Source organism: Lactococcus sp., assembly GCF_036648155.1.
Lineage (GTDB): Bacteria > Bacillota > Bacilli > Lactobacillales > Streptococcaceae > Lactococcus > Lactococcus cremoris.
In genome coordinates, this window is sequence record NZ_JAVXIY010000001.1 from 229346 (window position 1) to 287016 (window position 57671).

Annotated in this window: 54 protein-coding genes, 4 tRNA genes, 1 pseudogene and 1 riboswitch (1 of these 60 cut by a window edge); of the genes and pseudogenes, 45 read left to right on the forward strand and 14 right to left on the reverse strand. The window is 36.6% G+C overall.

Going from position 1 to position 57671, the window contains the following annotated elements; all coding sequences use genetic code 11:
• The first annotated feature begins 72 nt into the window (after positions 1-72).
• Positions 73-1059 (forward strand): DhaKLM operon coactivator DhaQ, encoded by a 987-nt coding sequence (dhaQ, locus tag RSC39_RS01210; RefSeq protein WP_332534500.1) that lies wholly within the window; start codon positions 73-75, stop codon positions 1057-1059.
• Here the strand turns inward: dhaQ and dhaS are convergent, their stop codons facing one another.
• Complete coding sequence (gene dhaS / locus RSC39_RS01215; protein WP_332534502.1) at positions 1060-1602, reverse strand: dihydroxyacetone kinase transcriptional activator DhaS; 543 nt, start codon at positions 1600-1602, stop codon at positions 1060-1062.
• Between the two features lie 100 nt (positions 1603-1702).
• On the opposite strand from dhaS, the gene dhaK reads away from it, so the two are divergent.
• From dhaK to RSC39_RS01235, 4 genes are read left to right on the forward strand one after another with little or no spacing between them, the layout of a single operon-like run.
• Complete coding sequence (gene dhaK / locus RSC39_RS01220) at positions 1703-2695, forward strand: dihydroxyacetone kinase subunit DhaK (RefSeq protein WP_332534504.1); 993 nt, start codon at positions 1703-1705, stop codon at positions 2693-2695.
• 9 nt (positions 2696-2704) lie between these two features.
• The gene (gene dhaL, locus RSC39_RS01225; RefSeq protein WP_021036632.1) at positions 2705-3283 is read left to right on the forward strand and encodes a dihydroxyacetone kinase subunit DhaL; all 579 of its coding nucleotides are present in this window, start codon (positions 2705-2707) and stop codon (positions 3281-3283) included.
• A complete protein-coding gene (dhaM, locus tag RSC39_RS01230) occupies positions 3280-3651 on the forward strand; it encodes a dihydroxyacetone kinase phosphoryl donor subunit DhaM (RefSeq protein ID WP_043737218.1) in 372 nt (123 codons plus the stop codon). Before dhaL ends, dhaM begins: the two co-directional genes overlap by 4 nt.
• Before the next feature lie 9 nt (positions 3652-3660).
• Positions 3661-4377: an MIP/aquaporin family protein gene (locus tag RSC39_RS01235; RefSeq protein WP_332534507.1), complete on the forward strand. Its 717-nt coding sequence runs from the start codon at positions 3661-3663 to the stop codon at positions 4375-4377.
• Positions 4378-4419: 42 nt separating this feature from the next.
• Here the strand turns inward: RSC39_RS01235 and RSC39_RS01240 are convergent, their stop codons facing one another.
• Positions 4420-5799, reverse strand: coding sequence for a C69 family dipeptidase (locus RSC39_RS01240; RefSeq protein WP_332534509.1), 1380 nt, complete (start codon positions 5797-5799; stop codon positions 4420-4422).
• Between the two features lie 243 nt (positions 5800-6042).
• Here RSC39_RS01240 and RSC39_RS01245 point away from each other — a divergent pair, with 243 nt between their 5' ends.
• The 4 genes from RSC39_RS01245 (at position 6043) to RSC39_RS01260 (ending at position 11307) form a co-directional block, all read left to right on the forward strand.
• Complete coding sequence (locus RSC39_RS01245; RefSeq protein ID WP_332534511.1) at positions 6043-6789, forward strand: ABC transporter ATP-binding protein; 747 nt, start codon at positions 6043-6045, stop codon at positions 6787-6789.
• Positions 6786-7928, forward strand: coding sequence for an ABC transporter permease (locus RSC39_RS01250; RefSeq protein WP_332534513.1), 1143 nt, complete (start codon positions 6786-6788; stop codon positions 7926-7928). Before RSC39_RS01245 ends, RSC39_RS01250 begins: the two co-directional genes overlap by 4 nt.
• Positions 7929-8050: 122 nt before the next feature.
• On the forward strand, positions 8051-9220 hold the full coding sequence (locus RSC39_RS01255) for a class I SAM-dependent rRNA methyltransferase (protein WP_011834340.1): 1170 nt from the start codon (positions 8051-8053) through the stop codon (positions 9218-9220).
• Between the two features lie 164 nt (positions 9221-9384).
• Entirely contained in the window at positions 9385-11307 is a 1923-nt protein-coding gene (locus RSC39_RS01260) for a fructose-bisphosphatase class III (RefSeq protein WP_332534516.1), read from the forward strand.
• Positions 11308-11386: 79 nt separating this feature from the next.
• Here the strand turns inward: RSC39_RS01260 and RSC39_RS01265 are convergent.
• Together RSC39_RS01265 and RSC39_RS01270 are read right to left on the reverse strand one after the other, a co-directional pair.
• Positions 11387-11472, reverse strand: a tRNA-Leu gene (locus tag RSC39_RS01265).
• A 66-nt stretch (positions 11473-11538) separates the two neighbouring features.
• On the reverse strand, positions 11539-12813 hold the full coding sequence (locus tag RSC39_RS01270) for an NAD(P)/FAD-dependent oxidoreductase (RefSeq protein ID WP_332534518.1): 1275 nt from the start codon (positions 12811-12813) through the stop codon (positions 11539-11541).
• 37 nt (positions 12814-12850) lie between these two features.
• Between RSC39_RS01270 and RSC39_RS01275 the strand changes: the two genes are divergently transcribed.
• The 5 genes from RSC39_RS01275 to RSC39_RS01295 all read left to right on the forward strand — a co-directional run bounded on the left by RSC39_RS01275 (position 12851) and on the right by RSC39_RS01295 (position 18850).
• Positions 12851-13678, forward strand: coding sequence for an NAD(P)H-hydrate dehydratase (locus tag RSC39_RS01275; RefSeq protein WP_332534520.1), 828 nt, complete (start codon positions 12851-12853; stop codon positions 13676-13678).
• A gap of 73 nt (positions 13679-13751) precedes the next feature.
• Positions 13752-14165, forward strand: a complete 414-nt coding sequence (locus RSC39_RS01280) for a DUF1398 family protein (protein ID WP_332534522.1) — start codon at positions 13752-13754, stop codon at positions 14163-14165.
• A gap of 251 nt (positions 14166-14416) precedes the next feature.
• A complete protein-coding gene (locus RSC39_RS01285; RefSeq protein WP_332534524.1) occupies positions 14417-16198 on the forward strand; it encodes an ABC transporter ATP-binding protein in 1782 nt (593 codons plus the stop codon).
• Positions 16199-16219: 21 nt separating this feature from the next.
• Positions 16220-18094 carry an ABC transporter ATP-binding protein gene (locus tag RSC39_RS01290; RefSeq protein ID WP_332534526.1) on the forward strand — a complete coding sequence of 625 codons (1875 nt, stop codon included), beginning with the start codon at positions 16220-16222 and terminating at the stop codon, positions 18092-18094.
• A gap of 90 nt (positions 18095-18184) precedes the next feature.
• The gene (locus RSC39_RS01295; RefSeq protein WP_011675291.1) at positions 18185-18850 is read left to right on the forward strand and encodes a YcjF family protein; all 666 of its coding nucleotides are present in this window, start codon (positions 18185-18187) and stop codon (positions 18848-18850) included.
• Between the two features lie 45 nt (positions 18851-18895).
• Here the strand turns inward: RSC39_RS01295 and RSC39_RS01300 are convergent, their stop codons facing one another.
• The 3 genes from RSC39_RS01300 to RSC39_RS01310 form a co-directional block, all read right to left on the reverse strand.
• The gene (locus RSC39_RS01300) at positions 18896-19915 is read right to left on the reverse strand and encodes a Gfo/Idh/MocA family oxidoreductase (protein ID WP_332534528.1); all 1020 of its coding nucleotides are present in this window, start codon (positions 19913-19915) and stop codon (positions 18896-18898) included.
• Positions 19899-20066, reverse strand: a complete 168-nt coding sequence (locus RSC39_RS01305) for a hypothetical protein (RefSeq protein ID WP_011675293.1) — start codon at positions 20064-20066, stop codon at positions 19899-19901. Before RSC39_RS01305 ends, RSC39_RS01300 begins: the two co-directional genes overlap by 17 nt.
• A 198-nt stretch (positions 20067-20264) precedes the next feature.
• Positions 20265-20741: an S-ribosylhomocysteine lyase gene (locus tag RSC39_RS01310; protein WP_063281918.1), complete on the reverse strand. Its 477-nt coding sequence runs from the start codon at positions 20739-20741 to the stop codon at positions 20265-20267.
• 217 nt (positions 20742-20958) lie between these two features.
• On the opposite strand from RSC39_RS01310, the gene RSC39_RS01315 reads away from it, so the two are divergent.
• The 5 genes from RSC39_RS01315 to RSC39_RS01335 all read left to right on the forward strand — a co-directional run bounded on the left by RSC39_RS01315 (position 20959) and on the right by RSC39_RS01335 (position 24029).
• A complete protein-coding gene (locus tag RSC39_RS01315) occupies positions 20959-21423 on the forward strand; it encodes a GyrI-like domain-containing protein (protein ID WP_052750649.1) in 465 nt (154 codons plus the stop codon).
• 64 nt (positions 21424-21487) lie between these two features.
• Positions 21488-22333 (forward strand): aldo/keto reductase, encoded by an 846-nt coding sequence (locus RSC39_RS01320; RefSeq protein ID WP_011675296.1) that lies wholly within the window; start codon positions 21488-21490, stop codon positions 22331-22333.
• 239 nt (positions 22334-22572) lie between these two features.
• A complete protein-coding gene (locus RSC39_RS01325; RefSeq protein WP_021036649.1) occupies positions 22573-23085 on the forward strand; it encodes an isochorismatase family cysteine hydrolase in 513 nt (170 codons plus the stop codon).
• A 114-nt stretch (positions 23086-23199) separates the two neighbouring features.
• Positions 23200-23748: a DUF6036 family nucleotidyltransferase gene (locus tag RSC39_RS01330; protein WP_011834352.1), complete on the forward strand. Its 549-nt coding sequence runs from the start codon at positions 23200-23202 to the stop codon at positions 23746-23748.
• Entirely contained in the window at positions 23745-24029 is a 285-nt protein-coding gene (locus RSC39_RS01335; protein WP_011675299.1) for a hypothetical protein, read from the forward strand. The genes RSC39_RS01330 and RSC39_RS01335 overlap by 4 nt, the downstream gene beginning before the upstream one ends.
• A gap of 49 nt (positions 24030-24078) precedes the next feature.
• Here the strand turns inward: RSC39_RS01335 and RSC39_RS01340 are convergent, their stop codons facing one another.
• Entirely contained in the window at positions 24079-25368 is a 1290-nt protein-coding gene (locus RSC39_RS01340; protein WP_063281915.1) for a LysM peptidoglycan-binding domain-containing protein, read from the reverse strand.
• Between the two features lie 343 nt (positions 25369-25711).
• Here RSC39_RS01340 and nrdD point away from each other — a divergent pair, with 343 nt between their 5' ends.
• Together nrdD and nrdG are read left to right on the forward strand one after the other, a co-directional pair.
• Positions 25712-27955 (forward strand): anaerobic ribonucleoside-triphosphate reductase, encoded by a 2244-nt coding sequence (gene nrdD, locus RSC39_RS01345; RefSeq protein WP_063281914.1) that lies wholly within the window; start codon positions 25712-25714, stop codon positions 27953-27955.
• Positions 27956-27957: 2 nt separating this feature from the next.
• On the forward strand, positions 27958-28557 hold the full coding sequence (nrdG, locus tag RSC39_RS01350; protein WP_063281913.1) for an anaerobic ribonucleoside-triphosphate reductase activating protein: 600 nt from the start codon (positions 27958-27960) through the stop codon (positions 28555-28557).
• Between the two features lie 71 nt (positions 28558-28628).
• Here nrdG and RSC39_RS01355 read toward each other — a convergent pair whose 3' ends face one another.
• Complete coding sequence (locus tag RSC39_RS01355; RefSeq protein WP_015081971.1) at positions 28629-29138, reverse strand: DUF2325 domain-containing protein; 510 nt, start codon at positions 29136-29138, stop codon at positions 28629-28631.
• A 203-nt stretch (positions 29139-29341) separates the two neighbouring features.
• On the opposite strand from RSC39_RS01355, the gene RSC39_RS01360 reads away from it, so the two are divergent.
• A complete protein-coding gene (locus RSC39_RS01360) occupies positions 29342-30697 on the forward strand; it encodes a hypothetical protein (protein WP_332534535.1) in 1356 nt (451 codons plus the stop codon).
• A gap of 61 nt (positions 30698-30758) precedes the next feature.
• A riboswitch (Fluoride riboswitch) is annotated at positions 30759-30831 on the forward strand.
• 78 nt (positions 30832-30909) lie between these two features.
• Positions 30910-32186, forward strand: a pseudogene (gene eno / locus RSC39_RS01365) (phosphopyruvate hydratase).
• Between the two features lie 46 nt (positions 32187-32232).
• On the opposite strand, the gene RSC39_RS01370 reads toward eno, so the two are convergent.
• Positions 32233-32320 (reverse strand) — tRNA-Ser (locus RSC39_RS01370).
• A 145-nt stretch (positions 32321-32465) separates the two neighbouring features.
• Here RSC39_RS01370 and RSC39_RS01375 point away from each other — a divergent pair.
• The 14 genes from RSC39_RS01375 (at position 32466) to add (ending at position 46677) form a co-directional block, all read left to right on the forward strand.
• On the forward strand, positions 32466-33299 hold the full coding sequence (locus tag RSC39_RS01375; RefSeq protein ID WP_332534537.1) for an energy-coupling factor ABC transporter ATP-binding protein: 834 nt from the start codon (positions 32466-32468) through the stop codon (positions 33297-33299).
• A 271-nt stretch (positions 33300-33570) separates the two neighbouring features.
• Complete coding sequence (locus RSC39_RS01380; protein WP_332534539.1) at positions 33571-34437, forward strand: energy-coupling factor ABC transporter ATP-binding protein; 867 nt, start codon at positions 33571-33573, stop codon at positions 34435-34437.
• Positions 34437-35237, forward strand: coding sequence for an energy-coupling factor transporter transmembrane protein EcfT (locus RSC39_RS01385; protein ID WP_096816118.1), 801 nt, complete (start codon positions 34437-34439; stop codon positions 35235-35237). Before RSC39_RS01380 ends, RSC39_RS01385 begins: the two co-directional genes overlap by 1 nt.
• A gap of 21 nt (positions 35238-35258) precedes the next feature.
• Positions 35259-35870 (forward strand): thiol-disulfide isomerase, encoded by a 612-nt coding sequence (locus RSC39_RS01390; RefSeq protein ID WP_332534543.1) that lies wholly within the window; start codon positions 35259-35261, stop codon positions 35868-35870.
• 210 nt (positions 35871-36080) lie between these two features.
• Positions 36081-36851 (forward strand): 2,3,4,5-tetrahydropyridine-2,6-dicarboxylate N-acetyltransferase, encoded by a 771-nt coding sequence (gene dapD / locus RSC39_RS01395; RefSeq protein WP_332534545.1) that lies wholly within the window; start codon positions 36081-36083, stop codon positions 36849-36851.
• A gap of 137 nt (positions 36852-36988) precedes the next feature.
• Complete coding sequence (locus RSC39_RS01400; RefSeq protein WP_332534547.1) at positions 36989-38119, forward strand: N-acetyldiaminopimelate deacetylase; 1131 nt, start codon at positions 36989-36991, stop codon at positions 38117-38119.
• Between the two features lie 157 nt (positions 38120-38276).
• The gene (locus RSC39_RS01405; RefSeq protein WP_332534549.1) at positions 38277-39398 is read left to right on the forward strand and encodes a polysaccharide deacetylase family protein; all 1122 of its coding nucleotides are present in this window, start codon (positions 38277-38279) and stop codon (positions 39396-39398) included.
• 140 nt (positions 39399-39538) lie between these two features.
• A tRNA-Arg gene (locus RSC39_RS01410) sits at positions 39539-39612 on the forward strand.
• A 166-nt stretch (positions 39613-39778) separates the two neighbouring features.
• A tRNA-Pro gene (locus RSC39_RS01415) sits at positions 39779-39852 on the forward strand.
• Positions 39853-40250: 398 nt separating this feature from the next.
• A complete protein-coding gene (locus tag RSC39_RS01420; protein ID WP_332534551.1) occupies positions 40251-41675 on the forward strand; it encodes a glucosyltransferase domain-containing protein in 1425 nt (474 codons plus the stop codon).
• Positions 41676-41885: 210 nt separating this feature from the next.
• Positions 41886-42497, forward strand: coding sequence for a 30S ribosomal protein S4 (rpsD, locus tag RSC39_RS01425; RefSeq protein WP_011675319.1), 612 nt, complete (start codon positions 41886-41888; stop codon positions 42495-42497).
• 127 nt (positions 42498-42624) lie between these two features.
• Positions 42625-44766: a Tex family protein gene (locus RSC39_RS01430; protein ID WP_332534553.1), complete on the forward strand. Its 2142-nt coding sequence runs from the start codon at positions 42625-42627 to the stop codon at positions 44764-44766.
• A gap of 132 nt (positions 44767-44898) precedes the next feature.
• On the forward strand, positions 44899-45342 hold the full coding sequence (locus RSC39_RS01435) for a SprT family protein (RefSeq protein WP_011834367.1): 444 nt from the start codon (positions 44899-44901) through the stop codon (positions 45340-45342).
• 300 nt (positions 45343-45642) lie between these two features.
• Positions 45643-46677, forward strand: a complete 1035-nt coding sequence (gene add / locus RSC39_RS01440) for an adenosine deaminase (protein ID WP_332534555.1) — start codon at positions 45643-45645, stop codon at positions 46675-46677.
• 81 nt (positions 46678-46758) lie between these two features.
• Here the strand turns inward: add and RSC39_RS01445 are convergent, their stop codons facing one another.
• Positions 46759-47373 carry a hypothetical protein gene (locus tag RSC39_RS01445; RefSeq protein WP_332534557.1) on the reverse strand — a complete coding sequence of 205 codons (615 nt, stop codon included), beginning with the start codon at positions 47371-47373 and terminating at the stop codon, positions 46759-46761.
• Positions 47374-48337: 964 nt separating this feature from the next.
• Between RSC39_RS01445 and RSC39_RS01450 the strand changes: the two genes are divergently transcribed.
• Complete coding sequence (locus tag RSC39_RS01450; RefSeq protein WP_332534559.1) at positions 48338-48955, forward strand: hypothetical protein; 618 nt, start codon at positions 48338-48340, stop codon at positions 48953-48955.
• A 135-nt stretch (positions 48956-49090) separates the two neighbouring features.
• Here RSC39_RS01450 and RSC39_RS01455 read toward each other — a convergent pair whose 3' ends face one another.
• Entirely contained in the window at positions 49091-50773 is a 1683-nt protein-coding gene (locus tag RSC39_RS01455; protein WP_332534561.1) for a ribonuclease J, read from the reverse strand.
• A gap of 193 nt (positions 50774-50966) precedes the next feature.
• Entirely contained in the window at positions 50967-51197 is a 231-nt protein-coding gene (locus RSC39_RS01460; protein WP_332534563.1) for a DNA-dependent RNA polymerase subunit epsilon, read from the reverse strand.
• A gap of 337 nt (positions 51198-51534) precedes the next feature.
• Here RSC39_RS01460 and tsaB point away from each other — a divergent pair, with 337 nt between their 5' ends.
• The 5 genes from tsaB to RSC39_RS01485 are packed head-to-tail and all read left to right on the forward strand — an operon-like array spanning position 51535 to position 54493.
• Entirely contained in the window at positions 51535-52260 is a 726-nt protein-coding gene (gene tsaB, locus RSC39_RS01465; RefSeq protein ID WP_332534565.1) for a tRNA (adenosine(37)-N6)-threonylcarbamoyltransferase complex dimerization subunit type 1 TsaB, read from the forward strand.
• Positions 52214-52783: a ribosomal protein S18-alanine N-acetyltransferase gene (gene rimI, locus RSC39_RS01470; RefSeq protein WP_011675346.1), complete on the forward strand. Its 570-nt coding sequence runs from the start codon at positions 52214-52216 to the stop codon at positions 52781-52783. The genes tsaB and rimI (RSC39_RS01470) overlap by 47 nt, the downstream gene beginning before the upstream one ends.
• Positions 52780-53250, forward strand: a complete 471-nt coding sequence (rimI, locus tag RSC39_RS01475) for a ribosomal protein S18-alanine N-acetyltransferase (RefSeq protein WP_011675347.1) — start codon at positions 52780-52782, stop codon at positions 53248-53250. Before rimI (RSC39_RS01470) ends, rimI (RSC39_RS01475) begins: the two co-directional genes overlap by 4 nt.
• A gap of 2 nt (positions 53251-53252) precedes the next feature.
• A complete protein-coding gene (gene tsaD, locus RSC39_RS01480; RefSeq protein ID WP_011675348.1) occupies positions 53253-54278 on the forward strand; it encodes a tRNA (adenosine(37)-N6)-threonylcarbamoyltransferase complex transferase subunit TsaD in 1026 nt (341 codons plus the stop codon).
• Between the two features lie 14 nt (positions 54279-54292).
• The gene (locus RSC39_RS01485) at positions 54293-54493 is read left to right on the forward strand and encodes a DUF4649 family protein (RefSeq protein WP_011675349.1); all 201 of its coding nucleotides are present in this window, start codon (positions 54293-54295) and stop codon (positions 54491-54493) included.
• 348 nt (positions 54494-54841) lie between these two features.
• On the opposite strand, the gene RSC39_RS01490 is transcribed toward RSC39_RS01485, so the two are convergent.
• Positions 54842-55633 carry a hypothetical protein gene (locus tag RSC39_RS01490; protein ID WP_332534568.1) on the reverse strand — a complete coding sequence of 264 codons (792 nt, stop codon included), beginning with the start codon at positions 55631-55633 and terminating at the stop codon, positions 54842-54844.
• 299 nt (positions 55634-55932) lie between these two features.
• Between RSC39_RS01490 and RSC39_RS01495 the strand changes: the two genes are divergently transcribed.
• Positions 55933-56982, forward strand: a complete 1050-nt coding sequence (locus tag RSC39_RS01495; RefSeq protein WP_014571988.1) for a phosphate/phosphite/phosphonate ABC transporter substrate-binding protein — start codon at positions 55933-55935, stop codon at positions 56980-56982.
• Positions 56983-57097: 115 nt separating this feature from the next.
• Positions 57098-57671, forward strand: the 5' portion of a protein-coding gene (phnC, locus tag RSC39_RS01500; protein ID WP_011834377.1) for a phosphonate ABC transporter ATP-binding protein. 167 nt of this gene lie beyond the right edge of the window; only the first 574 of its 741 coding nucleotides appear in the window; its start codon is at positions 57098-57100; its stop codon lies beyond the right edge, outside the window.

Genomic DNA, 57671 nt, shown 5'->3' on the forward strand with positions numbered 1-57671 from the left:
AAAGCTAATAAATAAAAAGAGTTTGATTTTTGAAATCAAGCTCTTTTTGTATCTGTGCTATAATTTGGTTATATGAAATTCTATAATTCAACAAATGAAATTCCAGAGGAGATGTTAAAAGGGATTGATTTGACTTACCCTCAATTGGCTTATCTACCAGAAACTGGAATTCTCTATGATAATAAATATAATGAAAAAACAGTTCCAATTATTTCAGGTGGAGGAAGTGGTCATGAACCGGCCCATGTAGGTTACGTTGGGGCTGGAATGCTTGCGGCAGCTGTGACTGGCCCTCTATTTATACCACCAAAGTCTAAAAATATTTTAAAAGCTATTCGCCAAGTTAACTCAGGCAAAGGCGTTTTTGTGATTATCAAAAATTTTGAAGCTGATTTAAAAGAGTTTAAAAAAGCGATTGAAGAGGCAAGAACTGAAGGGATTGACGTCAGATATATTGTCAGCCATGATGATATTTCGGTGAATGCTTATAATTTTCATAAAAGACATCGAGGAGTTGCTGGAACGATTTTGCTTCATAAAGTACTCGGTGCTTTTGCAAAAGAAGGGGCAAGTATTGATGAAATTGAACAATTGGCTCTGTCCCTTTCCCCAGAAATTTATACTTTGGGTGTCGCCTTAGCTCCAGTTAATTTTCCTCATCATAGGACCTCCTTTCTATTAGCAGAAGATGAAGTGTCTTTTGGCGTTGGAATTCATGGCGAGCCTGGTTACCGAATCGAAAAATTTGAAGGCTCTGAGCGTATTGCCGTAGAATTAGTAAATAAGTTAAAAGCAGAAATTAATTGGCAAAAAAAAGCCAATAAAAATTATATTTTGCTTGTAAATGGTCTTGGTTCAACGACTTTAATGGAACTCTATCATTTTCAATACGATGTCATGCGCCTTTTAGAACTTGAAGGATTATCCATTAAGTTTTGTAAAGTCGGGAACTTAATGACAAGTTGTGATATGTCAGGAATTTCATTAACACTTTGTTCTGTCAAAGATTCTAAATGGTTGGACTATCTGAATGCTCCAACTGGAGCTTTCGCCTGGTAATCAATCTTCAAAAATATTCAGTTGAGCAAGTAAGAGTTTAACTATCTGAGGATAAAGGTCCTCTAAAGAATTTCCTCTGATGATTGACTCTTTAGTTATTGCACAAATTGCTGCAGCATTATAACGACATATAAATGATTTTTCTAAGTCTGACCAATGATAGTCAGACTTATTTTCTTGGTCAAAAAGCACCTTATCAAGCAGATTTTCCCATTGAATAAGAAAAAAATGTTCAAAATTTTTATCAATAACAAAAATTTTTTGATAAAAAATTTGATTTTCATCTAAGTAACGTAATAAAAGCAAGAGTTCTTTTTGCCAGCCATAATAATCCAGATTGTCATTAATTAATTCGGCAAAGTCATTCTCAAAAATCCAAGATAAAAGTTCTTCTTGGTTTTGAAAGTAATTATAAAAAGTTTGTCGTCTAATTTTTGCGACTTGCATGATATCACTGACCGAAATCTGGTGATAGGCATTACTTTGCATTAAGTCTTTAAAGGACTTAGCAATAATTTTTTGTGTAATGATTGATTTTTTCATATTTCAAAAGAAAGCGGACACATTTTGCGATTTGTCCCTTATTTTTATCAAATTTTTATTTTATACTAAGTATAACATAAGAAACTCAGGAGGATGAGCGATGAAAAAAATTATTAATCAACCACAAGATGTGGTCTCAGAAATGTTAGCCGGATTGACCTATGCTTACGGGGATTTGATTGAAAAAGTTCCAGATTTTGAAATTATTCAACGTAAAAGTCCTAAAAGTGGGAAAGTTGCCTTAGTCTCAGGTGGGGGTTCTGGACACGAACCAGCTCATGCTGGCTTTGTTGGGGAAGGAATGCTGTCAGCAGCTGTTTGTGGAGCTGTTTTCACTTCCCCAACTCCTGACCAGATTTTTGAAGCAATCAAAGCGGCTGATGAAGGAGCTGGAGTGCTCTTGATTATCAAAAATTATTCAGGTGATGTCATGAACTTTGAAATGGCAAGAGAAATGGCTGAGATGGAAGAAATTAAAGTTGAGCAAATTATTGTCGATGATGATATCGCCGTTGAAAATTCGCTCTATACTCAAGGAAGACGAGGAGTTGCTGGAACAGTCCTTGTTCATAAAATATTAGGCGCAGCTGCCCATCAAGGGGCTTCTTTAGATGAAATCAAAGATTTGGCTGATAAGGTCGTCAAGAATATCAAGACTATTGGCTTAGCTTTGTCAGCCGCAACAGTTCCAGAAGTTGGAAAACCTGGTTTTGTTCTTGATGAAGATGAAATTGAATATGGCGTCGGAATTCATAGTGAACCAGGATACCGTCGGGAAAAAATGAAAACTTCTTATGAGTTAGCAACAGAACTGGTTGGTAAATTGAAAGAAGAATTCAAATTTGAAGCTGGTCAAAAATATGGCATTCTTGTGAATGGTATGGGAGCGACGCCACTGATGGAGCAATTCATTTTTATGAATGATGTTGCAAAATTACTGACAGACGAAAAAATAGAAGTTCTTTTTAAAAAAGTTGGGAATTATATGACTTCAATTGATATGGCAGGCTTGTCACTTACAATGATTAAGTTGGAAGATGACCAATGGCTCAAAAATCTTAATGAAGACGTGAAAACTATTTCTTGGGGATAAGGAGAGAGAATGTTAACAATAGATACAACCATTGAATGGTTAGGAAAATTCAACGAAAAAATACAAGAAAACAAAGCTTATCTGAGCGAACTAGACGGGCCTATTGGTGACGGGGACCATGGTGCAAATATGGCTCGTGGGATGTCTGAAACAATGAAAGCATTGGAAGGTTCAGACTTTGAAAATGTTTCAGAAATCTTTAAAAAAGTGGCCATGACCCTAATGTCAAAAGTAGGCGGAGCTTCTGGACCTTTGTATGGTTCAGCCTTTCTAGCCATGAGTAAGGCTGCCACAGAAACTTTGGATACAAGTGAATTAATTTATGCTGGACTAGAAGCTATTCAAAAAAGAGGAAAAGCTCAAGTCGGTGAAAAAACGATGGTTGATATCTGGTCAGCATTTTTAAAAGACCTGCAAACAGATTCAGCTTCCAAAGAAAATTTAGAAAAAGTTGTTAAAGCAAGTGCAGGACTTTTAGCGACTAAAGGACGAGCTTCTTATCTGGGAGAACGATCAATTGGGCATATTGACCCTGGAACACAATCAAGTGCTTATTTATTTGAAACACTTTTGGAGGTAGTAGCATGACTTATGGCATTGTAATCGTTTCTCATTCTTCTGAGATTGCCTCAGGATTAAAAAAATTAATTCGTGAAGTCGCTAAAAATATTTCACTAACTGCTATAGGTGGTTTAGAAAATGGAGAAATAGGTACCTCTTTTGACCGAGTTATGAATGCTATTGAAGAAAATGAGGCAGACAATCTCTTAACATTTTTTGATTTAGGAAGCGCTCGAATGAATCTAGATTTGGTTTCTGAAATGACAGACAAGGAATTAACCATTTTTAATGTCCCGCTCATTGAGGGAGCTTACACAGCGAGTGCCCTCTTAGAAGCAGGGGCAACTTTTGAAGCAATAAAAGATCAGTTAGAAAAAATGCTGATAGAAAAATAAGGTAGAGCAATGACATTACAAATATTGGGAGAATTTCTGGGCACTTTCATCCTTGTATTATTAGGAAATGGGGTTGTCGCAGCAAATGTTTTAGGTAAAACAAAATCGGAAAATGCAGGTTGGGTGACTATTGCAATTGGCTGGGGCTTAGCCGTTGCTGTCGCCGTCTGGGTAGTTGGCTTCTTTTCGCCCGCTTATCTCAATCCAGCCCTGGTAATTGGTTTTCTCGTCTTAGGGAAAATAAAAATTGGCTTAGCACTTGCTTTCATTATCGCTGAATTTTTAGGTGCTATGTTAGCTGCTGTTGCCGTTTGGTTACATTATTATCCCCATTGGGAAGAAACAAAAGATTCTTCTCTAATCTTGGCAAGTTTTGCTACAGCACCTGCTATTCGTCATTCTTGGTCCAATTTTTTAGGAGAAGCTTTTGACGGGGCGCTGCTCATGCTATTGATTATGGCAATGGGCCATTATCGTCTGGAAGGTGGTTTTGGTCCAATTATTGTCGGTTTTCTCATTATGGCAGTTGGTTTTTCTTTAGGACCAACTACTGGTTACGCGATGAATCCAGCACGTGACTTAGGTCCGAGAATCATGCACGCACTTTTACCAATCAAAAATAAAGAAACTTCTGACTGGGGCTATGCTTGGATTCCAGCAACTGGTTCGATTGTTGGTGCTGTAATTGCTGGACTACTCTATCAATGGATATTGACACTTCATTGATAATTGCTAAAAAGAAAAATACGGTTAATTAACCGTATTTTTTTAATCATTAAAATCAAAGCGAAGTTTCATATGATTGGAACCAGAAATAACCATTTTACCAAGAAGTTCAGTTTGAGCAGTCAGAGCAATCTGTGCAAGTCTTTCGTTCACTGCTTCAAGTGATTGGTCACTTCCTTTGTCGGTTTCGTTTTGTAAGGCTCTTAATTTTGCCATTGTGTTTAGGTCAAAATTGTCTCTTTTATCGACATAGCCTTGGAAATTACTGTCTCCAAGGACAGCAGTCATTGTGGTCAACCAATACATTTGTGTTGGGTCAAAATCCAGCTTTGTATCACGATAAGAAGCAGGTGTGTCGCTTACTCTGGCATAAAAAGGAACCAGACAATTAAAGGTGTTGGCACCAAAGGCAAGCCAGTGAATCCCAGCAATATTTTCAGCAACCTTATCTCGAATTTGCAAAACATGAAGTTCCAGATTACGGTTGAGTCCAATTGGTCGAATCAATTTTTGTTCTGCGGCGCTTGAAGTTGTACTATAAGGGTCATAAGCTGTATTTTCATAATGACTTGACAGGACAAACTTAATTTCTTCAATGGAAATTTTACGATTGGCTTGGCAGATGAAAGGTAAATCTTGATTAAAAGGGTCATCATTTCCTGTGATTTCTGGAGAAAAATAGTTTTGAACATACCAAGCACGTGGATTGTTGTAGCGCGTGTCTTTAATCGTGCTTGAACCAAAAATATGCCGAAGATTATATCCGTCAAAGTCTGGATTAAGATTGTTGTCATCAATAAATTCTTTCAAACCAGTTGAATAAATCGTGTCAGAGCTTTCAAAATCATACCAATCAATATTAAGACGATTAGGTGCAATAACATAGGCATCATCGGGGATACGAATAGCGGCCCACTGATGTCCGCCCAGTGTTTCTAACCACCAAATCTCATCTTTATCGGAAAATGCCATGCCGTTTGATTCATAGGTTCCATATTTTTCTAAAAGTTGTCCTACTCGTTCAACCCCTTCACGCGCACTGTGGATATAAGGAAGAGTAATTGTTGTGAAATCTTCTTCTCCTAGTCCTTTTTCAGCGTAGGGGTCCAATCCTAAAATTCGACTATTGGTTGTGGAGGTTTCTGTCGCGGTCATGGCAACATTCGCACTATTAATTCCAGCTGCAGCCCAAATGCCGTAAGTAGGGTCAGCATCGGGAGTAGAGGTATATGCTAGTGGATTTTCTGGCAAGTCAAATTCACAAGCTGTTGCGATTGAAGAATAGCGCTTGGGTTGATTTTCAGGATTAATGACAACAAAACGTTGGGGATTAGGTTTATCTCCCCCATCTTCGTTTCGTGCAATTAAAGTGCTACCATCTAATGAGGCTTTTTTACCTACGAGAAATGTTGTACAGGCCATAAGAACTCCTTTATAAATGTGATAAATAGCCTGTTATTAATAAATACTAAGCATAATTACAGGTTAGATTTTTGAATTTATCTAAAACTTAAAGTTAACTATTATTATACTATAAAGAAAGTTGTTTTTGAATGCAGAATAATACAGTTTTTCTAAAGGGCAAATTGATTTGATGTTCAAAAGGGAAGTGTTAGAATTAGGGTAAGATTAAAGCTAGAGAAGATTTATTTGAAGGATAAGAATATGACCTCACCAATAACTGTTAAAGGTATGAGCGTGAAATTTGGCGATAAAATAATATTAGACCGATTATCTTATGATTTTGAAAGTGGAAAAATAATTTGTTTGATTGGGCCTTCGGGCTCTGGTAAATCTACTTTTATTAAGTCAATTGTGGGAATGCAAAAATTAGATAGTGGAAGTGTTGAAATTCTTGAAGTCAAAATACCAGATAGAAAAATTTTAGGACAATTAGGTTATATGGCGCAAGAAGACGCCTTATTTAAGGAGTTGACTGGAAAACAAAATTTAGAGTTTTTTGGTTTGCTCCAAGGAATCAAAAAAAATGAATTGACAGAAAAACTTGAAAAAGCGGCACTGACAGTGAATCTTACAAGTCATCTTAAGCAATCGGTTGCTAATTATTCAGGAGGAATGCAACGTCGTTTATCACTCGCCATTGCTTTGCAAACGGATGCTCCAATCTTACTTTTAGATGAGCCAACGGTCGGGATTGACCCAGAATTACGTCAAGAAATCTGGGAAGAATTAAGAAATCAAGCAAATCAAGGGAAAACGATATTGATTACAACTCATGTCATGGACGAAGCAGAACGGTGTGATATTGTATTGATGCTTAGAAATGGCAAGTTTATTGCCGAAGGTTCTCCTAAGGAAATTAAAGAAAAATATCAAGTGAACTCGGTGGAAGAGGCTTTTATTGTGGCAGGAAAAACTTTAGAAATGAAAGCTAAGGAGGTGGTGAGATGAGAATTATTGCCATTTTCAAGCGAATTATGCTTCAAAGGCGCGGAGACCCAAGGACACTTGCAATGATGTTTTTAGCGCCAATATTTATTTTGACACTCATGTATTTTCTCTTTCAAGTCCCATCCAATACTGCCTATCGAGTGGGTTTAAAGTCCGATAATACAGAACTAACGAAGGCTTTAAAAAATATACCAGATGATAAAGCGCATTTGGAAGTGGTAAATGTTTCTAAAAATAATCGCTTGACAATGAATGAGAAAGATTTGAGTGCAATTGTCAGTATTTCAGGGAAAAATATTGAGATTAGCTATGCCAATCAGTCAAATGGAACAAGTTCTGCGGTAAAAATGCTTTTAACGCAAGTAATTCAAGAAAACCAAGCCAAAGCGACTAAAGAAGAGACTCAGCAAGCTTTGCAAAATTTGATGGATAAATTATCTCAAGTATCAGGACAAAGTGCTCCAACCAAACTGAGCGTTAATACAGAGCAGTTTCAGATAAGAAGCAAGTATTTGTATGGAAATCCGACGAGTACAAATGCTACTTTTGATGATTTAGCACCGATTTTAGTTGGCGCCTTTGCTTTCTTTTTAGTCCTTCTAATATCAGGGATTTCCTTAGTGAATGAGCGAACATCAGGAACATTGGGAAGGATGCTAGTGACTCCTGTTAAACGAAGTGAGATTGTCACTGGCTATACTTTGAGTTATGGAATTCTTGCGATGATTCAAACGGCACTCATGGTTATTTTTACCTATTGGATTTTAGGAGTTCACAATAATGGAAATATTGGTTGGGTTTTTGTCATTAATTTCTTTATTGCAATCATTGCTTTGTTGTTCGGCTTGCTCTTATCCACATTAGCAAAAACAGAATTTCAATTTGTGCAGATGATTCCTTTGGCCATTATTCCACAATTTTTATTTTCGGGATTGATTCCTGTCGATACGATGCCAACAATTCTGCAAGGAATTGCCCACTGCATTCCAGTTTATTATGGGATTAGTGCCATGCAAGAAGTAGTTAAAAGGGGAATGGGTTTTTCAGGAATTTGGTTCGATTTGTTGATTATGTTCGTTTTTGCTGTCGTGCTTTATCTTGCAAATGTTCTAGCTTTGAAAAATGTTCGCAGAACCTAAGTAAATAATTTTTATCCTATTGATTGACAGCTTTCAGAGCTGTCAGTTTTTGTATTGTCAGATGGGGAGGACCAGTAAGGTGAACCATTGTTTCGTGTAACTGGCTATGCTATAATTAAAAGATGAAAAAAATTACAGTACGGACAAAAGCAGCAAAAAAACTGCGAGCGGGTTACCCACTTTTGGTGGCAGAAGATTTAAGTTCACCTATTTCAGAGGATGATTTTGCACAGTTTTTTGATGAAAAAGCTCAAGCTCTTGGAACAGGCTATCTTTCAAAGCAAAATAAAGGAATTGGCTGGTTGTTGAGTACCTCATCAGCAAAAATTGACCATCATTTTTATGTGGAAAAATTTGTTCAAGCACGAAGCTTACGTGCTCCTTTTTTCCAAGATGAGTTGACGACAGCCTTCCGTCTGTTTAACGGCGAAGGTGATGGTTTAGGAGGCTTAACCATTGATTTTTATAATGGTTTTGTTGTCTTTTCTTGGTATAATCCATTTATTTATAGTCAAAAAAAAGCAATTGTCAAAGCTTTCCAAGTGGTTTTTCCTGACATTAAAGGGGCTTATGAAAAGCTGCGTTTTGCTGACAGTCAATTGGAAAGTCAATATCTGTTCGGTGAAGAAGCGCAAGAACCTTTATTAGTCATGGAAAATGGGGTGACTTATGCGACATACTTGAATGAAGGCTTAATGACAGGGATTTTTCTTGACCAAAAAAATGTCCGTGGAGCGCTTGTAAATGGCCTTGTGGCTGGTAAAACTTTGTTGAATATGTTTAGTTATACAGGGGCTTTCTCAGTAGCTGCAGCCGTTGGTGGAGCAAGTCAAACCACTTCGGTCGACTTGGCAAAACGATCACTTGATAAAACAAGAGAACAGTTTTTGGTCAATGGAATTGAACCAGACAGTCAAAAAATTTATGTGATGGATGTTTTTGGCTATTTTAATTATGCCAAGAAAAAGAATTTGACTTATGATATTGTTGTGCTTGACCCACCGTCATTTGCTCGCAATGGTAAAAAGACATTTTCGGTGGCCAAAAATTATGGGGAACTTGTGGAAGAAGCTGTGGATATCCTCGAAAATAATGGAACGTTGATTGCTTCAACGAATGCGGCAAATGTTTCTGATAAGAAATTCCGTCAAATGGTTGAAGAATCTCTCAAAAATAAGGGAGTGAAATTTACCATTTTCCAAGAAGAAAAACTACCAGCTGATTTTCAGATTGCTGACAGCTTTCCAGAAGGAAATTATCTTAAAGTTTTATTTATTAAAATCAAAAAATAGTCTGTCAGTTGCTGACAGGCTTTTTGGTCAGTCATTTAAAAATGTGAGCGCTTTACTATCTGCTTTCTATATGATAAAATGCAAGCATAAGCTTAATTATTCTCATTTTTTTAAATAGAAAGCAGATTGGTGAGATAGGGATAGAAACCTATTTTATTTTTATTATGGATAAAAAATATTATCAGTTATTAAAAAAGCAGTTTTCTTCAAAGGAGGCTGTACTTACAGAAATTATTAACTTGAGTGCTATTTGTGAATTACCAAAAGCAACAGAGCATTTTATGAGTGATGTGCATGGTGAATATGATGCTTTTAATCATGTCCTAAGAAATGGTTCTGGCAGTATCAAAGAAAAATTACGGGATTGTTTTCCACAATTTTCGTCAGCAGAAATTTCATCAGTGGCAGCCTTGATTTATTATCCACAAGAAAAACTAGACTCTGAATGTCAACTTCAAGATAAAAAGCTTTTTGAACACTATTGCCGTCTAAACCTAGTCTATCTATTGAAAACAGTTAAATTTGTTGGACAAAAATATACGCGTTCAAAAGTTCGTAAAGCTTTTCCAGAAAAATTTCGCTACATCTTAGAAGAGTTAATCAATGAAGTGGATTCGACGACTGACAAACAGGATTATTTTGATTCAATTCTTTCGCAGCTACAAAATCTGGGAGAACTTACTCGCTTAATTGTTGCACTTGCAGATACAATTCGCAGATTGACGGTCGACCATCTACATGTTGTTGGGGATATTTATGATCGCGGACCATATCCAGACAAAATTATTGACCGTTTGATAAACATGCCCTCAGTTGATGTTCAGTGGGGCAATCATGATATTGTGTGGATGGCGGCTTTTAGTGGCTCACCTTTGGCCATGATGAATGTGATAAGAATTTGTGCCCGTTACGGGAATTTAGATATTCTTGAAGAATCTTATGGGATTAATTTGCGTGCGATTTTAGAATATGCTGAACGTTATTATGAACCAAGTGAGGCATTTCGTCCACGATTAGTTGATGGGGTTCGCTTGTCAGCTGATGAAAAAGCACTCCTTAATAAATTACAGCAAGCCACGGCTATTTTACAATTTAAGTTAGAAAGTCAACTAATTGAAAGACGGCCAGATTTCCAACTTGAACATCGGGACCTCCTCCATTTTATTGATTTCTCACAAAATAAAATAGAATTAGCAGGTGAAACCTATGATTTAATTGATTTTCAGGCGCCTACAATTAATCCTGAACAGCCCGCAAGTCTAACTGAGGAAGAAGAAAAAATAATTGCTCACTTGTTAAATAATTTTAAAACTTCAGATAAGCTCAAGCGCCATGTTGGATTCTTGCAAGAAAAAGGGGCCATGTATCTTTCTTACAATGGCAATCTATTGATTCATGGTTGCCTTCCCTTACATGAAAATGGAGATTTTAAATCATTCACAATTGATAAGAAGGCTTATGCTGGACGAGATTTACTTGATTTTTTTGACTGTGAAGTTAGAAAATGTCTTGCTCATCCTGAAGAATCAAAGGATTTAGCAACAGATTTGATGTGGTACTTATGGGTGGGAGAATGTTCTTCCTTGTTTGGCAAAACAGCAATGACAACCTTTGAACGTTATTATATCAAGGATAAATCCACTCATGTAGAAAAGAAAAATCCATATTATCAATTACGTGAACAACCTAAAATCATTACAAAAATCTTAGAAAACTTTGGTTTAGATGAAAATGGACATTTGGTTAATGGTCACACTCCAATTAAGGAAAAAAATGGCGAGAATCCAATCAAGGCGGATGGAAAGTTGATTGTGATTGATGGAGGTTTTGCTAAAGCCTATCAAAAAGAAACAGGTATCGCTGGATATACCCTTCTTTACAATAGTTTTGGCATTCAATTGGTTGCTCACCAACCTTTTTCGACAGTCAAAGCAGCGGTCGAAAAAGGAACAGATATTATTAGCTTGAAACGTTTAGTGGCGGAAGTTGACGAACGAAAGCGGGTCAAAGATACTAATGTTGGGCAAACTTTGCTAAGTGAAATAGCAGATTTAGAGGTGCTTTTTGAGCATTATGAAGATTATTAAAAGGAGTACCTTTCTTGGTACTCCTTATTTTCTATAAAAAGGCAATAAAAAAACTCAGCCTTAGCTGAGTTAATATTAGTGCGGTGGGCGGGACTTGAACCCGCACCAAGAAAATTCCCGACAGGATCCTTAATCCTGCGCGTCTGCCAATTCCGCCACCACCGCAAAACAGTACTTTAATATAGTACCATTTCTAGATTAATTGTGCAAGTATGAACTAGGGCTGATTTTTTATTGGAAATAAGAGGCAATTTCGGCGGCATGTTTTCCAGCGACAAAACCTGTGACAAAGGCACAAGTAATATTATAACCACCAGTATATCCATTAATGTCTAGCAGTTCCCCAGTCATAAATAAGCCTTGCGTTTTTTTACTTTCCATACTTTTAGGATTTACTTCTTTCAAAGAAACACCGCCACCAGTGACAAATGACTTCTCAATTGGGAGAGTTTTATTTATCATGATTTGCCAGTTTTTGAACAGTTGAACGAGTTTTTCGATTTGTTGTTCAGATAAAGATTTGGCTGGTAAGGCAGGATTAATGCCAGCTTTTTCAAGAATAAAGAGAAGCATGCGTTCTTGGGTTAGTCCAGCGAAGGCATTTTTAATTGATTTATCACTTGAAGCTAGCTTGGTCAGTTCATTTTTTAAAAACCCAGCCGATTTATCTGGGAATTGGTCTAAGCTGACCATGACAGGAGTTTCACCTTTTTCAAGAAGTTGGTTAATGAAACTTGAACAGCGTAAAGCAGCCGGACCAGACAAACCAAAATGAGTGAAGAGCAAGTCATGTTGATGAGAAATCACTGTTTTTCCTTTAGCATTAACGACTGACAGCTTGATTTCACGTAAAGAAATTCCTTGAAGGTTTTTATCTAAAATGAAAGATTCATCAGAGAGTAGCGCAGCTTCGGTAGCATAAAGTTGCGAAATCGTATGTCCCGCTGAGCGGGCTAAGCGATAACCATCGCCGGTTGAACCTGTGGAAGGATAGGCACGACCACCCGTAGAGAGAACGATTGTTGGACTTAAATAGCTTTCACTATCAGTTTCTAATCCAACGATGGACCCATTCTCAATGATAAGTTGGCTGACCGCTTGACTTGGAAAATAAGAAACATGAAGGCTTAAAATTTTGTTAAAGAGCGCATCAACGATTGTTTTAGATTTGTCAGTTAGAGGGAACATGCGTCCATGGTCTTCTTCTTTTAATTTAACACCATTACTTTCAAAAAAGTTAATAATATCAAGATTAGAAAACTGAGAAAAGGCCGAATGAAGAAAGCGTCCATTACCAGGAACATTTGCTAATATTTCATCAATAGAGCGACTATTGGTCACATTACAGCGCCCGCCACCGGTCATTAATAATTTTTTTCCGACTTTTTTATTTTTATCAATAAGAGCAACTTTTGCTCCATTTTCTGCTGCTGAAATGGCGGCCATCATTCCTGACGGGCCTGCACCAACAACGATAACGTCAAATGTTTTTGCTGATTTTGTCATGGTTTAATTTTAACACGAAATGCGGTAAAATAGCAGTATGATTGAATTGACTGATGAGATTTTAAGAAAAGTGATTAAAAAACGTAAAAAAGATTCTTATAAAGGAACTTATGGACGTTTATTAGTGATTGGTGGAAATGCTCAATATGGCGGCGCGGCTATTTTGGCAACGACAAGTGCAGTTTATTCTGGAGCTGGTTTAGTTTCTGTAGCATTGGCTAAAGAGAACCATGGCGCTTTACATGCAAGACTTCCAGAAGCAATGACAATTGATTTTGATGATTTGTCAGCTCTAAGAGAAGTAGCAAAATCTGCTGACGTCATTGTCATTGGTCCAGGACTGGGTTTAGAGAGACTTGATTTACTGACAGAAGTTTTGAATTTACTGACAGAAAAACAAAAGTTGGTCATTGATGGTTCAGCACTGACTCTTTTTGCTAAAGAACATTTAAGCTTACCTTATCCGCAAAATACGATTTTCACACCGCATGAAATGGAGTTGGAACGACTTTCTAGTTTGAAAATTGGTCAGCAAACTAAAGAAGCCCTTCAAGATTTTGTTAATCAAGAAGGAGCAATTATCGTTGCAAAATCCTCAGAAACGCGAATTTTCAGTCCAAATCAAGAGAACTTTATTTTAAAAATAGGTCTCCCAGCTCAAGCAACGGGAGGAATGGGTGATACGTTGGCTGGAATGATTGGCGGGTTTTTGGCCCAATTTCATGGAGAAACAAGAGAGACAGTAGCTGCTGCAACCTATTTACACAGTTTAATAGCAAGTCATTTAGCTAAAAAAGCTTATGTGGTCTTACCCAGTCGATTGATTGAAGAAATCCCATTATTTATGAAAAAATATGAATGCTGATAAATTCTGTCAGCATTTTTTTCTTTGAACTTTGTTATAATTAATCATCAAATAAGCGAAATGAGGTGAAAAAATGAATGCAATAGAACTTGTAGATGGAGCCATGAAAAAAGCTGAGACCATTCGCCCAAAAGTGGGCGGTTTTCCATATCTGGCCGAATGTTTGAGAGAAGCTGGTGTTTTGAAAAACGTCTGGACCTTACCAGCGGGACAGAGCACTTTTTGGACGGTTGCTGGAGTAATTAGCCTGACTAATGCGCCAATGCTTACCGGCTTTCAGGAAGTTGCAACTTTTGATAGGGAAGCCTTGATTAAAGCTTTACGAGCTGACCAAGCGGGTAAAACGACTTTTCCTGAGTTTTTAAGTGCAACTTGGGAGGCTGGTGTGATTGACTATGAAGCTAATTTTGAGAAAAGGATTGTTACTTATCGTGGAGCTCAGGGCGAGGAATATGTTGAAGCCTACCCTGCGGTAACCATTGCTTAGGAAAGTTCGTTATAAAAAAGCACTCATGATAATAGAGTGCTTTTTTATTTTAGGGACGAATATAGGATTAATCACAAGCTTTAGTAGACAAATGATAATTTCTAAAAAATATCAGCAAGAGATTGGATAATTTCTGTCAGTGATTTTTTCTTTCGTAATTTTTGAAATAAAAATGATATAATATTGACGATGAGAACTAATAAAAATAAAGAAAAACTACTAAATGTAGTTTCGCTAAAAAAGGAGAAAGCATGCTAACAATCGGCCGACGCTATTTGAATTTTTGGCCTGTTTTTTGGGCACTTTTTTTGCTTGTCATTCAAGTGGTGACTAATCTTTGGTTGCCAACAATTACAGCGGACATTATTAATAAAGGAATCGGTCAATCAGATATGAAATATATCTGGTTTATGGGTTTAATAATGCTAATCGTTGCCCTTGCTAGCTGGATTTCAGCGATTGGGAATGTTTATTTTGCTTCCAAACAATCGCAAGGTTTGGGGATGAAATTACGTCGTGACTTATTTAATAAAGTATTATTTATGGACGAGCGTAATTTTCAAGATTTTGGTGATGCAACTTTAATCACCCGAACAACAAACGACGTGACTCAACTGCAAAATGTTTTTCAGACGATGCTTCGGATGATGCTTATGGCACCGATGATGTTGATTGGTTCAATCTTTATGGCTTGGAAATTATCACATGATTTGATGCTTGTTTTTTTAATTTCTTTGCCTATTTTGACTTTGGCTGTGGTGATAAATATCGCAATTGCCATGCCCCGCTTTCGTTCAATGCAAACAAAAGTTGATAAGATTAATCTCATCTTTCAACAAGGACTAACTGGAGTACGGGTGATTCGTGCTTTTAGGCGAGACCAATATGAAATTGATAAATTCGATGAAGCAAATCGAGATTTGACGCATACTAGCCGAGTAGTATTAACCACCATTGCCATGTTAATGCCAATCATGACCGTTATTTTGAGTTTTACAAATATCGGAATTGTCTGGTTTGGTGCACAACTCATCGGTAAAGATATGATGGAAATGGGCTCATTGGTTGCCTTTTTGACTTATGCATCACAGATTTTGATGTCTTTTATGCAATTGTCGGCAGTCGCTGTTATGGTGCCCCGAGCTCAAGTTTCGGCTGTCCGCGTTCGAGAAATTTTAGAAAGACAAGACAAAATCACGGATGAGCAAGTTAATAAGGAGCTAAATGAGTCTGTCAGTAATTCTTTAGCACTTCATCAGGTTTCATTCAAATTTGATGAGGCTAAAAGACAAGCACTGTCTGATTTGTCAGTAAATGTGAAAGCTGGTCAAACTTTAGCGATTATTGGTGGGACAGGTTCTGGGAAATCAACGATTTTGAATTTGATTGCTAGATTGATTGACCCAACAAGTGGAAGTGTCAATATTAATGGGATTGATATTCGGCAAATGTCTCAACATGATTTGCATGAGAAGGTCGCCTTAACTCAACAAAAAGCAGTTCTTTTTTCTGGAAGCCTGCGTTCTAATCTACAATTTGGGAAAAGTGATGCCACTGATGAAGAAATGTGGCAAGCTTTAGAAATTGCTCAAGCTGCAGATTTTATTCGAGAACAAGGTGGTCTTGAGATGGCAGTGGAACAAAATGGTGCCAACTTTTCTGGTGGCCAAAAACAAAGAATTGCCATTGCTCGAACATTGATTAAGGATGCTGAAATTTATCTCTTTGATGACTCATTTTCTGCTTTAGATTTCGCTACAGACCGGAAACTTCGCGAGGCGATTAACAAGTCAGAAAAACATCATGATAAAATCAAAGTGATTGTCGCCCAAAGGATTGCCACAGTCATGTCAGCTGACCAAATTTTAGTTTTGGAAAATGGACTTGCCGTGGGTCTTGGAACACATGAAAGTCTGGCCAAATCATGTCCGCAATATCAAGAAACCATGCAATCACAACTCTCAGATGAGGATTTGGTGAAAATGGGTCTTTCGATTACAAATTCAACTGACAAAGGAGGGCCAGTCCAATGATGAGAGGAAATTATCTTAATCGTGGGGGGGAAGGGAGCTGACCGTTTCCAAAAGGGACGGCGAGCTGAAAATTTCTTTCCGACCATTATTCGTCTTTTTAAATATATGCGTCGCGATTTGTGGGGGTTGATATTTTCAATGGTAATTGCTGGTCTGTCTGTCATCTTATCAGTTCAAGCCCCTAAAATCTTAGGGACGGCGACAACGGTGATTTTTGATGGAGTGACAAAAAGTCTAAAAAATCATCAAGCTATTCGAATTGACATGGCAAAAGTTGAATCTATTTTGCTTTACGTCTTGGTCATTTATCTAATTTCATTTGTTTCTGGAGTCTTGCAACAAAGCATCATGACTCGAATTTCACAGCGAACGGTTTATACTTTGCGCCGCGAATTTAAAAATAAAATGAAAAAGTTGCCCATTTCTTATTATGATAGTCATAATAATGGTGATATCATGAGTCGAATGATTAATGATATGGACAACATTTCGGGGACTTTAAACCAAACATTGATTCAACTGATTACAAGTATCCTGCAATTTGTAGGAACCATCTACTTCATGCTGACGATTTCTTGGCAGTTGGCATTAGTTGCCTTTATCACAGTTCCTTTAGCAATGATTACTGTCAGAATTGTCGCTCCTTTATCGCAAAAATTCTTTTCTGAACAACAAAAGAATTTGGGCTTATTAAATGATCAAATTGAGGAAAATTACTCAGGGCACACGGTCATTAAAACTTTTAATCATGAAGCAGCAGCTGAAAAAGAATTTGCTAGAAGAAATGATGATTTTTATAAATCTGCATGGAAAGCACAATTTGTGTCTACTTTGATTTACCCAACCATGCGTTTTATCAATAATTTGGATTATTTAGCCATGGCAGTGATTGGTGGACTTAAAGTGATTTCAGGATCAGTCAATCTCGGTGATGTTCAAGCCATGTTGCAATATACCAATCAATTTGCGCAACCCATTACGAATATTTCTAACATGCTTAACACCATTCAAGCAACAGTCGCATCGGCTGAGCGTATTTTTGAAGTACTAGATGAAAAAGAAATGACTGACGGCATTTCTGTCAGTGAAAAAGTTACTGACAGGAAGAAAAAAAGGACTGACGAAAGCTCAAAAAATTCTGTCAGTAACTTTGAAACTGCTGACAGGACTGATTTTATTCATTTTGAACAAGTTGCTTTTTCGTACAATGAAAACCAAACACTCATGACAGATGTTAATTTTTCAGTTGAAGTCGGTCAGATGGTTGCCATTGTCGGACCAACTGGTGCTGGGAAAACAACCATGATTAATTTGCTAGAACGTTTTTACGATGTGAGCTCAGGGAAAATTTTACTTGAAGGTAAAGACATTCGGGAAACAAAACGAGAACAATTGCGAAGTCGGATGGCAATGGTCTTGCAAGAAACATGGCTATTTTCAGGAACAATTATGGATAACTTGCGTTATGGACGTCTTGAAGCGACAGATGACGAAGTGATTCAGGCCGCTAAAATGGCCCATGCTGATGAGTTTATCACGACTTTACCTCAAGGTTATCAAACCGTCTTAAATGAAACGGCTACAAATATTTCTCAGGGACAAAGACAGCTGTTAACCATTGCGCGTGCTTTTGTGGCAAATCCCGAGATATTAATTCTGGACGAGGCAACCTCTAGCGTAGATACAAGAACTGAGCGCTTGATTCAATCGGCAATGAATCGTTTGCTCAAAGGGCGGACAAGTTTTGTTGTGGCGCACCGTTTATCGACCATTCGTGATGCTAATCAGATTTTGGTCATGGACAAGGGAAATATTGTAGAAACAGGCAATCATGAAAGTCTACTAAAACAAGAAGGACTTTATGCAAGTTTGTACAATTCACAATTTGCAAAATAAAAGAAATCAATCAAAATTTTGATTGATTTTTTCGTGTATTAAGAGACTATTTTGTTATAATGAGTTAAAAATAGGCTGAAAGGAGCGCAGATGATTAGAAAATCAGATAAGAAATTAAAGGATAGAACAAAGGAAGATAAAATAGCCAAAAATGAAGGCTTTGATGAATTTTTCAATCAAGTTCTCAAAAATATGCCAGCTCGTTCTGCTAAAATAATAAAATCTTCATTTGTGGTTTCAAAGGCTAAGGCCGAACAGTTTTTGGCTAATAATTCTCAAAAATTTGATCAGCTTTTTGATGAGTTTTTAGTCGGAGTGGACAGTCAAACACGAAGAAAATGTCATGAAACGATTCATTTTGCAACTTTGACAGCAGCGATTGTTGGCTTTTCACCCATTCCTTTTTCGGATGCCGTCTTGCTTGTTCCGATTCAACTGACCATGATGATGCGACTTTATAAAATATTTGGGGCTTCTTGGTCAGAAGCTTTGGCAAAGGGAGTCACAAAGGAATTAGTAGTCGTTGGTCTAGGACGCAGCCTCGTAGGAAATGTCTTGAAATTTGTACCAGCAGTAGGAACAATTGCAGGTGGAGCAATTAATGCGACAGTAGCCACAACAATTACTGAAGCCTTGGGTTGGGTGACCGTCAAAATGCTCAATGATGGTGAGGATATTTTCAATAATGTTCTTACTTTTGAAGGGCAATTTAAAGGTTTGGTCAGTAAATTACAAAAAACCACGAAGAAAAAATAAGTTGTCAGCAAAAAAAGACTCATCAGTTGATCAGTCTTTTTTTTATTATTTAGAAAAACCATTTTCCAAAGTTTTGATAACAGCTAGCATTTGCTCATCAGAAACTAACTTGTCAGCGCCATTGATGATTGCTTCATAAGCAGAATCATAAACTCTTCCATAATCACCAGCAACCGTCGGGATATGTTTCACAATACGGTCACCATTTTGATTGAAATAGGTGAGTTGCCCAAAATCAGCTGGACTGTCTTTCCCAAAACCTTCATCACCTGGGAACATGCCAACTTTTAAATCATTTTCTTGTTGGTCAACATCCATTTTGATGAAAGTTCCTCTCGTACCATAAACAAGCCATTTTGGATGTGGTAGAGCAGCGACTTCAGTAGCAGCAACAGTTGCTCGAAAGTTTGGATAAAGAAGATTGACAGAAAAGTAATCATCAACACTGTCATAATCTCTGGTCGCGCGAATGTCGTATTGAACTTCTTTGGGAGTTCCAAAAAGCGATACCATTTGGTCTACTAAATGAACGCCGTGACCATACCAAGCGCCATCAAAATTTCCACCTTGACTAGCATCATTAGGTCTGAAATGATCCATATTGACGGTAATGTCCACTAAATCACCTAAATAACCTTGCTCAATCACTTTTTTGACAGTCAAGAAATCACTATCAAAGCGGCGATTTTGGAAAGGCATGAAGAAAAGATTTTTTTCTTTAGCGATATCTACCAACTCTTTGGCTTGTTCTAAAGTTTCCACAAGAGGCTTATCACAGAGCACGTTTTTCCCTGCTAATAGCAATTGCTTAGCGTAGTCATAATGAGCAAAAGCTGGTGTAACGATAACGACTAAATCAATCAGGTCATCATTGATAATATCAGCGACATCAGTTGAAAATAAAGTTCCAGTCGCTTCTAATTCAGCTTGTTCCGGACGTTTTCCTAAAGTCCGATTGACAATTCGTTTAATCACAATATTCTCACGTTCTTTCACGTAAGGGATATGATAGCGATTAGTTGATTTACCAAAACCAACATAAGCAATATTAAGCTTTTTTGTCATATTTTTTATTCTCCATTTTGGCACGGAGGGCTTCGATTTTAGCCTGAGTAGCATTTTTGGTATTGATGCCTTTTCCGCCTACCGTTGAGTTTTTTTCATGAAATTTACCGACAGATTTCTGTCCCTTATTATCAAGTTGATATTTTCCCATAAGATTAAATACGATTCAGCAAGTAAATTACTCACTGAATTCAGTTCCTTTCTAAGTAGATTTGACGTACGAAAATTTACTGACAGAACTGTCAGTAAAAATTAACCTATTAAATTCCTTACAAAAGGAAATGATTAAGTGTTGTAATCTAAAAACGTTGATAGTTTAAAATTACTTCGTGCGGTAAGTGAGCGAATTTTAAATGACTTTACGTTCGTAAGGGTCAGTTGAAATTCCTTCAGCGAGGATTTTTTTAGACCATTCTTTAGCACCAAAAAGTGAGTGATTGCGGTAGTTTCCGCATTCTTTTTCCGCAACACCAGGAACATTGTCCCAACCAAATTCATCACTTGAAAGCTCTTCTAGAGAAGATTTAATCACTTTCGCAATTTCTTCGGAAGTATGTTCACCCCACATAATCATGTGGAAACCAGTTTGACAACCAAATGGTGAAAAGTCAATCATACCATCGATTCTATCGCGAATCAAACTTGCCATACTATGCTCGATAGTATGTAAAGCAGCCATCCCAATGGCATTGGCATTAGGTTGTACAAAACGAACGTCAAAGTTAGTAATAACATCACCTTTCGGTCCAGTTTCGCTACCAATTAAGCGTACGTAAGGGGCAAGTACTTTTGTGTGATCTAATTGAAAAGATTCTACTTCAGCCATAAAATATATGATACAAAACTCAGCCGATAAAAGTCAGCCTTGTCAGTATCTCCTCCTTTATTTTAAATTCTAATTCTATTCTATCATTTTTTAAGCGAAATATTTTTTTATTTTTATTATAAAGTGGTAAAATGACCTTATAGCGTTTTCAGTAAAGCGTTTGTAGTCCTAGTTAAGGAAGTATTAGACGATACTTACAAAAGAGTGAGGAGGGGAAGTGAACATCAGAGAAGTTGAAAAGTCATCTTTCTCGGTCATCGGAAAAGAAGGCTTAGGTAAATCGCAAGAAGCTGACATTTGGATTCCGCCGCTCTGGCAGCAAGCTACAAATGCTTTTGACGAAATTGCTCATTTAGTTAAACAACCTCTTGCCGTGTGGGGAGCCATGTCTGATGAGGCACGAACTTTTAGCGCTTGGTCCGATGGAGGACTTTATCTGGCAGGTGCTGAAGTTGAAAATACTACGAAAGCTCCTGAAAATTGGACAAAATGGACCTTTCCAAGCTTTCGGTATTTAGTTGTTGAAACAGCAACTTATGAAATGCACAAAGTCTATTCAGAGATGGAAAACTTCATGGCTCAACAGGATTTGGAACTAGTTGGAGCCGTACAGGAGCATCATTCGATTTCAGCTGAAAATCCAGAGGAGTTAGAACTTTGGTTTCCCATTGAAAGAATTTAAGAAGTAAAAGAGTTTTGTTTGGTGACGAACTCATGTATTTTAAAAATTACTAAGGAGAAAAAATATGACATTAACAGACACATACACATTAAACAATGGCATTAAAATCCCAAAAGTTGGTTTTGGGACTTGGCAATCAGCAAGTGGAGAAGAAGCTTATAATGCAGTAAAAGCTGCCCTTGAAGCAGGCTATCGTCATATTGATACAGCGGCTGCTTACAAAAATGAAGAATCTGTTGGTAAAGCAATTGCTGACTCAGGAATTCCACGTGAAGAACTTTTTATTACTACTAAACTTTGGGGCGTAGGAACGACAGAAGATGCAGCAAAAGCATTGGACGAATCATTGGAAAAATTGGGACTTGATTATGTCGATTTATATCTCATTCATTGGCCAAATCCAAAGGCTTTTCGTCCTGACTTTGAAAAACGCAATCTCGCTGTTTGGAAAGCAATGGAAGCAGGATTAAAAGCTGGGAAAACCCGTGCGATTGGTGTTTCAAACTTCCATCCACGTCATTTGAAACCTTTGTTGAAATTTGCTGAAATCAAACCAGCAGTTAACCAAATCATGGTCAATCCAAGTGACCAACAAGAAGAAATTGTAAGTTTTAATGTGGACAATAATATCTTGACTGAGGCTTATAGCCCGCTTGGAACTGGTAAAATCTTTGAAGTTGCAGAACTTGCTGATTTGGCAAATAAATATAATAAAACAATTGCCCAAGTGGTATTGCGTTGGTCACTTCATAAAGGATACCTCCCACTTCCTAAATCAGTAACCCCTGCTCGAATTAAAGAAAATGCAGAAATCTTTGATTTTGATTTAAGTATTGAAGATATTGCTTTTATTGACAGTCTTCATGGTAAAGCTGGACTGGCTAAAAATCCTGATGAAGTTGATTTCTAAAGAATAATTATGAAATATTTTACTGACAGATTGTTTACCTCTCTTACAAGACAGCAGAGAATTTGGTCAGTAAATTAAAAAAGGTCTGTCAGTAGAATTTTGCTGACAGATTTTTTAGATTTTTGCTATAATTATCTCTAACTATAAAACGCTAGACTGCCTAGTCGAGCCACGCTCACCTTGCGAAGAATAAGGATCGGTCATAATAAGAAAAAATTATCAAATACCAAGGAGAAAAGATGAAAAAAGCACTTGTTTTAGTTGATTTTCAAAATGATTTTATTGATGGAAGTTTGGGAACAAAAGAGGCGCAAGCTATTCTTCCTAATGTCATTGAAAAACTTTCTCACTATCCTAAAGAAAATCGGTTTGCCACGCAAGACACGCATTTTGAAGATTATTTATCAACACAAGAAGGAAAGAATTTGCCGGTTATTCACTGTCAAAACGGGACTTATGGTTGGGAAATTCGCAAAGAAGCACAAGTTGGCTTTGCTAAAATTTTTGAAAAAACAACTTTTGGTTCAAGAAGTTTAGCGGAATTTATCCGTGATGAAAACTTTGATGAGGTTGAACTCATCGGAATTTGTACGGATATTTGTGTGGTTTCTAATGCCTTGTTAATCAAAGCCTATGCTCCCGAAGTCAAGTTGACAGTCGATGCTTCGTGTTGTGCGGGCGTTTCACCAGAAAAACACTTGGCTGCTCTTGAAACAATGTCTTCTTGTCAAATAGAAATTATAAATGCATAAGTTGCAACAAAATTACTGATTCTGTCAGCAATTTCAACTTGACAAATTCTTATCTATCATTGATAATGGAAAGAGAAATGACAAAAATTTGAAAGTGTGAGAGAGGTTAAAAATTTGGATTATCATCAATTATTTTCCCGCTTGAATGAAAAACTTTCAGAAGAGAATTTGCAACTTCATTTACACTGTGTTGGCGGTTTTGTACTTGAATACTATGGAATGAAGGCGACAGAGGACATTGATGCTTTTTATGAGACGACTGAAAAAATAGATAAAATCATTGAAGAAATTGGTGAAGAATACCATGTGGGAACTGCTAATGAACCTTGGCTGAGTCAAGCAGTTGGGGAAGTTATGTCTCATTCAAAAACAGATGAAACAATTATTTTTGAAGGAAGTCATTTGACTGTTGGGCTCTCACCACTGGAAGCGATTTTGATTGATAAAATTCAAGTCGGACGTACCAAAGATGTGCCAGACATTGCAAAATTGATGAAGAAATTGAAAATTGAAAGTCCGGATATCCTTTTAGAACGTTTTAAGCATACTGATGGATCGGCAGACCCAGCGGTTATTTTAGAAGCTTATAGTTTGGCTTATGGTGAAGAAGCTTTAAAAAATTATTTACGAAAAAATCCAAAAATACTGAGGTTATTACAATGACGTGGATTGAATATCTCTTGCAGGCTGCCCAAAAATCCAAATGGAATTTAGAACTTTGGGTTCGCTACCTAAACAAAGTGATTCAACGTGACAAAATTTTGCTCTCTAAAAAAGAGATTGACTATTTAACGAACTGTGAAGAATTAACTTCATTTCAACGTGTTTTTCTTGAATTGGCTCTTGAAAAAGAAACGACTCCTTGGGAAATGACTGTTGGAATGTCAGAACCGACCCGTTCTATCCATCTTCAAGCGGTTTTACAAGAATTAAAAAAAGAATGAATTGAATTTCATTCTTTTTTTTATTAGCTAAAAGTTCATTAATAATAATTTATTTTATTCGCAGATACTGACCAATTAAAATAGTATCGCTAGATAAATGATTCCAAGCCTTGATTGAAGCAATTGGGCTGCCAGATTTTTGCGAAAGTCCCCAGAGAGTATCTCCTTTAACGACCTTATGAATTGAGGCATTTGAGTTAGAAGAAGTCGAGTTTGAGTTATTGGTAGCAGTTGAGCCTGAACCTGTCGAAGGATTTGAAGCAGCAGCAGATTGTGAAACAATAAGATTTTGACCAATATAAATGGTATCAGAACTTAAATGATTCCAACTTTTCAATTGAGCAATACTAGTTTTATATTTTACTGATAGCGCCCAAAGGGTATCTCCAGATTTAACCTTAACAGTTGTTTGTGAAGAAGGTTTTGCAGGTGTCACAGAAGTGGTTGGAGTAGTGCTTGCGGAATTGTTTGAACCATTAGAATTAGCCGATGAGCTTGAAGTGGTCAATACCAGCTTTTGACCAATATAAATGACAGTACTTTTAAGATTATTTGCACTCTGAATTTGGGACACACTGATTCCATATTTTTGCGAAATTCCCCAAAGTGTATCTCCGGACTTGACTGTGTAAGTCGTTGAAGTATTATTTGTAGAAGATGAACCGCCAGAACTTGTGTTTCCAGTTGAAGCTCCTCCATCAAAACGAGTTAAATTATATTGAGAAATAATGCGATTCAGTGAAGCGCCATAATTGGGATCTGTTGCATATCTCCCGGTTAGGGCTGCAGTGGCAGCTTGATAAGTTGAGGCATTGGCTCGCCATGCTTTAATGTAATAAGGGCCGTTTCCAAAGTTCGTGGTTTTTAAAACACGGGCGTTGTCTTGGAAACTCTCATTAAATGAAGGATAAACTCGGAAGGGCATATCTTTTGTGACCCATTTACCATTCAAGTATTCTTGAGTTTTAAAAACAACACTCTTTCCTTGATAAGTCCCCTGGATCCCAAATAAATTGTAATAAGGCGCACGGGAAAGCTGGCTTGAACCCCAGTTACTTTCCAAAATAGCTTGAGCAATCATGACCGAAGGATATAAGCCATTAGCATCTGCAACAGGTTTTGCTGATGCGGCAATACTTTCAATAAAAGCCTCTGATGAGTTAGTCGCTGCTTGAACCATTGGACTTGTCTGTTGAAGAAGAAGTTCATGGGTGGTTGTCAATGTTCCGGCAATAAGAACAGCGCCAGCAAATTTTGTGGCTGGCTTATGAAAAGCGAGTGGCTTTTTAGGTTTCTTTTTTAAATGTTTATTTTTTACTTTAACGCGTGATACTGTCATAAATAATTCCCTTCTTGAAGAATATAAAATACAATAAGTGCTAACCTTATTTTACCACGACTGAGTAGAAAAAAAAAGCCATTTTACAGCAGTTTGCAAACGTTTTTTATTTAAAACTCTATCTTGGATAGATAATGAGAGAATTTAGATAAAAAGTCTGATTTAAGACAAAAACATTACTTGTTCAAGACAAAAAGATGATATTTTATCTTGAGAATTTAGAAAAGGAGAATGAAAGCAAGTAACACAAGATGTTGTATGTATTTACATAATTTACTCTATATATTGTGTCATTTGTGAGAATTTGATAGAATAGAGAATGTAATTAAAGAGGATGGATAATATGAAAAGTGAAATAAAATATCAAGATGTAACACTAGAAGAAATCAATGTGATAAAGCGTGATGGGCGCTCAGTAAAATTTAATAGTGAGAAAATTTTTGATGCCTTGACTAAAGCGGCTAAAAAAGTAGAACTGACAGATAAATCAGTGCTCTCAGAACTTACTGACAGAGTGGTCAGTGAGATTTTTAGTCGTTTTTCTGAAAATGTCAAAATTTATGAAATCCAATCCATTGTTGAGCAAGAACTTCTGGAATCTGGCGAAACAGCACTTGCTGAAGAATATATCTCTTACCGTGCTAACCGTGATTTGGCCCGCACCAAAGCAACGGATATCAATTTCACGATTGAAAAGTTAATCAATCGCGACCAAACTGTCGTTAATGAAAATGCCAATAAAGATTCTAACGTTTTCAATACGCAACGTGATTTGACAGCTGGTGCGGTTTCCAAAGCAATTGGTTTGAAACTCCTTCCCCCACATGTGGCAAATGCTCACCAAAAAGGCGATATTCATTATCATGACCTTGATTATAGCCCATTTACAACGATGGCTAACTGTTGTTTGATTGACTTTAAAAATATGTTTGAAAATGGTTTTAAACTTGGAAATGCGCAAGTTGATTCACCAAAATCCATTCAAACCGCGACTGCTCAAGCCAGTCAAATTATCGCCAATGTGGCAAGTAGCCAATATGGTGGTTGTTCATTTGACCGTGCAGACGAAGTTTTGGCCCCTTATGCCAAGTTAAACTATCAAAAACACTTAAAGGATGCTCAAAAATGGATTGATGGCGATGAAAAACGCGAAGCTTATGCTCGTGAAAAAACAGCTAAAGATATCTATGATGCAATGCAATCTTTAGAATATGAAATTAATACTTTGTTCACTTCAAATGGTCAAACACCTTTTGTAACTGTTGGTTTTGGTTTAGGAGATGATTGGTATGCGCGTGAAATTCAAAAAGCAATCTTAAAAGTACGGATTGGTGGTTTAGGTTCTGAGCACCGCACAGCCATTTTCCCTAAATTGATTTTCACACTCAAACGTGGACTTAACCTTGAAGTAGGAACACCAAACTATGACATCAAAGAACTTGCCCTTGAATGTTCAACAAAACGCATGTACCCTGATATTTTGAGCTATGATAAAATTGTTGAATTAACAGGTTCATTTAAAGCTTCAATGGGTTGTCGTTCGTTCTTGCAAGGTTGGAAAGATGCCAATGGGAATGAAGTAACTGCAGGACGTAATAATCTTGGAGTTGTCACAGTTAACCTGCCACGTATTGCTCTTGAAGCCGCTGGGAATAAAGAAAAATTCTGGGAAATTTTCAATGAACGTGTTGAAATTGCACATGATGCCCTTGCTTTTCGCGTGGAGCGTGCCAAAGAAGCACAACCTAAAAATGCACCAATTCTCTTTATGAATGGCGCTTTAGGCCGTCTTGATGCCGAAGGTTCGGTAGATGACTTGTACAATAATGAACGTGCAACCGTAAGTTTGGGCTATATCGGACTTTACGAAGTCGCTACTACTTTTTATGGTCCAACTTGGGAAAGTAATCCAGAAGCCAAAGCTTTTACCATTGAAATTGTCAAACGCATGCACGAAGACTGCGAAGATTGGTCTAAAGCCTCAGGCTATCACTATTCTGTTTATTCAACACCATCAGAAAGTTTAACTGACCGTTTCTGCCGAATGGACAAAGAAAAATTTGGTTCAGTGGCCGATATTACTGACAAAGATTACTATACTAACTCTTTCCACTATGATGTTCGTAAAAATCCAACACCATTTGAAAAATTAGAATTTGAAAAAGACTACCCTGTTTATGCTAATGGTGGATTTATTCACTACTGTGAATACCCAGTTCTTCAACAAAATCCGAAAGCACTTGAAGCCGTTTGGGACTTTGCTTACGACCGTATTGGTTACCTTGGGACAAATGCGCCAATTGACCATTGTTACGCTTGTGGTTTTGAAGGAGATTTTACTCCAACAGAACGTGGTTTCAAATGTCCACAATGTGGAAATGATGATCCTAAAACCTGTGACGTTGTAAAACGTACCTGTGGATATCTTGGAAATCCACAAGCACGTCCAATGGTTCACGGTCGTCACAAAGAAATTTCATCGCGTGTAAAACACATGAACGGTTCTGTCGGAGCTTTGAATGATGGAAATTTGATTGATTCAGTCGAAGTTGACGAAGCAAAATCAAAATATTTTGCGGAGAAATAAGTATGAACAATCCAAAACCAGGAGAATGGAGAGCTGATGAGCTCTCACAAAATTATATTGCAGATTATAAGCCTTTTAACTTTGTTGATGGTGAGGGCGTACGTTGTTCACTTTATGTGAGTGGTTGTATGTTTCATTGCGAGGGCTGCTATAATCAAGCCACATGGTCCTTTCGTTATGGAAGACCCTATACCAAAGAGCTTGAAGATAAAATAATGGCTGACCTTGCCGAGCCTTATGTCCAAGGCCTGACGCTTCTTGGCGGGGAACCTTTCTTGAATACGACATTTTTGATTCCGCTACTTAAACGGATTCGCCGTGAATTGCCTGACAAAGATATTTGGTCGTGGACGGGTTATACATGGGAAGAAATGATGCTTGAAACAGATGACAAATTAGAAATGCTTGATTTGTTAGATATTTTAGTTGATGGTCGTTTTGAATTATCAAAGAAAAACCTGATGTTGCAATTCCGTGGTTCATCTAATCAACGAATTATTGATGTGCAAAAATCACGCTCAAAAGGTCAAGTAGTTGTTTGGGAAAAACTCAATGATGGTGAAAATAATTTTGAGCAAATTCATAAAGAAAAATTAATTTAAAAATACTGATGGACATTCGAGCATATCCGTAAGCACTAAAGTGCCAACGGCTATCCTCTGACAGTCTTCTGTCAGTATTTTTTTAATAATTTTGTGAAATCTGACTCATCGTCAGTAATTTGGATTTCTTTGAGCGCTGTTTTGAGGGGGCGGTGTTTTTTTGTCCCTTTTAAGTAATTTTGAGTTTCTTTAGCTTTAGCAGATTCAGATAAAGAAACTTTCTTTTGCAAGGCAGTTTTACCATTTTGGCTTTTAGTTTTCTTGATTTGACCAGTCCTTTCAAAGGACTCATCTGGAAAATTTTGCGCTAATTGTTTGATGATTGTTTCCAAACCAAAATTACTGCTAATCCAAAAGGGAGTATTAGTTGCTTTGCAGGCTTCTTTAGCAAATTGAATCGAATGATGAGCCACATTTCGATTTCTCATGATGACAAAGTCTGATTTGGCTACGAGTTGGTCAATTTCAGCTCGATTTGGTTTTTTCTTATCGAAACCAAGAAAAGTAACTCCAACCTTAGCCAAGCCCTCCCGAAAATCATGCCAATATTTTACTTCACATAGAATAAGTAGTGTTTTCATTTAAATTTCCTTATTAATAGCTCCGTCTTTACTGACAAAAGCGAATTATAGTGATTATATCACACTTTTAGTTGAAGATTTTAGCAAAGAATTATGTTAAGACTATATCAATAAAGTTAAAAAATAATAAATAAGTTAGAATAAGCTTGAAAAAGAAAGAATATCTTTATAAAATTAGGAGGAAAAGTTAAAAAGGAGATTTTATGGAAAAGTTTAAAGGGAGTTTAGGCTCGGTCGTGAGAGGACTTGGTTTTTTATTTGTAGTCTTATTTTTGATAATGATTACATCAACAATCAATAATGTATTAGGAATAATCGTATTTTTAGGACTCTTAGGATTCACTAGTTATTATTTGTTAAGTGGACGAAAAAATACAGGGAATTTTATTTCCAAAATCACTAATAAAAGTCTTTGGCTTGTTACTCTTATCTTATTTGTTGCTACAACTGGAGTATTGACAGTTCATAGTAATCAAATTAAATTAAAAGAAGCTCGGACAGAGCTAACCAAGTCTGATAAAAAACTGTCAAATTTATCATCGGAATATGTTTCGATAGAAACACAAAAAGATGTTAAAGCTGAACAAAAAGATACTCATAAAATTAATCAAAGTAAAAACAATGACAAAATAAAAGCAGAGACAAAAAGACTTAACCACCTTATATCTGTTGTAAAATCTGAACAAAAAGCAGTCGATGATATTTTGAATCAATCTGCTGAGCTTAAAAATGATGAAAATATTTTATCAGAAGATAAAGCAATCCTTGATAAATTAGAGCAAAAAGCAAACAATTATCAGTCATTAAAGTCCTATAAAAAAGAATCTGAAAATTTATTAGAGCTAATTTCTGTTCATAATCAACGTGAAGAACAACTGAAAACAGTTGCAACAACTTTAAAAGATAAAAATCTGTCAGCACAAGATAAAAGTCAACTAGACAAGTTAGTACTAGAGATTAAAAAAGCTAAAAAAGCTTCAGATATCGAAGATAAGATGTCTGAGATCAGTACTGCTCTAGAAACTGCCCAGTCAAATATCCAAACAAAAAACGAAGTAGATGATAAAAAAGCACAACTCAACTCGACAGTAAAAAGTGCTCAAAGTTTACTAAGTGATACATATATTTCTGCTGCAGACAAAACATTAATTCAAGAGAGCATAGATTCAGTTAATAAAGCTGAAACACTTGATGAGTTAGATAAAGCTTCGCAAAACATTATTGACAATACAAGTAAAGTTAAAGCCAATAATGAAACGGCTAAAGCAGCTGCGGACAAGAAAAAAAGAGATGACGAACAAAAAAGAAGAGCAGATGAAAAAGCTGCAGCTCAAGCAAGCTCAGATTCGCAAGGAAATTCGGCAGTGGCAAGTGGAGGTTATAGCACAAATCCCGCTGGTTGGGGAGTAGCGGAAGCTGGCTATTGTTTCTATCGTCCAAGTAGTCAAAGATATTATAGTTCAGTGGCAAATCCTGGGAATTATACCTATATGACTATCAGTGAAGCTCAGGGTCTTAATGGAAGCCCAGGGCATAGTAATGGTTCGGCTCACACATGATAAATTTATCAAAAAAATAGATTTCAAAAATTTGACCGAGTAAAAATAAAGTAGTAAATTAATAATAGATGGGTATGGTGCACACCCGAAACCGTTTCAAGAAATAACTTGAATCTAATGGCGCCTACAAAGCAAAGTCTTTTTTGCCTTGTAGGCTGCCATTTTTTCTTTGGCTTACAACGGCATTAAAGGCAGAGAAAAGGAGAGTTATTATGACAGTCACAATCGAAAACATTCACGCAAGAGAAATTTTTGATTCCAGAGGAAATCCAACCGTTGAGGTAGATGTTAGATTGACAGATGGAACTTTGGGACGGGCGGCAGTACCATCAGGAGCATCAACAGGAGATCGTGAAGCGGTCGAACTAAGAGATGGCGGAGCGCGACTTCAAGGAAAAGGTGTTTCTAAAGCGGTAGCAAATGTTAATGGCGAAATTTATGAAGCCTTATATGAAGCCTTAAAAGGACAATCACCATTTAATCAAGCAAAATTAGATCATCTGATGATTGAACTTGACGGGACAAAAAATAAATCTCGTTTAGGGGCTAATGCAATTTTAGGGGTTTCAATGGCCATTTCTCGTGCGGCAGCGAATAGTGAAAAAATCCCACTTTATCGTTATCTTGGTGGAGTAGATTTGGAACTTCCTCAACCATTTTTCAATGTCATTAATGGTGGAGTACATGCCGATTCAGGAATTGACGTTCAAGAATTTTTGATTACACCAGTCAAACGGGGAAGCTTTCGCGATGGTTTAGAAAAAATTGCAAATATCTACCATACTCTAAAGAAAATTTTAGCTGACGAAGGGCTAGAAACAGCCGTAGGTGATGAAGGTGGCTTTGCCCCTAAACTTGGTTCGACGGAAAATGCCATTGCTACACTTTATCAAGCAATTGAAAGAACTGGTTATGTGCCAGGCGAAGAAATTGCGATTGCTATTGACCCGGCTTCTAGCGAATTTTATGATGACAAAGAAAAAGTCTATCATTTTGAAGGTCAAAAGCTCACTTCAGCAGAATTGTTGACCTACTATGAGGGGTTAGTTGAAAAATATCCTGCCCTAATCTCTATTGAAGACGGATTTTCAGAACATGATTGGGCTGGTTTTGCGGCTCAAACGAAAGTTCAAGGTCAAAAAATTCAATGGTTGGTGATGATATTTTTGTCACAAATCCCGAAATCTTCAAAGAAGGAATTCAAAAAGGTGTAGCAAATGCTATTTTGATTAAACTAAATCAAATCGGGACAGTGACCGAAGCGATTGAAGCGATTAGTTTGGCTAGAAAAGCAGGTTATAAGACCATGATTTCTCATCGTTCAGGTGAAACGGTTGATAGTTTTATTGCTGACTTTGCTGTAGCCATGCACGCTGGACAAATAAAAACAGGTTCAATGGCGAGAAGCGAGCGGGTTGAAAAATATAATCAATTTTTGCGTATTGAAGAAGAGTTAGGAAAAGATGCAGCTAAAAATGAAAAACATTAATTTCTATAATTAATGTTTTTTATTTTTAAGGATGTGAATTTTAGAAAGGAGAAGAGGGGATTCGAACCCCCGATACGCTTGTGACGTATACACACTTTCCAGGCGTGCTCCTTCGACCACTCGGACACTTCTCCAACTTCCTTAACATTATAGCAAAAAAGCTCAGACTTTAGCAAAGATTTTTAAATGACACTTTATTTACTGATAATCGGGTTAATTTTTAGTAGAAATATAAAACTAAATGGTTAAAAGTCTTTAAAATTTGGTATAATAAGGGCTATGAATAAAATTCTCGAAGTGGAAAATTTAGTTTTTAAATATGAAAAAGAAAGCGATGTAAATCAGCTTAATGGTGTCTCCTTTTCGATTACAAAAGGGGAGTGGGTTTCGATTATCGGGCAAAATGGTTCGGGAAAATCGACGACTGCACGACTGATTGATGGACTTTTTGAAGAATTTGAAGGAATTGTCAAGATTGACAGTGAAAGATTAACAGCTGAAAATGTCTGGAATCTACGTCGAAAGATTGGGATGGTTTTTCAGAATCCTGATAACCAATTTGTTGGGGCAACGGTTGAGGACGATGTTGCTTTTGGCATGGAAAATCAAGGAATTCCCCGTGAAGAGATGATTAAGCGAGTTGATGAGGCTTTGCTTGCTGTCAATATGCTTGATTTTAAAACACGTGAGCCGGCAAGACTTTCTGGTGGACAAAAGCAGAGGGTAGCCGTAGCTGGAATTATTGCTTTGCGACCTGAAATTATTATTCTTGATGAGTCAACCTCAATGCTTGATCCGACAGGACGAAGCGAAATTATGCGCGTGATTCATGAGATTAAAGATAAGTATCATTTGACGGTTTTATCTATCACTCATGACCTTGATGAAGCAGCCAGTTCTGACCGAATTCTGGTTATGCGAGCCGGTGAAATCATTAAAGAAGCCGCGCCATCTGAACTCTTTGCGACTAGCGAGGATATGGTTGAAATTGGACTTGATGTGCCTTTTTCTTCAAATCTAATGAAAGATTTGCGCACAAATGGCTTTGATTTACCAGAAAAATATTTGTCAGAAGATGAATTAGTAGAGCTTTTAGCTGATAAATTGGGCTAGATTTACTGACAGATTTTTCTGTCAGTTCAATGTGATTAAGATTAGCATTGAATCGGCAAATTAAGGAAATTCTAGTCTGTTAGAATTTCTGTCAGTTCAAGGCGATTAAGGTGAGCGTTGAATCGGCAAATTAAGGAAATTCTAGTCTGTTAGAATTTCTGTCAGTTCAAGGCGATTAAGATGAGCGTTGAATCGGCAAATTAAGGAAATTCTAGTTTTCTAGAATTTCTGTCAGTAAAATGGATATTATTGGATTTGAGAAAAAAGAAAAATGATTAAATTTGAAAAAGTAAATTATACTTATCAGCCCAACAGCCCTTTTGCCAGTCGTGCCCTTTTTGATATTGATTTAGAAGTCAAAAAAGGAAGTTACACGGCTTTAATTGGGCATACAGGTTCTGGAAAATCAACCTTGTTGCAACATCTCAATGGTTTATTGCAACCGACTGAGGGTAAAGTGACCGTTGGAGATATTGTTGTAAGTTCAACAAGTAAACAAAAAGAGATTAAACCTGTTCGCAAAAAAGTAGGGGTTGTTTTTCAATTTCCTGAAAGTCAACTTTTTGAGGAAACAGTCTTAAAAGATGTGGCTTTTGGTCCACAAAACTTTGGAATTCCTAAAGAAAAAGCTGAAAAAATCGCTGCTGAAAAGCTTGAAATGGTCGGTCTTGCAGATGAATTTTGGGAAAAATCTCCTTTTGAACTTTCAGGAGGTCAAATGCGCCGCGTCGCCATTGCTGGAATTCTTGCTATGGAACCAGAAGTTCTAGTGCTTGATGAACCAACCGCAGGCCTTGACCCGAAAGCTAGAATCGAAATGATGCAACTTTTTGAAAGTATTCATCAATCAGGACAAACCGTTGTTTTAGTCACTCATTTAATGGATGATGTGGCTGATTATGCTGACTATGTTTATCTTCTTGAAAAAGGGCATATCATTAGCTGTGGTACTCCGTCAGACGTTTTTCAAGAGGTTGATTTTTTGAAAGCACATGAATTGGGCGTGCCAAAGGCAACGCATTTTGCTGACCAACTTCAAAAAACAGGAGCGGTCACCTTTGAAAAATTACCCATCACACGAGCTGAACTTGTTAATTTACTGACAAGTCTGTCAGTAAAATCAGGAGGTGAAAACTGATGCAAAATATGCTGATGGGACGTTACATTCCAGGTGATAGTATCATTCACCGCATGGACCCACGTTCAAAACTTTTAGTCATGATTGCTTTTGTCGTCATTATCTTTTTGGCTCATGATTGGTTAGGCTATCTTCTTTTAGTGATTTACACTTTGGCTGGTGTCTTACTATCAAAGATTTCAGTTTCTTACTTTTTAAGAGGCCTGCGGCCAATGATTGGTTTAATTCTGTTCACAGTCATTTTCCAAATGCTTTTTACCAACGGTCAACATGTCATTTTTAGCTTATGGTTTATCAAGATTTCGACGGAATCTTTGATTAATGCGGTTTATATTTTCTTCCGTTTTGTTTTGATTATCTTTATGTCAACGATTTTGACCCTAACTACACCACCCTTGACCTTAGCTGATGGAATTGAAAAAGGCTTGGGTCCATTGAAAAAAATCAAAGTTCCTGTCCACGAATTAGGTTTGATGCTATCTATATCATTACGTTTTATTCCAACATTAATGGATGACACAACAATGATTATGAATGCTCAAAAAGCCAGAGGAATGGATTTTGGCGAAGGGAATCTGCTGAAAAAAATTAAATCAGTCATTCCAATTTTGATTCCACTTTTCGTCAGCTCATTTCGTCGTGCCGATGATTTAGCTGTAGCCATGGAAAGCCGCGGTTATCAAGGCGGCGATGGGCGGACAAAATATCGTCAGCTCAAATGGCAAAGTCGTGACAGTCTACTGGTCGTAAGTATTATTATCATGACCATTTTACTTATTCTATGGTCAAAAGTTTCCTAGAAAAAGTTCAAAGGAGAAAAAATGATAACTTTAAACGTAAATAGTCTAGAAAATGCCGAAATTTTTTGGAAAGAACTAGGTTTAGAAGAGGAAATAGCCCTCAATGAAACCTATGACCCAGCTCCAGAAACCTTGGCAATTTCAGTAGAAACAATCGATGAAATCCATGACAAAATCATCGGACTCGGACTGCCGCTAAGTCCAATTACCAAAAGCGCTGACGGAAGAGATCTATTTTCCTTTATCGCTCCAGAAGGCAACACCATTATCATCATTGGTGAGTGGGTCGAAAGACCTTATACAGGAGAGATGCGGACAGAATTTTTTGAAAATATGAAAGACGTCCTACCGCTTGCGCCTGTACGCCTGTCAGAACTGACAGAAGGCCAGTTTGTCCTCTTTGGACGCGTCACTTGTCCTTGGACCAGAAGATTTGTCAAACAGCTTCCTGCCTTTGCTGACCAAACGATTTACTATGTTGATACAGAAAATACAGACCTTGATAATGAGTTGCAAGCCATTCGCAAAGCTCACAACATCAGTACCGTTCCCACATTTATGAAACGAAGTGCTGATGGAACATTCGTCAAATTTGATGAAAAGAAAGAATCACTTTTTGATTTTATGAAATGAATGATGGCAGAATTGTCAGTAAAAAAACAGTTTCGGCTGTTTTTTATTTAATCAGAATTGAAAATTTTCCAAATATTTGATAATTTGCTATAATATAAAACAATAATATTGTAGGTAAAATGAGTCTGTCAGTAAATTTTTAACTTATTGATTTAGAAAACAGCCCGTAATAGCCATTTGATGAACAAATGACTTTAGAATGGAGTGAAAATGGAAGCACAAAAATTATCCGCCCAAGAAATTATTCAATTTATCGGCAATGCCGAGAAAAAAACACAAGTCAAAGTCACTTTGTCAGGAATGCCTAGTTTTAAATCAGCCGGTTTTCTTGCAGAAAACGGACGCCCAAACTTTAAGGCACTTGCCAATAAAGGCATTCAAGTTTTGGGCGATTTTCACACCCATTACAGTCTTAAAATCATCATTGGTGATTGGCAAGCCGTGCGTCCCTTGCTTGAAGGATTGACTGAGAATAAAGATTACACTATTGAATTTGAAGGCAGAAATTCAGCTGTTCCACTCCTTGACACACGGGCCATCAACGCTCGAATCGAGCCGGGTGCGATTATCCGTGACCAAGTGACGATTGGCGATAATGCGGTCATCATGATGGGCGCTATCATCAACATCGGAGCTGAGATTGGCGAAGGGACAATGATTGATATGGGTGCTGTTCTAGGTGGTCGGGCAACTGTTGGGAAAAACTCTCATATTGGTGCGGGTGCTGTGCTTGCGGGTGTCATTGAGCCAGCAAGTGCCGAACCCGTCCGCGTTGGCGACAATGTCCTTGTTGGGGCAAATGCCGTTGTCATTGAAGGTGTGCAAGTCGGCTCAGGCTCAGTCGTTGCTGCAGGCGCGATTGTCACTCAAGACGTCCCAGAAAATGTTGTGGTTGCTGGTGTCCCTGCTCGAATCATCAAAGAAATTGACGAAAAAACAGCACAAAAAACTGCTTTAGAAGATGCCCTTAGAAATTTGTAAATGACAGGAAATAGATAATTTCTGAACTTTTGTTACTTTTAACAAAAGTTTTTTTGATAAAAGTAGAAATTCACAGGAAAAAAAGAGTAAAATAAATAAAAAAACTTTTGAAATTTAGCTTAGTAATGAGGACAAATATGATAAATTTAATCGAAATCCGACGCCAACTTCATCAAATTCCCGAAATTGGACTTGAAGAACATAAAACTCAAAAATATTTATTGACGATCATTCATCAAATTATTCAAAATAAATCTTTTATTCAAGTTGAAACTTGGCAAACTGGTCTTTTGGTATATTTGAAAGGGAGTCAAGGCCAAAAAACAATTGGCTGGCGCACAGATATTGACGGACTTCCTGTTGAAGAATTGACTAATTTACCATTTGCTAGTAAAAATGGACGAATGCATGCTTGTGGACATGATATTCACATGACTGTTGCTCTTGGTTTACTTGAAAAATTGAGTGAAAGTCAGCCTAAGAATAATCTTCTTTTTCTTTTTCAACCTGCGGAGGAAAATGAAGCAGGGGGAAAACTAATGTATGATGGTGGAGCTTTTAAGAATTGGCTTCCTGATGAATTTTATGGATTACATGTTAGACCTGACTTAAAAGTAGGAGAGATTGCCACTAATGAACAGACTCTTTTTGCTGGAACTTGTGAAGTTGAGTTGACTTTCGTTGGGACAGGAGGACATGCTGCTTTTCCGCATACGGCAAATGATGCACTCGTTGCTGCCGCTTATTTTGTCACTCAAGTTCAGACGATTGTGAGCCGTAATGTTGACCCCTTAGATTCAGCAGTGGTAACATTCGGAAAAATGGAGGCCGGAACAACCAATAATATTATTGCTGAACGTGCCTTTTTGCATGGGACCATTCGGAGTTTGACCCAAGAAGTCAATGAATTGACTCAAAAACGTTTGACCGAACTTGCCAAAGGTGTTGCCCAATCTTTTGATATGACCATTGATTTAAAACTCAAACAAGGAGGTTATCTTCCTGTTGAAAATAATCCTAAACTGGCAAAAGAACTCATGGATTTTTTTAGAAATGAAACAAAAGCAAATCTGATTGATATTGCACCGGCAATGACTGGTGAAGATTTTGGCTATCTATTGAGTAAGATTCCTGGGGTCATGTTTTGGCTTGGGATTGATAGTGAGGCACCTTTACATTCTCAAAAAATGAATCCAAACGAAAAAGTACTTGATTTTGCTGTAGAGGCCATTGATCAATTTTTACAATTTAAAGTAAATAGGAACTAATAATATCTGGTTTTTTCACAAAAAAATAAATTAACGGCTTTAATATTGAATAGGGATATGTTATTATAGAGGGATAGAAGTTAAAATAACATTTTTGTATTAATGACGTTACAAATAGGTTTTTTTTGAAATATATAGGAGTTGTTCAAGAAGAAAAATGAGTCAAAAAAGAAGTTCGAAATCAAAGAGTTCAAAAAAAGCCTTTTGGAAACTGACATTGCTTGTGGGAGCTCTGCTGATTGTTGTCGCTGGAATCGGGACATATTATTACGATCAAGGAGTTCGTAAGCAGAATATTGCTTATGAAAAGCAGGTAAATGAAGCAAAAGAAGCCAAAGATAAAGCCTATAATTCCAGAAAAACAAGCGACATTAATGAAGCAAAAAAACTAATTGTTAAGCTCCATGAGAAAGATAAAAGTAGTCTAAATCAATCAATTACTCAACTAATGGGCTATTTGGCAGATATTGATAAAGTGAGTCAACTGGTTGCTAAAGAGCATCAAAATATCACCGAAGATACGATAAAAGAAGCAGAGCAAGGTCTTGAACTTTTAAATGCTTCTTATGAAAAAACAGATAAAGAAAAATTTGCTCAACAAATCGCCGCTGATAAGCAAGTTCTTGTTGAACGGCAAAAAGAGGCTGAACGAATTGCTGATGAAAAAAATAAATTAGCCAATCAAAAATTAATTGCTTTAACTTTTGATGATGGTCCAAACCCGACTACCACTCCTCAACTACTAAAAACATTGAGTGCTGCAAAAGTTCCCGCTACCTTTTTTGCTTTGGGTAAAGAGGCTCAGCAGTATCCCGATATTATTAAAGAGGAATCTGACTTAGGAAATGAAGTCGCTTCACATACTTGGGATCATAAAGATTTGGTGACCTTGTCACCAGCTCAACAAAAACAAGAAATTGAAAGTGCCAATCAATTAATCAATAAGATTACAGGGAAAAATGTCACGCTCTTTAGACCTCCGTACGGAAGTTACAATAATTCTGTATTGTGCCAAACTGATTTAACAGCAGTCAATTGGTCAGTGGATACTAATGACTGGCGTTATCGTACAAGCGCACCGGTCGTTCAAAATGTAGCGACTTATGCTCATGATGGTGCGATAATTTTGATGCATGATATTCATCAGTGGTCAGTAGATGCCGTACCACAAATTATTCAAAATTTGAAAGCACAAGGATATACTTTTGTGACTGTCAGTACTTTATTGGATATTCGAAATGGGGGCGCAAAAGCACAACAAGTGTATTTTGGCAGATAAATTGATAAAGGAGTAGTATTTTATCTATTCCTTTTTTTACTGACAAAAACCTAATTTATTTTAAATTTTTGCATGTAATGAGTTTATTCTTGACAACTTTTGGGAAACTTGGTATACTAATATAGTCGTTTAAGAGAAACGCAGGCGTGGCTCAACTGGATAGAGTACCTGACTACGAATCAGGCGGTTGTAGGTTCGAATCCTACCGCTTGCATAAATAAAATATGACGAAAGTCATTTTTTTATTTGAAAGCTGATCTCTCCTACAAAATGTGAGAAGTATCGGTAAGAATTTAGAAATTCTAAAATAATATTTGGGACTTCGCGACAAGCGCGAAGAACTGAATTGCTAAACGCTAAAGCGTCAAGCACTTCATGTCCGGGAAGTAGCTCAGCTTGGTAGAGTACTTGGTTTGGGACCAAGGTGTCGCAGGTTCGAATCCTGTCTTCCCGATTACCGACTAACCCTAACTCATCTTTTGTGGATGAGTTTTTTTGATACCAAAATTAGCTAAACTTCCATAATTCTTGAAAGTGTTATCAAGATATGATAAAATTCAAGTGATAATGTGAGTTGAGAAAATCTCTAAAAGCGAGCATTAAATGAAAGGAGCCATCATGGCATATAAATCACATAAATTTGGTAAACGTAACGGGAAAAAACACTTTAACGCAGTAGGTGTAAGAACTGCACCAAAACCAGAAGCTAAAAAAGAAGAAAAATAATTAATTTTATCTTTCCAAATTCTTGACTCATCTATTGAAGATGGGTTTTTTTGATTCCAAAAATCGCTGATATACTATGTATATCAGGTCTTGACATTCTGTCAAGACCAATACTAAGGAGCGATGATGGAAGAAAATAAAAACTTATTTAAGAGAAAAATTTTTCCACTTTTAATAATCACTTGTGCGATTACATTGACGCATTTTCCTTATTTTAAGAATACATTTGGTATTGATACGAGTACGATGATAAAAAGTCAAGGACAGATGTTAAGTGGCTATTTGTCGCAAGGACGTTTTGGAATGGTCTGGATTTTTGAACTTTTGATTCATCGTTATAATAATCAAATTGTTCCGTTTATTGTTATCCCACTTCTTGTTGGTGCTGGGATTTATCTTTATTTCACTTTAAAGAAGTATGATAAAGAGTCATCTGATTTTGCGGCTAGTTTATTTGCGATTGTTTTTATCTGTAATCCAGTGGTTTATGCCCAACTTTATTTTAAAATGCAAGCAATTCAGATTGTAATAGGGGTATTTTGTGTACTTTTGGGAATAAATTTGAGCTTATCAAGACTTAGAACTTCAGTTAAAATTATTGGTTCTGGCTTATTATTTGCTTTTTCATTTTTGATTTATCAAGTTTTTGTCTTCTTTATTTTTTCAATGATTTTATTTTGTTTTTACGTTTTTAGAGATAAACGTCAGCAAATTTTGCAAGTCATGGTGCCTAGTTGGCTTGTTGCAAGTCTTATATATTTCCTAAGTTATTTTCTAGCTTCATTGATGATTCACTATTCTTCTTATGGAAATGAAACTTATATGATGTGGAATAAATTACCTGAACTGGGAAATTTGCAAAAGATAGGCGCTTTATTTATTGCACTATTTGCCTTAGCTTATCTGTTTTTATTGATAATTACTATAAGAAGATTTAGAGCAAAAAAAGAAATCGATGTCTTATTATTGATACTGTTGATTGGGTCAATAATGACATTTAACATGGTTTTTGGTAATTTACGGCCTGCTCCTCGTGTTTATTTTGGAACATTTTCGACGGTCTTTTCTGGAATATTATACTTAGGAATTAGAAAAGGAAATGGTCTGAAATATCTTTTTTTGCTGATTATTATATTTTCTATGTTTTTTACTTTTAGCCTTTCTCATAAGGCGAACTTATCTTATGAAAATGACCAGATTTTGACGGAAAACGTTATGAAATATGCTCGAGAGCATAATATATTGGAAAATGGAACTAATCTTGTCTTTATTGGAAATTTAAAAACAGGAAATCAGGGAATGCTTAATAAATTTCAAGATATTTTTATTACAGGTGCTACGAGGGTATCATTTTTCCAATTTGACCCACCTTTGATGTCTTTAAGACCTTATGATTTTATGGAAATTAAAGGCTATCATTTCAAAATTCCTGCCCCAAAATTGAGAGCAAATCTTAGTTTGAAATATGAACATTTGCCAAATTATCCGAGCGAAAAATCAATGTTTTGGGATAAAGGAGAAAATGCGCTTCTTGTGAAGCTTTCTAATTGAGCTTTTCTTGACAAAATAAGGATTTTTGGTATAATAGAAAAGTTGAATATAGCAGTCAGCTAGAAAGCTCGTCAACATTTTGCTGTTATGTCAAGGAAGATAAGTCATTATGTTCCTTGTGTCAAGTAACTGAAGCTATAAGCGAAGGCAAAATGAACGAATTCGAGGCTGTCAATATTCTTCAAATAAAATATTTGGAGGACATAATTTATGTCACGTTATACTGGTCCATCATGGAAACAATCACGCCGTTACGGAATCTCACTTACTGGTTCTGGTAAAGAAATCGCACGTCGTAACTACGTACCTGGACAACACGGTCCAAACAACCGTTCAAAACTTTCTGAATACGGTCTTCAATTGGCTGAAAAACAAAAACTCCGTTTTACTTACGGTCTTTCTGAACGTCAATTCCGTAACTTGTACGTTGCTGCAACTAAAGTTAAAGAAGGAACTGTTGGTTACAACTTTATGACTTTGCTTGAACAACGTCTTGATAACGTTGTTTACCGTCTTGGTCTTGCGACTACTCGTCGTCAAGCACGTCAATTCGTAAACCACGGTCACATCCTTGTTGATGGAAAACGCGTTGATATCCCATCATTCCGCGTACAACCTGGTCAAGTGATTTCAGTTCGCGAAAAATCTATGAAAGTTCCTGCAATTCTTGAAGCTGTTGAAGCTACTAAAGGTCGCGCTAACTTCGTATCATTTGATGCTGACAAACTTGAAGGAACTCTTGTTCGTCTTCCTGAACGTGATGAAATCAACCCAGAAATCAACGATGCTCTTATCGTCGAATTCTACAACAAAATGATGTAATTTCTTATAAGCATTTTGAAATCGCTCCTATTTGGGAGCGATTTTTTCATCATTTTTTTGGTAAAATAGAGATAAGCGTTGTGATTAAGAATTGCTGACAAAAAAACTAGTTAAGGATTATTTCTAAGTGGAAAATGTTAAAAAAATTGCTGAATTATTGAATATCAAAAATTCACAAGTTGAAAAAGTATTAGAATTGACGGCAGAGGGGAACACAGTTCCGTTTATTGCTCGTTATCGTAAGGAAGCAACAGGTTCACTTGACGAAGTTGAAATCAAAAAAATTATTGATGAAGATAATTTACTGACCAAACTTTCAGAACGTAAAACGGCTGTTTTGTCAAAAATTGAGGAGCTTGGCAAGTTAACTGATTCGCTTAAAACACAAATTTTGGCTGCTGAAAAACTGACAGAAGTCGAAGATTTGTATTTGCCTTATAAAGAAAAACGACGGACCAAAGCAACGATTGCTAAGGAAAATGGTCTTTTCCCATTGGCACAATTAATTGTTAAAAACGCTGCTAATCTTGAAGAGGAAGCAGAAAAATTTGTAAATGAGAATTTTACGACTGCTCAAAAAGCATTAGAGGGGGCGGTTGATATCCTATCAGAAGCCATTTCTGAAGATGCTCGTTTGCGCTCTTGGTTGACCGGTGAAATTAAAAACAATAGTTTACTGACAAGTAGTTTGAAAAAAGATGCTGTTGATGAAAAACAAGTTTTCCAAATGTATTATGAATTTTCAGAAAAAGTTTCAGAATTGCCAAATTATCGGGTCTTAGCTTTAAACCGTGGTGAAAAATTGGGAATTCTGTCAGTAAAATTTGAAAATAATGAAGATAAAATTTTACGCTATTTTGCTGCCCGTTTCGCTGCTCAAAATAATTTAATGATGCAAGTGGCCATTAAAGATGCCGTCAAGAAAAAATTGATTCCTGCGATGGAACGAAGTATTCGGACCGAACTGACAGAAAAAGCTGAAGCATCTGCTATAGAAGTTTTTGGCGAAAATTTGAAAAATTTATTATTGGTGGCTCCGCTTAAAGGCCGTATAGTCATGGGATTTGACCCTGCTTACCGTACTGGAGCAAAGCTTGCTATTGTTGATGAAACAGGTAAATTATTGATGACAACTGTCATTTATCCTGTCAAACCAGCAAATGCAGGACAAATTGCTCAAGCGAAAAAAGATTTAGCGAAATTTATTCGTGAATATGGCGTCAATATGATTGCCATTGGCAATGGAACTGCCAGTCGCGAATCTGAAAGTTTTGTTGCTGAAGTGCTCAAGGAAAATAATTTTTCTGATGTTTATTATGTGATTGTCAGTGAATCTGGAGCCTCTGTTTATTCAGCGAGCGAGTTGGCACGTGAAGAATTCCCAGAATTGACTGTTGAAAAGCGGTCAGCGATTTCAATTGCACGTCGTTTGCAAGATCCCTTAGCTGAACTTGTAAAAATTGAACCAAAAGCCATCGGTGTGGGTCAATATCAACATGATGTTTCTGAGAAAAAATTGACAGAAAACCTAGATTTTGTTGTTGAAACAGTCGTTAATCAGGTCGGTGTAAATGTCAATACAGCTAGTCCTAGCCTGCTTTCACACGTTGCGGGCCTTAATAAAAGTTTAGCACAAAATGTGGTAAGCTATCGTGAAGAAAATGGGGCGCTTAAGACAAGAAACGAACTTAAAAAAGTCCCGCGTTTGGGAGCTAAGGCATTTGAACAAGCGGCAGGTTTCCTAAGAATTCCAGAAGGAAAAAATTTTCTTGATAATACAGGCGTTCACCCAGAATCTTATAAAGTGACTGAGCAACTTTTAGCGGAAATTGCTGCTGATAAACCTGTCAGTAATGAAGAATTACTGACCAAACTTTCGTCAGTAAATATTCCTGAAATGGCTGAAAAACTTGGTCTTGGTCAGGAAACATTGACCGATATTATTAATGATTTGCAAAAACCTGGGCGTGATTTACGTGATAGCTTTGATGCACCGATTCTTCGTCAAGATGTCTTGTCGGCTGGAGATTTACAAATTGGTCAGCAACTTGAAGGCGTGGTCCGTAATGTTGTTGATTTTGGTGCCTTTATTGATATCGGAATTAAAAATGACGGCTTGGCACACATTTCTGATTTGAGCAAATCATTTGTCAAGAATCCAAGTGATGTGGTCGCTGTTGGACAAATTGTAACGGTTTGGGTCAAATCTCTTGATTTACAAAGAGGAAAAATTAATTTGACCCTAGTGAATCCTCGCGAAAAAGATTAATTCTGTCAGCGAAATTTTTCTGATTTCAGGTCCGTTAGATGAAACGCTAATCCAAATTTACTGATAGAGAGAATTGATAAGAAATGAAAAAATACTGACAACCTTCTTAGATTGTTTTGCCAAGGAGAAAATGTGCTTACAAATCAAGAATTGACGAAAAAGGTAAGAGAAATTTCTCTAAACTATTTTAAACGTCCATTTGAACATGAAGCAAAGTGGAATCAGCGTTTACGAACTACTGGTGGTCGCTTTTTTCCAAAAGACTTACATCTTGATTTTAACCCTAAAATGGCCGAACTAGAGGATTTTGAAGGAGTAGTTCTACATGAATTAACTCATTACCACCTCTATCGCACAAAAAGGGGATATAAGCATCAAGATGCTGACTTTAAAAGATTACTTGCGCAAGTTGGTGGCCTTCGTTATGCACCAGCAGTAGAGGAAAGAAAAGTAAAATATGATTATGTCTGTCAAAATTGCGGACAAAACTATCCCAGACAAAGAAAAATTGATACAAAAAAGTATCGTTGTGGAAAATGTCGTGGTCAGTTGAAAATAAAAACAAGCAGAATTTAACAATTTGGCTTGTTTTTTATTAATTATTAAGAGATTTATCCACATTTTCTTCACTTTTTCCCCAAATACTGTGAATAAGTACCGTGAAATTGGGGATAAATCCAAGAAAAAGGGTTAATTGAGCCAAAGAAATCTTATCCACAACTTGTATTGAAAAGAATAGAGATGAGGATTGATTTTTTTGACAAAAAAGCGTAGAATAGTAAAAATACATTTTTGAAAGAAATATTCGAGCTTTTGGGCTCGAAATCTTTTATATCATGCTCTAAAAATTGGACGAAAAAGAAAAGGGAGATACTCGTGCTTAAATCAGAAATTATTACTCAAATGCCAAAAGTTGAACTTCACTGCCATTTAGATGGCTCGCTAAGCTTGTTTTGTATCAAAGAACTCGCTAAAAATGCCGGTGTGAATATAACGATGACCGATGAGGAGATTTTGGAAAAGGCACAAGCCCCAGAAAATACCAAAAATTTACTGGAATATCTAAAACGTTTTGATTTTGTTCTGCCTCTTTTACAAAGCTATACAAATCTTGAATTGGCAGCCTATGATGTTGTTAAACAGGCAGCTGATGATCATATCAAATATATTGAGATTCGCTTTGCTCCAAGTCAACATTTATCAGAAAATCTAAGTCTAGAAGAAGCGGTGGAAGCTGTTATAGCTGGTCTTTCTCGTGCCGAAAATGATTTTGATATAAGAGCAAATGCACTCATTTGTGGATTAAAACAAGAACCAATTCAAAAGTTACAAAAACTTCTGCCTCTTTTTGATAAAATCCCAGATGAACACCTTGTCGGATTTGATATGGCAGGAGATGAATTGAATTATCCACAAGAAAAATTTGTTGATTTGATTCATGATTTAAAAATTAATGGTGTAAATGTGACGCTTCATGCTGGAGAATGTCCAGCATGTGAGCAAAATATTTTAGATTCAATCGCCATGGGGGCAAGTCGGATTGGTCATGGGATTATGACCAAAAATCTATCCAAAGCCGAACAAGAAATGATGATTGAAAAACAAATTGTTTTAGAGATGGCGCCTACGAGTAATTTTCAAACAAAAGCTGTGACGGAGCTTGCACAATATCCTTTTAAGGAACTGTATGATAAAGGGCTTCATGTGACTTTGAACACGGATAATCGGACGGTTTCTGCCACAAGTCTAAATAAAGAATATGAAAAAATATCAGCTTGGTATCCAGATTTTTCTCTAGCTGATTTTGAAAAAATTAATCATTATGCGATTGATGGAGCTTTTATAAGCAATGAAGAAAAAGAACAACTTCATCAAAGCTTTATCAAAGAATACAAAAAAATCTCTGTATAATTCAGAGATTTTTTAATAATAGATGACCAGATAAAGTTTAGTTTTAGAGTTACTTCAGCTATTCAAATAAATTAATTATTTTTATTTAATTTCTATCTTAGAAATGATGTGGGCAGCTTGGTCATCAGATGAAGTAGGGATGGTAAGCGTTTGGCTGTTATCCAATAATTTTTTAGATTCTTCTTTTACCCAAGCGGAATCTTTAAGATATCTTTCATCTTGGTAATGATTTGGGTCTTTATAAAAATTGATTGATCCATTATGATTAGAACTATATGTAACAATAGTGGTTCCAGCCATTGTGTTATCAGAACTAAAAGATAATGTTACTGTGTCTTGAGGCACGACCACAGAACCAGAGAAAGGAAAAACATGATGATTAGCTCCGTTTTTAGTGACATTGATAGAAACAGGTTGATAATCATATTTATAATAATTAAGAAGTGCTTCGGTTACGCGTGCATACTCAACCTGTTCAGCGCTGTATCCAGATAATGGGGAAGAACTTTTGCTATTTGCTTGACTATTTGAAGCAGAAGTACTTGTAGAATTAGTAGCTTCGCTTTTGCCATTATTAGTTTTAGAACTAGAAGTAGCTTCTTTTTTGGTTTGGTTCTCAGAACTTTTAGAATTTGAACAAGCAGCTAGTGCAAATAAACTCAAAAATGTAGCAGACCAAAGGATAGTTTTTTTCATAAGATTTATTCTCCAATTTTATTACTTTATAATAATATCATTAACATTCTGTAAAGTAAAGTTTATCTATAATTACTTTTATCTTAGAATATATTTCGAAAATTTTTTACTTGAGCATATTCTATTTGTCAGAATGAGCTAAACTTAGATATTTTTATTTCTAAAATGTTGCTTTAGTACAATAAAAAAAGACTGAATCATTATATATTGTTGAAGAGTTTACGATTTTTATTCAAACTTTCAACATCAAAAGAGTGAGTGAAAAATTGATGCTTACAGTTTATTGGTTCTTACTCTTTATAGGCATACATATTGGAGAACTGCAAGCTCTGGCTTGGAAAATATTGACTCTGACGAAAAATGGATTTATATTCACAGGTCGATTTATTATAGAAATCGAAAAACTAGAAATTTACTAAAGCGAAACACAAAGTAGTGTTAGAAAATTATTTTTTGATGATGATAGATTAAATTACTTAAAATAATGAAAAGAAACAAAGAAACAAATTAGAAAAATCAATTTTATATTTTCAGATAATGGATTACCTATTGTTAAACATTGAGTCAACAAAATGTTAATTAGGCATGCTGAAAAGGTTAATATTAAGGCAATTAGAGTTCATGATTTGAGACACTCTCATGCTTCCTTAATGCTACATCTAGGAATGAACGACCTAGAGTTAAAAAATCATTTAGAGCATTCTGATATGAGCATCTACATCCAACAGCAATGAGGAGCGTTGCAGATAAATTTAGTGGACTAGTCAAAGTATCTGTGAGCGATAGTTAAATTTTTTAGAGGACTTAAATGTCCTCTTTTTTATACGTGTGTACGAGTGGAACGATAGGAGCAAAAAAGGAGGAAAAATGCGATATAATTTTTATTTTTTAGGTAAGGAGCCTTTTTCTAACTAGAATATAATATTATCATTTGTTATAATTATGTAGGAGTTTAGGAGGAAAAATGAAAAATAAAAGCCCATTTTTAATTGCTACACTGACTGTTATCGGATTATTTGTATTCAGTGCTTGTGGACAAAAACAAATAACCAATTCATCAACTAGTAATTTTAGTAGTAGTAGTAGCTCGCCGATGCAAAGTTCATCACAAACTGAAAGCACTGTAGAAGTCACTGGAACAATAGAAAATCCAATTAATTTAACATTTGAGCAAGCCCAAAAAATGACAGCCCAAGAATTTGTTTCTGAGTATGGCGGTAAGATTATAAAATTTGATGGTTATATTTACATGTTAGATCAAGCTGCTGGTACATCTGCAAAAAATATTTCTTTAACGATAGATAGAACTGATATGAACGGTGGTGGATTGAAAGATGCTGATTTTTCGTTCTCGTTTTTATATCCAGAAGATGTTTCTAAGAGTTTATTATGGATTCTGTCCGATGCGGATAAAGCTAATAGTACGATAAATCAAAGAACAATTGACGGTCTTAGTGATGATATGATTCCTGTTAATGTAACTGCAAAAGTTGGAAGAGTTGTTGAAAAAGATTGGGGAACAGAAGTAGATTTAGAAACAGTTGAATTACCAAATAATGAAGCTAGTGTTAAGTCTAGATAGATAAAAATAAAAAAGAAGCAGAATTGATTGTTTGCTTCTTTTTATTATTTACAATTTTTGTTTCTAAACTGTTGCTATGAATAAAGAAAAAATACAGAAATCTTTGGGGAGACTGTATTTTTTTATTAATGGGAACTATTCATCAGGTGTCATAATCATTGGAACGACAAGTGGTGAGCGCTCAGTTTGTTTATAAAGGAATGGTGAGAGTGCTTCACGCATCGCACGTGCTACAGACGCTTCATTAGCATTTTCTTCATGCATGGCTTCACGTATAGCATTGAAAAGGACACGTTGACCACTACGAATCAAATCACCAGACTCACGCATGTAAATGAATCCACGTGAGAGCATATCAGGTCCAGCAAGAACGGTTTTCTTTTCAAAGTCAACGGTTGCCACTGCAAGAACGATTCCGTCTTCTGAAAGCTCATGACGGTCATGGAGAACGGCATTTCCGACATCTCCAATTCCTGAACCGTCAACATAAGTATCGGCAGCTGGGAAATGGTCAGCATATCTGGCGCTTTCAGCAGTCAGTGCAAGAACGTCACCGTTTTCTTGAATGAAACAATTTTCTTTAGGGACACCAGTATCTTGGGCAAGTCCAGCATGGATTTTAAGCATACGATACTCACCGTGGACAGGCATAAAGTATTTTGGTTTGATGAGACGCAACATGAGTTTTTGTTCTTGTTGTCCACCGTGACCTGAAGTGTGAATGTTGTTCATCCTACCGTAGATGACTTCAACACCAGCTTCAGCGATTTTGTTAATCAGTTGATTAACACCATGCGTATTTCCAGGAATCGCATTTGATGAGAAGACAACGGTATCGCCCATTTGTAGGGTAATATGACGGTGCATTCCGTTGGCAATTCTTGACAGTGCAGCCATTGGCTCGCCTTGCGAACCTGTACACATAATCAAAAGTTCATGTGAAGCATATTGATTGACTTCATTTGGTTCGATAAATGTGCCCTTAGGTGCTTTGATATAACCAAGTTCTAAACCGTTAACAATGGCTTTTTCCATTGAACGACCAAAGACAACGATTTTACGCCCAGTCTTAACTGCTCCATCAACGGCTTGTTGCAGACGGAAAATATTTGAGGCAAAAGAAGCGAAAATAATCCGACCTTCAATACGTTCAAAAATTTTCATGATGCTTGCACCAACGACTTTTTCAGAATGTGAAAAAGTTGGAATTTCAGCATTGGTTGAATCAGAAAGAAGGAGTAAGACACCTTCGCTACCAAGTTCAGCCATCCGGTGTAGATCAGCAGGTTCACCCACTGGTGTGAAGTCAAACTTGAAGTCACCGGTCGCTACAATTTTACCTTGAGGGGTATTCACAACAATTCCTAAAGGCTCTGGAATTGAGTGAGTGGTACGGAAGAAATCAAGACTCAAGTGATTAAATTTAATGACTGAATCGGCGTGGATTTCGTAGAGTTTAGCATCACGTAAAAGCCCGTGTTCTTCGAGTTTTCCACGGATGAGTGCAAGTGACAATGGCCCAGCATAAATAGGGATATTGGCTTGTTTCAAAAGGAAAGGAATTCCTCCGATATGGTCTTCGTGTCCGTGAGTAATGAAGAGCCCTTTAATCCGGTCGATATTTTCAACAATATAAGTGTAATCAGGGATGACGTAGTCAACACCTAATAAATCGTCTTCTGGGAATTTAATTCCGGCGTCGATGATGATGATTTCATCTTTATATTCAACGCCGTAAGTGTTTTTGCCGATTTCGCCCAGTCCGCCAATGGCGTAAACTGCGACTTCATCAGCTTTTATTTTAAGTTGTTTTGGCATGTTTCTCCTATTCTTTGGATTTTATTAGTTATTTTTACTGACAATGGGTCAGTTAAGTATCAAGAGTTAAAAATTTGTTGACAGGACTGAATACAGACTGCCTTTTTAAATTTAAAGGTACAAGAAAATCACTTTAGATTGCTGTCATTTTTGACAATAATCTAAAGTGTTCTCCTTTGTACTCCTGTTGGTCTTAGAAGCTTGTGATTTCAAATACGCCAGTTTCTTTTTCATATTCAACAGATTCATCTGAAAGTGAGTCAATAAACTCAACATGGTAAGCAGTATTTTTAGCAAGAAGTTCGTGGGCAAGGATAACCCCTTCTTCTTTAGTTGCGACATCAAGGTCGAGATAAAGGGCATCAGTTGTCTCACGGCGAGGTGAGCGAGTGTTATCTTTTTGGTAGAAAACTTTAAAAATCATTCTATAATTTACGACGAGCAAAAGCTCGTTCCTTTCTTAATAGTTCGTGTTTGCTGTTCTTTGCAATTATTATCATTTTAGCATATTTGCAAGGAAATGGAAAGTTGCGCTCATTAATTTCACAAATGAAACGCTTCCTAAAAAATAATGGTGGAACTTGCAAGGCAAGCGTGGTAAAATATAAGGAAGTAGATACTGATAATCGAGATAAAGTAAAAAATTATTTAAAAAGGATGATTTGACAGGAAATTAATCAACAAGATTCGCTTTGAAACTGCCAGTCAGTCCTATCAGTGACTTATAAATCAACAACTTTCAGAAATATTATAGGTAAAAAATGAATATATTAGCATTTGATAGCTCATCAAAGGCTTTGTCAGTCGCATTGCTTACTGACGGATTATTGCTTGGTGAAGTGACACTAAATTTGAAAAAAAATCATAGTACGACATTGATGACGACGATTGATTTTTTGATGGCTCAGGTTGGCATGGAAGCAAAAGACCTTGATCGAATTGCAGTAGCTCAAGGTCCAGGCTCTTACACGGGATTGAGGCTTGCTGCAACTGTAGGAAAAACGCTGGCCTTTAGTTTGAATAAAGAACTTGTTGGCCTATCAAGTTTACTTGCGATTGCCAATCGTGTTCAAGATGATGAAGCCTATGTTGTGCCAATGATTGATGCTAGACGCGGAAATGCTTATGCCGCCCTTTATAAAAATGGTCAGCAAATTATTGCCGACCAACATTGTAATTTTAGCGAATTTTTAGCTGATTTATCAGAAAAAGTTTCAGATTTTAGCAAAGTAATTTTTACTGGAGAATCTGAAAATTTTGTTGATGCAATTCAAAATGCTGGATTTTCAAAAGAACAAATCATCGCTGACAGCTTGGGAAAACTTCCGTCAGCTTATGAAATTGGAAAAATTGCCGAAAATTTAGTTCCTGAAAATGTGCACGCTTTTGTGCCAAAATACCTCAAAAAAGTTGAGGCTGAAGAGAAATGGTTGGAAAGTCATGAAAAAGCTGAAAACACTCCTGACGACTACGTTCAAAGGGTTTAGTGGAAAAAAATTTAATCCTCGTCGTTATTTAGAAATGGCCGATATTGACCTTGAACACGATCGAGAAGGTGTTCATTATCGGTTGGCAGATAGGGTGGATATTGTGGCTCTACTTGCGATTGAGCGAGATGTTTATAATGGAGATATTCCATGGACTTTCTCGCATTTTGAACATGAAATTGTCAAAAATGATGAAGCTTTTTTCATTGTGGCTGAAATTTCTGGTAGTGTTGTTGGTTTTATTGGCACACGAATTAATCATCATGGTCAAGACGCACATGTCACTAATTTGGCTGTCTTTAAAGCTTTCCAAGGGCAACAGATTGCCTCAACATTGATTGAGCAGTTAATTTCTCTAATGGCAGCACTTGGAAAAAATGTGATGACCTTAGAAGTTCGCCGTGATAATACAAAGGCTCAAGGGCTCTATCGCCGCCAAGGTTTTGTTACTGACAAGCTTCTTCCTCAATATTATGAGGATGGTGCCGATGCAATTTGGATGGTCAAAGAATTAAAAAAATGAATTTAAAACGTCTGTCTTACTCTGAAAATAAGTCGAAAGACAAAAATACTTTTCCACCTGTGGAAAAGTTATCAGTCAATATTTATGAACTTTTATCAGTGGCTTATGGACAGTCGCCTTGGTCACAAGTTTATATATCGAGTGATTTAGTAAACGAAAATTCGGAATACTTTTTACTAGAAGAAGATGAGCAATTAATTGGTCTGCTAGCCATTTCAACAATGATGGATGAATTAGAAGTGACCAATATCGCCATTCATCCTGATTTTCAAGGACAAGGTTTAGCAAAACTTTTACTGACAGAATTATCAGGATTTACAGGAACTTTATTTCTTGAAGTTCGTCAGTCAAATTTTGCTGCTCAAAAATGTTATGAAAAATTCGGTTTTGAAATTTATCATACAAGAAAAAATTACTATGACAAACCTCTTGAAGATGCTTTGTTAATGAGAAAAGAGCAATTTTAAAAATGAAAGATAATTATATATTAGCCTTTGAAACTTCATGTGATGAAACTTCAGTGGCGATTTTAAAAAATGGAAGTGAATTATTATGTAATATCATTGCCAGTCAAATCAATAGTCATAAACGTTTTGGTGGGGTTGTGCCCGAAATTGCCAGCCGTCATCATGTAGAACAAATTACCGTTTGTATTGAAGCAGCGCTTGAAGAAGCGGAAATTTCAGCTGACCAACTGACAGCCGTTGCGGTGACAGAAGGTCCAGGACTAAACGGTGCTTTATTAGTTGGAATCATGGCCGCAAAAACTTTTGCTTGGGCCAACCATCTGCCTTTGATTCCTGTCAATCATATGGCAGGGCATTTGATGGCGGCGAGTTTAGTCGATACCATCGAATATCCGGCCATGGCTCTTTTGGTTTCAGGTGGACACTCTGAATTGGTTTACGTTGAAAAAGAAGGAAGCTATAAAAAAGTTGGCGAAACACGGGATGATGCGGCCGGTGAAGCTTATGATAAAGTCGGTCGGGTGATGGGATTAACTTATCCTAGTGGAAAAGTCATTGATGAACTGGCCCATAAAGGTCAGGACACTTACAATTTCCCACGAGCTATGATGAACACACATGAAGTAGAATTTAGCTTTTCCGGATTGAAATCAGCCTTTATCAATCTTGTACATAATGAAAATCAAAAAGGCAATGATGTGATTGCCAATGACTTAGAAAATCTGGCAGCTTCTTTTCAAGCAGCGGTTGTTGATGTACTGATGGCTAAAACTAAATTGGCTATGGAAAAATACCCTGTCAAAACTTTAATTATTGGCGGTGGAGTATCAGCAAACCAAGGCCTACGTGAGCGTCTGTCAGCAGAAATTACTGACGAAAAATTAATCATTCCTCCTTTGCGCCTTTGTGGGGATAATGCCGGTATGATTGCAGCAGCAGCCTACATTGAATGGAAAAAAGGTCTTGAAAATGTTCAAGCAGGATTAGACTTAAATGCTAAACCTAGCCTTGTTTTTGAAGATATGTAATAAGGAGAATTTTAATGATGAAATTAATCGGAAAACTTCAGAATGGTATGACCTTTACTGAAGAATTTGATGGGGTCAACGATTTTTTAGCCCTTCAACAAAGTGACTACAATGCAATTGCAGACGAAATCGAAGTTGTTGAAGTAAAAATTGCTGATGAAGTCCTTGATTTTCAAGGAAATATGGGTCAGCTCTATTATGAATTAATGAAGTAAATAAAAAGTTACTGACAAATTTGTCAGTAACTTTTTTTAGTTAGAGTTGGTTTATCATTAATATTTTAGTCTGTGGAAAACTTTCTTTAAGCTCTTTCAGATGAATTTTGAGCTCTGGATAACAAAGGATATAATCAATTATTTCACCTTTCTTCGTCAGTAATTCGCTCAAATATATTTTTTGAAGTTGAGCTTCATAGCCAACGAACTCTTTAGCCTTTTTTAGCCATGTAACCGCCTCCTTTTTGAATATTATAACTCTATAAAAAATAAATTTACAAGAAAAAATTGAATTAAAAAAACCTTCCAATTATCGGAAGAATTTCTTAAATCTTAAGTCAATAAAAATTACTGTACTACAGATAATTCGTGAATGCTGCGTCCCTCTTTGTCGACTAATTGTAGCCAGCTATTCGTTCCAGCAAAATAGAGAAAATGTCCGACTTCATTGACTGATTTCAAGACAATATCAGCAGTGGTTATGAAAGTTTTAGGGTCCCAGTTTTCTTTTTGCTCTTCTCTAAGCGTTTGTGTGAAACGATAAGCTAAACCAGGTGTACCATCTGATTTCATTCCTCCGATTTCAGCGATTTTTGCCCCCGCTTTAATGACCAATTCGTTAGATTTTCGCCAAATAATCGTGGCTTGACTGTCTGGTCGTTTAACAAAAAATTCAATTTCTGAAAGTCCTTTTTTCCAACGATGTTGCGCTTTGGGAGAGAAGGCTTTTTTCTTTTCTAATTTAATTCCAAAAGCGCCGAGTGCACTTAAAAATTCATCTGCATAAGTTGCACAAGCTTTTTCGATATTATTAGGAATTTTAAGTGGTTCTGCCTTATCACGCAAATTAATTCCAGCTTCCTCAGCCAAATTGACCAAATACTGAGTCAGATAATTTGCATCTAATTCATAAGCTTTTACATTTAGAATCACAACCTTATCAAATTCTAACTTAGGAATTAATTCTAAGTCATTAGCTATCATTTTAATCTGTCCTTTTTTTAATAAAAAGAAAAGTTCATCATTATTTAAATCAAAACGCGCATTGTTTTGTTCCAAGAGAAGCAAACGGGCCTCTGATGGAAGATGAATTTCTAAACCAAAATCAGACAGAGTGACCGTAAAAGTTAAATTTTTCATAACTTTATTATAGCAGAAAATTTGTCAGCGTTATCAATGAAATAACTTGAAGAGAAAAAAGCTGAAAATGCAAACGTTGTTTGAGTGAAATGATGTATATTATAAAAAAATAATGTAATTTAAAGATTATTCATCTAAATGAATGCGATAAAGTTCGGTATTTACGTACAATGGGAACTGTTAACAGAATATTTACAAAAAGGTCATTGTCAGATAAATTAAAATGGGTTAGAATTATTTTGTGAAGAACACAATTCATCAACCGATTGAGAAAAACCTTAAGGAGATTCATTTTTAAAATGAAAAATACATCAAAGAAAGTCATTGGACTTACAGCAGGCGCGGTAATTGCCCTATCACTACTTGCGGCTTGTGGAAATAGCAGTTCTGCTTCAAAATCAGATAGTAAAACCATTTCGGATTTGAAGATTTCATTTATTCCCTCAAAAAATCCAGATGATATCACCACAGCGACTAAACCAATCGCTAATATTTTGAAGTCTGAGTTGAAAAAACAAGGCTATACCGTTAAAAAAATTGATACAAGCGTTGGAACAAACTATCAAGCGGTTGGTGAAGGACTTGATGCGGGTTCAGTTGATGTCGGATATGGAATGTCAGCCACAACCTATGCGATGTATCAAGATGGTTCAACTCCACTTTTGATGGCAACACGTAAAGGACTTTCAAATGATGCCTCAACCTCAGCAAAATATTGGAATGAACACAAACCAACAACAAAGACTGATAAAGAAGTGACTTCATATCGCTCATTAATCATTGCTGGTAATTCTCCAATGGGTAAAAAATTAGCTAAAGAAGCCAACGATGGAACTTTGACATGGAAAGATTTGAATGAAGCAAAATGGGGGCTTGAATCGACTTCATCTGCTGCGGGATATATGTATCCTTCACAATGGTTGACAGATAATTTTAAACATTCAATTCGTGATTTGAAAAATACAGTAACGATGGATTCTTACGATTCAGCGATGGCTCAACTTGCATCAGGACAAATTGATGTCATGCCTGAATATGCCGATGCTCGTTTAGATGAAGCAACAAAATGGACCACAACTTTTGGTGCAAAAGGAAGCATTTGGGATGATACAAATGTGATTGGAGTAACCCCTGCTATCGCTAATGACGGAATTATGGTTTCAGAAAAATCTAAAATTATGACACCAGAGTTCAAAAAGGCGCTCTCAACAGCGATTAAAGATATGTCCAAAACTGCCGAAGGCAAGAAAGTTATTGCGATTTATTCACATGATGGCTATGTTGATTCAACAAAAGATGACTATAAAACAGCCATTAAAGTGGCAAATGAAATGAGTAAAGCCAACTAATGAACAAATAAAATCATTTTAAAAGGGTCTGGGTTACTCGTTGAGTTCCAGACTCTTTTTGTGAAAATGAAGCAATAATAAATAAAATAGAAGCTTCATATAGAATGGAGAAGTGATGATTAAATTTGAAAATGTGTCAAAAGTTTACCCAAATGGCACAAAAGGTTTGACAGATGTTAACTTACAAATTGACCAAGGAGAATTTGTAGCCATTATTGGGACATCAGGAGCGGGGAAATCCACCCTTATTCGCTGTGTTAATGGTTTAAATGATGTGACTTCCGGTCGTCTCTTTGTGAATGATACGGATGTCTCAAAACTAAAAGGCAAAGACTTAAGAAAATTTCGACGCCACGTCGGAATGATTTTTCAATCCTATAATTTAGTGCCTAGAGTTACTGTTTTAAAAAATGTTATGTTTGCTCGTGTCCCAGACATGAACTTATTTAAAGTGATTTTTGGCTTATTTTCAAAAGAAGATAAACTTGTTGCTTTAGATTCTCTGAATAAAGTAGGAATTTTAGACAAGGCATATATCCGGGCTGATCAACTTTCTGGTGGTCAACAACAAAGGGTTTCACTTGCGCGTGCACTGACACAAGAAAGTGAAATTTTACTGGCTGACGAGCCTGTTTCAGCCCTTGACCCAGTGACGGCTAAAGAAGTAATGGATGATTTTAAAAGAATTA

Excerpts from the sequence above, each read along its gene's own strand:
- dhaQ (WP_332534500.1), top strand. The coding sequence starts at position 73 with ATGAAATTCTATAATTCAACAAATGAAATTCCAGAGGAGATGTTAAAA.
- dhaS (WP_332534502.1), bottom strand. The coding sequence starts at position 1,602 with ATGAAAAAATCAATCATTACACAAAAAATTATTGCTAAGTCCTTTAAA.
- dhaK (WP_332534504.1), top strand. The coding sequence starts at position 1,703 with ATGAAAAAAATTATTAATCAACCACAAGATGTGGTCTCAGAAATGTTA.
- dhaL (WP_021036632.1), top strand. The coding sequence starts at position 2,705 with ATGTTAACAATAGATACAACCATTGAATGGTTAGGAAAATTCAACGAA.
- dhaM (WP_043737218.1), top strand. The coding sequence starts at position 3,280 with ATGACTTATGGCATTGTAATCGTTTCTCATTCTTCTGAGATTGCCTCA.
- RSC39_RS01235 (WP_332534507.1), top strand. The coding sequence starts at position 3,661 with ATGACATTACAAATATTGGGAGAATTTCTGGGCACTTTCATCCTTGTA.
- RSC39_RS01240 (WP_332534509.1), bottom strand. The coding sequence starts at position 5,799 with ATGGCCTGTACAACATTTCTCGTAGGTAAAAAAGCCTCATTAGATGGT.
- RSC39_RS01245 (WP_332534511.1), top strand. The coding sequence starts at position 6,043 with ATGACCTCACCAATAACTGTTAAAGGTATGAGCGTGAAATTTGGCGAT.
- RSC39_RS01250 (WP_332534513.1), top strand. The coding sequence starts at position 6,786 with ATGAGAATTATTGCCATTTTCAAGCGAATTATGCTTCAAAGGCGCGGA.
- RSC39_RS01255 (WP_011834340.1), top strand. The coding sequence starts at position 8,051 with ATGAAAAAAATTACAGTACGGACAAAAGCAGCAAAAAAACTGCGAGCG.
- RSC39_RS01260 (WP_332534516.1), top strand. The coding sequence starts at position 9,385 with ATGGATAAAAAATATTATCAGTTATTAAAAAAGCAGTTTTCTTCAAAG.
- RSC39_RS01270 (WP_332534518.1), bottom strand. The coding sequence starts at position 12,813 with ATGACAAAATCAGCAAAAACATTTGACGTTATCGTTGTTGGTGCAGGC.
- RSC39_RS01275 (WP_332534520.1), top strand. The coding sequence starts at position 12,851 with ATGATTGAATTGACTGATGAGATTTTAAGAAAAGTGATTAAAAAACGT.
- RSC39_RS01280 (WP_332534522.1), top strand. The coding sequence starts at position 13,752 with ATGAATGCAATAGAACTTGTAGATGGAGCCATGAAAAAAGCTGAGACC.
- RSC39_RS01285 (WP_332534524.1), top strand. The coding sequence starts at position 14,417 with ATGCTAACAATCGGCCGACGCTATTTGAATTTTTGGCCTGTTTTTTGG.
- RSC39_RS01295 (WP_011675291.1), top strand. The coding sequence starts at position 18,185 with ATGATTAGAAAATCAGATAAGAAATTAAAGGATAGAACAAAGGAAGAT.
- RSC39_RS01300 (WP_332534528.1), bottom strand. The coding sequence starts at position 19,915 with ATGACAAAAAAGCTTAATATTGCTTATGTTGGTTTTGGTAAATCAACT.
- RSC39_RS01305 (WP_011675293.1), bottom strand. The coding sequence starts at position 20,066 with ATGGGAAAATATCAACTTGATAATAAGGGACAGAAATCTGTCGGTAAA.
- RSC39_RS01310 (WP_063281918.1), bottom strand. The coding sequence starts at position 20,741 with ATGGCTGAAGTAGAATCTTTTCAATTAGATCACACAAAAGTACTTGCC.
- RSC39_RS01320 (WP_011675296.1), top strand. The coding sequence starts at position 21,488 with ATGACATTAACAGACACATACACATTAAACAATGGCATTAAAATCCCA.
- RSC39_RS01325 (WP_021036649.1), top strand. The coding sequence starts at position 22,573 with ATGAAAAAAGCACTTGTTTTAGTTGATTTTCAAAATGATTTTATTGAT.
- RSC39_RS01335 (WP_011675299.1), top strand. The coding sequence starts at position 23,745 with ATGACGTGGATTGAATATCTCTTGCAGGCTGCCCAAAAATCCAAATGG.
- RSC39_RS01340 (WP_063281915.1), bottom strand. The coding sequence starts at position 25,368 with ATGACAGTATCACGCGTTAAAGTAAAAAATAAACATTTAAAAAAGAAA.
- nrdD (WP_063281914.1), top strand. The coding sequence starts at position 25,712 with ATGAAAAGTGAAATAAAATATCAAGATGTAACACTAGAAGAAATCAAT.
- nrdG (WP_063281913.1), top strand. The coding sequence starts at position 27,958 with ATGAACAATCCAAAACCAGGAGAATGGAGAGCTGATGAGCTCTCACAA.
- RSC39_RS01355 (WP_015081971.1), bottom strand. The coding sequence starts at position 29,138 with ATGAAAACACTACTTATTCTATGTGAAGTAAAATATTGGCATGATTTT.
- RSC39_RS01360 (WP_332534535.1), top strand. The coding sequence starts at position 29,342 with ATGGAAAAGTTTAAAGGGAGTTTAGGCTCGGTCGTGAGAGGACTTGGT.
- RSC39_RS01375 (WP_332534537.1), top strand. The coding sequence starts at position 32,466 with ATGAATAAAATTCTCGAAGTGGAAAATTTAGTTTTTAAATATGAAAAA.
- RSC39_RS01380 (WP_332534539.1), top strand. The coding sequence starts at position 33,571 with ATGATTAAATTTGAAAAAGTAAATTATACTTATCAGCCCAACAGCCCT.
- RSC39_RS01385 (WP_096816118.1), top strand. The coding sequence starts at position 34,437 with ATGCAAAATATGCTGATGGGACGTTACATTCCAGGTGATAGTATCATT.
- RSC39_RS01390 (WP_332534543.1), top strand. The coding sequence starts at position 35,259 with ATGATAACTTTAAACGTAAATAGTCTAGAAAATGCCGAAATTTTTTGG.
- dapD (WP_332534545.1), top strand. The coding sequence starts at position 36,081 with ATGGAAGCACAAAAATTATCCGCCCAAGAAATTATTCAATTTATCGGC.
- RSC39_RS01400 (WP_332534547.1), top strand. The coding sequence starts at position 36,989 with ATGATAAATTTAATCGAAATCCGACGCCAACTTCATCAAATTCCCGAA.
- RSC39_RS01405 (WP_332534549.1), top strand. The coding sequence starts at position 38,277 with ATGAGTCAAAAAAGAAGTTCGAAATCAAAGAGTTCAAAAAAAGCCTTT.
- RSC39_RS01420 (WP_332534551.1), top strand. The coding sequence starts at position 40,251 with ATGGAAGAAAATAAAAACTTATTTAAGAGAAAAATTTTTCCACTTTTA.
- rpsD (WP_011675319.1), top strand. The coding sequence starts at position 41,886 with ATGTCACGTTATACTGGTCCATCATGGAAACAATCACGCCGTTACGGA.
- RSC39_RS01445 (WP_332534557.1), bottom strand. The coding sequence starts at position 47,373 with ATGAAAAAAACTATCCTTTGGTCTGCTACATTTTTGAGTTTATTTGCA.
- RSC39_RS01450 (WP_332534559.1), top strand. The coding sequence starts at position 48,338 with ATGAAAAATAAAAGCCCATTTTTAATTGCTACACTGACTGTTATCGGA.
- RSC39_RS01455 (WP_332534561.1), bottom strand. The coding sequence starts at position 50,773 with ATGCCAAAACAACTTAAAATAAAAGCTGATGAAGTCGCAGTTTACGCC.
- RSC39_RS01460 (WP_332534563.1), bottom strand. The coding sequence starts at position 51,197 with ATGATTTTTAAAGTTTTCTACCAAAAAGATAACACTCGCTCACCTCGC.
- tsaB (WP_332534565.1), top strand. The coding sequence starts at position 51,535 with ATGAATATATTAGCATTTGATAGCTCATCAAAGGCTTTGTCAGTCGCA.
- rimI (WP_011675346.1), top strand. The coding sequence starts at position 52,214 with ATGAAAAAGCTGAAAACACTCCTGACGACTACGTTCAAAGGGTTTAGT.
- rimI (WP_011675347.1), top strand. The coding sequence starts at position 52,780 with ATGAATTTAAAACGTCTGTCTTACTCTGAAAATAAGTCGAAAGACAAA.
- tsaD (WP_011675348.1), top strand. The coding sequence starts at position 53,253 with ATGAAAGATAATTATATATTAGCCTTTGAAACTTCATGTGATGAAACT.
- RSC39_RS01485 (WP_011675349.1), top strand. The coding sequence starts at position 54,293 with ATGATGAAATTAATCGGAAAACTTCAGAATGGTATGACCTTTACTGAA.
- RSC39_RS01490 (WP_332534568.1), bottom strand. The coding sequence starts at position 55,633 with ATGAAAAATTTAACTTTTACGGTCACTCTGTCTGATTTTGGTTTAGAA.
- RSC39_RS01495 (WP_014571988.1), top strand. The coding sequence starts at position 55,933 with ATGAAAAATACATCAAAGAAAGTCATTGGACTTACAGCAGGCGCGGTA.